This is a genomic window from Clostridium sp. HBUAS56010 (assembly GCF_007115105.1).
In the GTDB taxonomy this organism is placed as follows: Bacteria; Bacillota; Clostridia; order Lachnospirales; family Lachnospiraceae; genus Lacrimispora.
The window spans coordinates 1-57,671 of the sequence record NZ_SULJ01000013.1; the positions used below are offsets into that span (position 1 = coordinate 1).

Below are 57,671 nucleotides of genomic sequence, written 5' to 3' on the forward strand. Positions count from 1 at the left end.
TCATTTGTAGTACCTCCTTGAATTATGTCGGGGACTTCCCTGTCCCCCAGATTATATATTCCTAATCTGTCATTCGGGCCCTGAACAACAGACTGAAACCTTGCTTGATACCATGTCGTTCTAATTAAGTGTTCAAAACAGCTATGGAGAATGGACTATCCGGTATAGATCACCGACCAGCGGCTTTTCTTCAACCATATCACATGAAGTGCATTCCATTCTAATTGCTATATCGTCAGTTTTTTTATTTTCATAATACCAATTTACATTTTTAATTAAATTTTTTCGGCCTTTTTCATGCACAGCGAAAGGGCACTGCCTCATGACCTAAAAATGTTTGTCACAAAGCAATGCCCTTTTTTTCTGATCAATCTTCCTATCAGTCTGCTCTGGCCTCTGAATGGCCGTAAAAGGTAAGCAGATACAATCCGCAGATACCTACCAGGCCATACACGACTCTGGTAAGCCATGTCATGTTTCCGAAAATAAATGACACCAGGTCAAAATTGAAGAATCCAATGAGTCCCCAGTTTACTGCGCCGATAATGGCAATGGTAAGAGCTGTGTAATTCAATGCTTTATTTCCCATAGCACTACCTCCTTTTCTTTCTTATTATGGAGCTATACTTTGGTTTTTATACACTATTTTCCTAAACTATCAATACGATTTCTTAAATCATCTTCTCTTTCTTTAAATAAAAGAGTTTCATTATACTGATAATATCTCTCGCATTCATACTCTTCCAGAAACTTCACACTATAATACCCGGTGTTTAACTCTGTGACAAAAACAACCATTTCCTGCCCTGCCATAAATGCAGCTTCCATAAAATCAAAGGCATATTCCAGTGCTTTTCCGCCCTCTAAGAGAAGAGTCTCATAGCTTTTGCTTTCTTCAGAAAAAAGCTGACGGATTCGCTGCCAGGAAGTTTCCCCATCAGAATCACCTTCTTTTTTAAGAGTTTCCTCGTAAAAGGCTAAAAGGGTCTCTACATCCCGGCACAGATAATCCTCCCTGCGGTTCATCAATCCGGCTTTACGCTTTTTATCAGAGGATTCTTTCCATTCTTTTCTTAAATCGGAAAGAGCTTTGACCATGGATGATTCTTTCTGATTACCTGTTTCAGGATTCAACTGTTTCAATTGTTCCATCAGCATAGCTGTTTTATCTGCCTGATCTGCAACTCCCCTGAAATGCTGGGAAAGTCTGGATAAAAGAAGTCCGATTACATTTAATTTTTCATCAAATGGCGCACGTTTTAAACGGTTACACAGGCTTTCCCGAATGGTTCCAGCCAAAATTTCATCAATCTGGTAATCGTCCTGATATTTATAGTATAGTTCCAGATAATTTGCAAAATCCTTGGAAATCTTTGGAAATTGAATGTATTGTTGCACTACATCCCGGTCTATTTTCTTTTGAAGGCGTTCATAGATCTGGATAAAACGGGATAAATCTTCCCAGCCTCTTGGTGTGGCAAAAAATTTGCCGTCTACCGTAGATTCAATGCGGAAAAAGTTCTCCGGTCTGGTATTTAAATAAGATATAACCGCAGAGTGAAGGTTGTTGTCATACGCATAGGCTTTCCATACACCAAAATCCGCCTCCACATGAACCAGTTTCAGCCGGTCCAGGGTCACCACGTCAAAATCACGGACAGACTTGTTAAATTCAGGGGGATTTCCTGCAGTTACAATGACCCATCCCTCCGGAATCCTGTGGTTGCCAAAGGTCTTATATTGGAGGAACTGGAGCATGGTGGGTGCCAGTGTTTCAGACACACAGTTAATCTCGTCAATAAAAAGAATTCCTTCTTTTAATCCTGTCTTTTCCATCTTATCGTATACCGAAGCTACGATTTCACTCATGGTATATTCTGTTACCCGGTACTCTTCGTCTCCAAACTTTTTATCCGTAATAAAAGGCAGTCCCACCGCACTCTGCCTGGTATGATGGGTGATGGTGTAAGCCACCAATCCTACTTTGCACTCTCTTGCTACCTGTTCCATAATCTGGGTCTTTCCGACTCCTGGCGGTCCCATAAGAAAAATGGGTCTCTGCCTGAGAGACGGTATTTCATAAGAACCATGGGCATCTTTTAACAAATAAGCCTCAATGGTATTTTTAATCTCTTCTTTTGCTCGTTTTATATTCATGACAGCATCTCCTGTTATTGAACGTTTAAATCGTCTTCTGTCAGTATCACTTTCATTGCCCAGCCTGGAACTGATATGTCCTCATACTGGTCTTCCATAAACACAAAGGCAGTTTCATACGGTGGCATGGAAAGAGGATAGATTCCCTTTCCATCGGTAAAATACAATAACCCCCGCAGTTTTTTAAATACACCTTTGTTTAACATGCCATTCACATACTCAAAGGCAGGACGGAAATCCGTTCCTCCAAAACCGGACAAGGTGAAATGTTCCATATAGTCTTCCATCTCTTCTTTGCTGGTTATGGTCACATCAGAGCGAATCTCTTCATCACACTGAATGATGTGAATGTTTACTTTTCTAAAATAACTTTCTGATTCCCCTAAAACGCCGTAAGTCTCCTCCAGAAAAAGTTTAACCAGATCTCCGGATACAGACATAGAAGTGTCGATAACAATCACAAACTCTTCAATTTTAAATACTTCTCTTGTCTCCAACGGTTCAATCAATGGCATATTTTTATAAAGAGTCATTCCATAAGTATAAAAAACAGGATCAAAAGAATCCGGGTCCACTTCCACTTCTTCCCTCAGTACTGCGAATTTCCTTAAAAACCCCTTATAATCATATCGCTCCCGGTTCTCTGCTTTTACCTGTTCTAAAAGGCTTCTGCCTGACTGGGCATCGTCCTCTCCAAAGGATTCCATCTCGGTCTCCATCTTTTCCCGCATTTCCTGCCATTTATTCTGGCGCTGAGTCCGTATTCTGGGTTCTTCCTCTTCATCCCACAGCTCATGGCTGTCCACATAAAACTCTGATGCCATTCTTCCCAGTTCTTCGGTGGAAAGATTCATGCCCTTTAAATCTTTATAAATTCCCTCTGCAGTGAAGACATTCCGCCTTGCCTTAATTCTTCCGTAAATTTCCCTGCGGTATGCCGACTGATGGCGATAAACGGACTTGACATAAAAACTGTCAAGAATTGATTCAATGGCAATGTCGCATGACACATCCCAAATCTCTTTTTCCCGGTTTCCCATCTCGCTTAAATGGCAGAACAGACAATGAAACAGCATATGAAGAAATGCCCGGTTAATTAAAATCCGGCTGCTTCTATAAAGAGAAAACAACAGATCAGGCTGATAATAAATCACATAGCCGTCTGTGGAAAACCTGGCACCTGTCCGGTCCGCTTCAAAGACAAAACTGCTCAGTGCCACATCAAGATATCGAAAATTCAGATAAAGTTCATTGCGGGCATTCATAAGAATCCGGTGCCCGACCTCTACCTCTTCCAGTTCTTTTATCTGCCTTTCTTTTACCGGATCAATCATGAAATCACCTGCCTTTCCTGTTTCCCCTTACAGAGAAAACACCCTCTTCCTAGCCGGAAACCTCCGCCTCCTTAAATCCATCAAGCGCCCTGATAATTCCGGATTGTCCCTTTTTGCCGCCATGTCCACCATAGAGTCAAACACCTCCTGGTTCTCGCCGTATTCTCCGGCAAACCAGTAAAACATATCCAGATCCTCTTTTAACGCCTGTTTTGCAATACTTTCCATATGATCTTTTACATAAGCTTCGTAGATTTCTTTGTCATGCTCCAGCAGCTGCAGGGGAGTATAAAGCCGGTTTACCACAAGGGAGGCAATCACCCGCTCTGATTCCTGTATCTGGAGATGGGGAAACAAACCATCGTATTTATGAAACTGAAATTCCGCTAAATCAAAACAATAGCGGTACATATGTCCGCATCCGTGCATCTCCCGAATAATAATTCTTGCCGGTGTATGTTCCACAGATTCCTCAAACATCTCCGGAAATAAAAGTCTCGCTTTTCCATGGCCGGTATAATAGTTTACATAAAGTTCCTGTCTTAACTCCGATAAAATCACCTTTAAACAGGAACGGGGTCCATCAACCATATGAATATCCAAAGTACGGACGCCGGTACATCCTGTGAACAGTCCGGAACCAAGATCTTCAATGGAACTAAAACATTCTATGCGCAACAATTCATAGCAATTATAAAACGCATAATTCCCAATCTTTTTAATGGAAGAAGGAAGGTAAATCTCTTTAAGGGTTTCGCAGCTTACAACCGGAGGAAGTTCCTCCGGATCTGGCCATATGGGATTGCCCTCTTCATCGCAATAGCGCATCTCCTGTTCCATTGATTCCATTACCTGATCTCTTCCCCAGCCTCCGGAAAACGCATAGGCAGACAGCCCTGTTACTGGCATGTCCTGAATCTTCTGGGGAATAATTACAAAACCATTATATCCCCGGTATCCAAGAATTACTATCTCCTGGTTATTTATGACTTGATATAAAAACATCCTCAAATCCTTTCAACTAATCATTTAACCTATCATTATAGCAGATATGAAAGGTCACTGCAATGCCTTTATCATATTTAAAGACCAGCCAAAGCTTTCAAACCGCTTTGGCTGGTCTTATGTTTTAACCTTTATTTTGCCTCGTCCAGGGTGGCATTCATACTGCCCATCCGGTATCCGTCCAGATCCATGGTAACATAGGAAAATCCCAGTTCGTGAAAATACTCTGCAATTTCTTCCCTTTTTGCCAAAAGTTTCTCCAGTTGGGCAGGAATTACTTCGATCCTGGCGATGGTGCCATGAATCCGTACTCTTACCTGCCCAAATCCCAGATCAAGCAGCTGCTGTTCTGCCTTATCCACCATGGACAGCTTTTCCCGGGAAATGGTCTCTCCATAGACAAACCGGCTGGAAAGGCAGGCAAAGGATTGCTTATCCCAGGTTTTTAATCCAAGCTCCCTGGATAGCTGCCGAATGTCATCCTTTGTCAACTGCGCATGACGCAGGGGACTTTTTATATGAAGCTCTGCAACAGCAACAAGACCAGGACGGTAATCTCCGTTGTCATCTAAGTTCGAACCTTCAGCGATCTCCCTCATTCCCTGCTCTTTTGCAATGACTGCAATTTTTTCAAATAATTCGTGCTTGCATAAATAACATCTGTTTTTTGGATTCTTGTCAAATCCTTCGATATCCAGTTCTTCACTGTCCACAATAAAATGCCGAATGCCCTCTTCTTTACAGAAATCTTCTGCTTCCTTTAACTCCCGCTCAGGAAATGAGCAGGAGCGGGCTGTTACAGCAATCACCTGATCTCCAAGGACTTCGTGGGCTGTTTTTAAAAGAAAGGTGGAATCCACTCCCGATGAGAAGGCAACCGCAAGACTTCCCATCTCTTTTATATAAGACCGCAGTGCATCATTCTTTTCCTGTAATGTCATAATCGCTCCTTATCAGACAAACCAAACCTCTTTGTTATTGAAAATTATACCAGTGAAACCAGACCGGTGTCAATCGTCCTGCCTGACCATCCTTACTTTTCTTCTTCACCATAAGATTCTAAATTCTCACACATCCGAAGCAGGACTTTACAAAATATCTCCACCTCTTCTTCCGATATATCCTCACAGACAATCCGCTCGAACCGGTCAAATACCTTTCCGATCTCTCTGGCTTCTTCCACACCTTTTTCTGTCAGACAGATTAAAAAGGAACGTCTGCAGTCCGGGTTATGCTTTCGCGTCAGTACACCCATCCCTTCCAGTTTATCTAAGTTCCTTGACATGGTAGCTGCTTCAAAATGGCAGCTTTCTGCCAGTTCCTTCTGCGTTACATGATCTTTTTGGAGAAGGTAGTATAAAATTCTTGCCTGCCCCTGACCAGGTGTCAATCCAAACCCGGACAACAGAGGGGAAAATATCTGTTTTCTCGCTCTTTCTCCACGCACCATTAATTCTCTTATATTGTGCTTTTTCATCATTCCCTCTTTTCACAATCCTTCTTATTCCAGTTCAAACTGTCCCATATGAAGCTGATAATATTTTCCCTGCTGCTCCAGCAGTTCTTCATGATTTCCCCGCTCAATCACTTTTCCCTGCTCCAGAACCAGTATGGCATCGGAGTTGCGGACAGTGGAAAGTCTGTGGGCAATTACAAATACAGTCCGGTCTTTCATTAACGCATCCATACCCTTTTCAATCAGCTTCTCCGTTCTGGTATCAATGGAACTGGTTGCCTCATCCATAACAAGAACCGGGGGCTGGGAGATGGCAGCTCTGGCAATGGCGATCAACTGCCGCTGTCCCTGGGACAGGTTGCTTCCATCGCTTTCTAACCAGGTTTCATATCCATTTGGCAAACGCCGGATAAAGGAGTCTGCATTGGCAATCTTTGCTGCCTCAAACACATCTTCATCGGTGGCATTCAGCCTTCCGTAACGGATATTATCTGCAATGGTTCCTGTAAATAAATGAGTATCCTGTACAATCAGGGAAATAGACCGCCGAAGGTCATCCTTTTTAATGTTGCGGATATTAATTCCGTCATAGGTAATGGTTCCATCATTTAATTCATAAAACCGGTTGATTAAGTTAATAATTGTGGTTTTCCCGGCTCCCGTAGAGCCTACAAAAGCGATCTTCTGACCTGGCTTGGCATAAAGACTGATTCCATTTAATATATTTTTGTCTTTATTGTAGCCAAACACCACATTCTGGAACCGGACATCACCCTTTAATGGAATAAGACGGTGTCCCTGTTTTTCATCCGGCACCTTCCAGGCAAAAGAACCTGTATAAGAATCTGACTCAGTAAGGGTTCCGTCTTCTCCTGTTTCCACCCGGCTTAAAGTCACAATCCCCTGATCTTCCTCCGGTTCAACCTCCATCATTTGAAATATCTTCTCCGCACTGGCAAATGCTACCATAAGGAAATTAACCTGATTGGTAAACTGATTCATGGGCATGGCACTCTGTCTTACATAAACCAGATAAGATGCCAGAGTTCCCAGGTTAATCAGTCCGGAAAGTGCAAACAGACCGCCCACACAGGCTGAAATGGCATAGTTAATATACGAAAGGGAAACAACGGTTGGAACCGTAATACCTGTGTAAGTATTTGCCATGGTTGAAGAGATGCGGAGCTTCTCATTAAGCTCACAAAATTGTTTAAAATCCTGTGCTTCGTGGCGGAAAATCTTTTCTACCTTCTGACCTTCTACCATCTCTTCCACAAAACCGTTCATATTGCCCAGATTCTTCTGCTGCTGTACAAAATATTTTTTGCTAAGTCTTCCATTTCTCCGGATATAAATAATCATAACCAAAAGGAAGAATACAACAATCAAAGACAGTCTCACATCAAGAATCACCAGCATCACAACCGTTCCGACTGATGTGATAAAGCTTTGGATCAGCAAGGTAAAGCTGTTATTAAGCGCCTCGGAAATGGTATCTACATCATTGGTAAAATGACTCATTAATTCCCCATGGGTGTGGGTGTCAAAGAATTTCAAAGGCAGTTTCTGGGTGGAACGGAATAAATCCATCCGGATTTCTCCCACCACCTGCTGGGATATATGGACCATCATCCGGTTATAGAAAAGGCAGGAAATGGCTCCGGCAAGATACACCAGCCCCATCACGGTGATCATACGGACCAGCCCAGGAATGTCTCCGGGAATAATGTAGTTATTGATTGCCGGTCTCAAAAGATAAGTGCCTGCGATTCCAGATAGTGCACTGATGCACACAAAAACAGAGATACATAATACAGATATCTTATGTCGCCCCAGATATTTCAGAAGATGAATCAGGGTTTTTTTCGCATTTTGAGGCTTTGCACGTCCTGTGGTTCTCATAAGCCTTCCCGCCCTCCTTTCTGTTGGGACTCATAGATATCCCGGTAAATTTCATTGCTGTTTAATAGCTCCTCATGGATGCCAATGGCATTGACTTTGCCGTCATCAAGAATTATGATCTGATCTGCGTGCATGATGGAAGTAATCCTCTGACTGATAATAATCTTTGTGGTATCCGGAAGTGTTTTCGCCAGACCCTCCTGAATCTTTGCCTCAGTAGCCGTATCCAGAGCACTGGTGGAATCGTCAAGAATTAACACCTTCGGCGATTTTAATATGGCTCTGGCAATGCAAAGGCGCTGTTTCTGCCCACCGGACACATTGACACCGCCCTGCCCCAGTTCCGTATCATAACCGGCATCCAGGCGGTCAAGAAATTCATCCACACAGGCAATGCGGCAAGCCTGTTCCAGTTCTTCTTCTGTGGCATCTTCCTTTCCCCACAAAAGATTCTCCCTGACTGTGCCTGAGAATAAAATATTCTTTTGAAGCACCATGGCAATGGAATCCCTTAAATGATCCTGTGTATACTCATAAATAGGGTGACCATCTATATAAATGTTACCGGAAGTGGCTTCATAAAGCCTTGGAATCAGATGTACCAGGGTACTCTTTGCCGCACCGGTCTGCCCAATGATTCCTACGGTTTGTCCTGGTTTAATCTCAAAGGATATATCAGAAAGAACATACTCTCTGGCTGTCTCCTTATATTTAAAAAACACATGATCAAAACAGATTCCGCCTTTTTCTATGGTGAGATCTTTTGCACGGCTGTCATTGATTACAGGTTCCTCATCAATCACTTCTGAAATTCGTTTCCAGGAAGTGAGAGAACGGGTAAAGAGTAAAAACACATTGGAAAACATCATAAGGGAGTTGAGCACCTGAAGCACATAGCTTAAAAAGCTAGTCAGGGCTCCCACCTTCATGGAGCCTCCAATTACCATATTACCACCAAACCATAGAATCGAAAGGATGGTTCCATACATCACAAACTGCATGGCTGGCATATTCAGGGAAGCCAGGGAAAAGGACCGTTCGGAAGTATTCTGCAGATTGGAATTTACCTCATGAAACTTTTGAACCTCATGATCCCCGCGGACATACGCCTTTACAACCCGGATTGCCACAAGATTTTCCTGGATAATCCGGTTTACCAGATCTATGGCGCCCTGCATCCTGCTATAGAGAGGTCTGACATTCTTTATGATGAAGAATAAAATAATTGCAAGAATGGGGGCAGCCAGGTAAAACACCATGGCAAGCCTTGGATTCAGATAGAAGGACACTACCATAGCTGTTATCATCATTACCGGGGAGCGGAAGCCAGGACGCATCCCGTTTGTAATGGAGTTTTGGATTGTAGTAATATCACTGGTCAGCCTTGTTACAAGGGAAGGGGTACTGAACCGGTCTGTGTTTGCAAATGAGTAGGTCTGCATTTTCTGAAATTCAGCCTTCCTGATCTCTGCACCGATTCCATTGCCGCAAAGAGCCGTATACCTTGCACAGGCATGTCCAAGAACCAGGGATATGACGGCAAAAATTACCATCTGAATTCCCTTCATCAGGATGTACGGCTTGTCTCCGGTGGCGACTCCAACATCAATAATATCAGCCATAACCATTGGTATGAGCAATTCAAATATGGTCTCAGCCTCAATGCAGATCACCGCCAGAATAAATTCCTTTTTGTACTTTTTCGCATAAAGAAGCAGGTTTTTCATATTCCATTCTCCACATTCATTCTTTTTCTATGTTGCACATGCAACAATTGCATTCACAACTATTATATCTATGTTTTTAGAATTGTCAATGGAAATCAAAAAAAGAACTGCACCCCAAAGGGAATACAGTCCTCTTGTTATCTTTATAGTCCTCTGCTCTTTACAGGAATTCTCTTTTTTATCTGGGAAAGCCTGTTTAATGCTTCATAAAGAGTATCATCTTTCTTTGCAAAATGGAACCGGATCAGATTATTAACCGGCTCTTTAAAGAAGCTGGAACCTGGAACCGCACCTACACCCACTTCTCTTGCCAGAACTTCACAGAACTCCAGATCACTTTCATAGTGGAAGTCTGTAATATCCATCATTACATAATAAGCACCTTCCGGTACGGTATGGGATAATCCAATGTCATCAAGACCTTTTAGAAACAATTCCCGCTTCTTTGTATATTTTGAAAGCAGTCCTTCATAGTATTCCGGTCCAAACAAAAGACCGGGAATCACTGCTTCCTGAAGAGGGGCTGCTGCTCCTACAGTCAGAAAATCATGCACTTTTCTTGCTACTTGAATGATCTCAGGCGGAGCGATGATGTAGCCAAGACGCCAGCCGGTAATGGAGTAGGTCTTTGAAAGAGAACTGCAGGAGATTGTCCGTTCCCACATTCCTGGAAGTGAAGCAATATAGGTATGTTTATTCGGAGCATATACAATATGTTCATATACTTCATCTGCAATCACATAAGCGTCATATTTCTTTGCCAGATCCGCAATGAAGGTCAGCTCTTTCAGAGTAAATACTTTCCCGCAGGGGTTCGAAGGATTGCATAAGATCAGTGCTTTGGGGCGCTGGGCAAATGCCGCTTCCAGCTCTGCCGGGTCAAATTGAAACAGGGGCGGATGAAGAGGAACATAAATCGGCTCTGCTCCCGATAAAATGGTGTCAGCACCATAGTTTTCATAAAACGGAGAAAACACAATTACCTTATCACCAGGATTTGCTACTGTCATCATGGCAGCCATCATGGCTTCTGTGCTTCCGCAGGTTACTACGATCTCGCTGTTTGGATCAATTTCATGTCCCATTGGACCGGACTGTTTTGCGGACAGGGCTTCTCTGAAATTCTGTGCTCCCCAGGTAATGGAATACTGGTGAAAATCTTCATCTGCCACTTCTTTTAAACGGTCAAGAATTTCCTTTGGCGGGTCAAAGTCAGGGAATCCCTGGGATAGATTAACCGCGTTGTACTGGTTGGAGATTCTGGTCATGCGTCGGATTACGGAATCCGTAAATCCCGCAGTGCGGTCAGACAGTTTCTGCATGGTTGTTGCCTCCTGTAATGTATGATTTGCCACTATTTAAAATTCCAAGGGGATCGAGGGCATCTTTGATCCGGTTCATTACCATAAGATTCTCTTTTGGGGTTTCATGAAGGAAATAGGGACGTTTGCTGATTCCGATTCCATGTTCGCCAGAAGTAAGACCGCCAAGTTCATATGCCTTTTTATAGATCTTTCTCATGGTTTCCTTTAATTCTCTGTTCCAGGTTTCTTCATCCCGGTCTCCCCGGACTACACACAGATGCACATTTCCATCACCTGCATGGCCGAAGCTGACCATCTGCATTCTGGAGTCCAGTTCCAGTTGGTTGACATATTCAATAAAAGAAGCGCTCTGGTTGATGGGAACCACAATATCCACCGGTTCCTGCTCTGATACTGCCTCAACCGCTTTCACAAGAGCTCCTCTTACCTTCCATATGCCATCTGCCAGTTCTTTGTCATCAAGAAGAATATAGTCCATGGCCCCATGTTTCATTACCAGTTCCCGAACCTGCAATGCGGAGGCTTCTACCTCTTCTTTTCTCCCGTCAAAGGTGAGAAGAATATAGGAGCCTGCATCTGGTCTTGGATAGCGGATTCCCATGAATTCCTCTCCAAGGCTTACTACTTTTCTTTCTACAAATTCCACTGCTGTAGGATTTGCATTTGCCTGTAAGATGGTAAGTACATTGTTTATTCCTGTTCTCAGGTTTTTAAAAGGAACTAATACGCTTAACGAAGTCTCTGGCTTTGGAATGATTTTTAAGATACATCTGGTGATCACTGCCAGAGTTCCCTCTGAACCAATGACCAGGTTTTTAAGGGACAATCCGCTGGCATCCTTTACATTTTTGCTTCCCACCTGCAAAACCGTACCGTCTGCCAGAACGATCTCAAGCCCCCGCACATAATCTCTTGTGACGCCATATTTGACCGCTCTCATGCCTCCCGCATTGGTACTGATATTCCCGCCGAGAGTCGATTCTTTTTCTCCCGGGTCCGGAGGATAGAAAAAGCCTTCCGCTTCAACATAAGCCTGAAAATCCTTTAAAAGAACACCAGGCTCCACAGTGGCAGTAAAGGTATCCTGGTCCAGTTCCAGTATGCGGTTCATACGGGATAAGTCAAGAATGATTCCTCCCTGGACCGGAACCGTAGAACCAACCAGATTGCTTCCCGCTCCTCTTGGTGTTACGGGAATCTGGTTCTTGTGGGCAAATGCCAGAATCCCGCTCACTTCCTCCTGAGAGACTGGGAAGACCAGCGCATCCGCTCTTCCCTTTAAACGCCCCAGATTATCACTTAGAAACCGAGGTTCTATCTGTTCAAACCGGATACGGGATTCATCCCTGATGATCTCCTTCAAAGCTTCTTTGTGAAAATCCATCATCGTCTCACGACCCTTCTTTCTTATTTGTTTAATAAATCCTGATCCCAGCCGGCTTTGATGAAGTATCCGCCAAATGTATCGTTGAATACGCTTTCTGTGTTTTCAGACTGGAATGTCTTTACAATGGTTTCATATAATGCTTTTTTCTCTGGATCTGCAACATCTTCACTGCGTGCTGCAATTAAGTTCCAGTAATTCTCTTCTCCAAGGCTTGTATCCTTAAAGATGGCTTCTTCTGTCTTTAAACCAAAATCAAGGGCATAGTTTCCGTTGACAATTCCTGCTGTCACGTCAGCAAGTGTGGAAGGAATGGTATTGGCTGCCAGCTCTTCAATCTTAATTTTAACTTTATATTCCTCAATATCATCAAGGGTAGGGTTAAAATCTGCTGATTCTTTTATCTGAATCAGACCGGCTGATTCTAAAACTTTAAGGGCACGTCCCCCGTTTGTTACATCATTGGGAATGGCAACCGTATCTCCATCTTTAAGCTCAGAAATATCTTTTACTTTGGTGGAATAAACGTTTAAAGGTATGATAAAGGTATTTCCAATGTTTTCAATCTTATAATTGTAGCTTTCTACCTCATTCTTTAAATAAATGCGGTGCTGAAATGCGTTTAAATCAATTTCTCCGTTTGCAAGAGCATTGTTAGGAGTTACATAATCAGAGAACTGTACAATTTCAAGGTTAATGCCTTCGTCTTTTAAGGTTTCTTTGGTTGGCTCCCATATATCTTCGTAAATACTTCCCACTACCCCCAGTTTTACGGTAACCGGATCTTTCTTTTCTGCAGTGGAAGCGGCTTCTGTTGTCTGTCCCGCTTCTGTGGTCTGCTTATCTGTGGTCTCTCCGGATTTTCCACCGCAGGCTGTCAGTGCCAGGGAAAAAGCGGCTGCTGATAAGGTAAGGGTAATTAATTTTTTAATTTTCATGTTTGTTTCCTCCATTTGGTTGTTATATGATTAAAAAGTAAGTGCCAGATCAAAGTTTTCCTTCATTGTCTGACAAGACTTGTGAAACTCTTCAAATTCTTCTTCTGTCAACGCCAGTTCTACCACTTGGGCAACCCCATGACGATTTAACACACAGGGAACGCTTGCGTACACATCGGTTTCCCGGTACTGTCCGGTTAAAAGAGTAGATACCGGAAGAATTCTATTTTCATCGCCGAAGATGGCACGAACCACCTCTGCAATAGCGGCTCCGATTCCAAATTCTGTAGAACCTTTTCCAGCCAGTACATGCCAGCCGCCGGCCTTTCCTTCTGCTGCAATTGCTTTCAGATCAAGTACTCCGTAGACTTCCGGCTTCTCTTTTTGAAGCTGTGCAAGGGGCTTGCCTCCAATGGTCACCGCTGACCATGCCGCCATCTGGCTCTCCCCATGTTCTCCAAGGGCATACGCGGAAATAGACTTCTGGTCGATTCCAATCGCCTCTGAAATAGCTCTGCGAAGCCTTGCACTGTCTAAAGTCGTACTGGTTGATAAAATCTTCTCCGCCGGATAGTGAAGGGTATGTTGAATGTAATGGGTCACAACATCGGCAGGATTGGAGATATTCAGAATAATCCCCTCAAATCCAGACGTCCGGATATTCTCGGTTACTTCCTTAATAATAGCAATGGTCTCACTCAGAGTATCCATTCTGGTCTGACCCTTGTTCATATCCGGAAGGGGACCGGCTGCTACGACCATTAAATCAGCATCTTTTGCATCGGTATAATCACCGGCGCGCACGATACAGCGTTTTGGTAAATATACGGTGGCATCAAATAAATCCAAAGCCTGTGCTGCCGCTTTTTTTGTATCTGTGTCAATGTAAACAATCTCCTCACAAAGTCCCTGGGAGATCAGGGCATAACCGGCATGGGAACCAACATGACCGGCTCCTATGATAACAATCTTTCTCTTTTGAATTTCCATTTACATACCTCCATTTGAATAAAACCTGCTAATGAGTATTTTTCTTTACCACCTGATTACCGATAATCTGAACAATACTCACCATGATAACAAGAACTAAAATGGTCACATAAGTCACATCTGTCTGATTTCTGTCATGCCCGTAACGTATGGCATAATCACCCAGACCGCCGGCTCCTACGGCTCCTGCCATGGCTGTCAGTCCAAGTAGACTGATGGCAGTAATGGTAGTACTGCGGGCAATTCCTGCAATGCTCTCCCGCAGATAAACCCGGAAGATAATTTCCATCGGACTTTTTCCCATGGAAAGAGCTGCCTCAATGAGTCCCCGGTCGATTTCAGCAAGAGCACTTTCAATCTGACGGGCAAAAAATGGAACAGTTCCAAACACAAGGGGAACAATGGCACCTTCCACGCCGATTGCGGTTCCCATAATCAGTCTGGAAACAGGCATAACACCTGTCAGAAGAATAATAAATGGAATAGAACGGAAGAAGTTGATCACCTTGTCAAACACCTGATAAACCCCTTTATTCTCCAGAATTCCAGCCGGCCTGGTTACGGTAATAATCACTCCGCATATCATACCCAGAACAAAGGAAATAGAACCAGACCAGAACGCCATAACTAATGTATCCACAATTGCCTTATAAAAAGTAGGAAGTTTCCCCATAACATTGGGGATTAAACTATGAAGCAATTCCAGCATCTTTAATCACCTCCACTCCTACATTTTTTTCTGCCAGATAATTCATCGCCTGATCAATCTGCTCTCTTTTACCGCTCATAATTGCCACAGTGCCGCCGATGGGAGCATCCTGAATGATCTCTATATCAGAAAAAATAATGTTTAAATCAATATCAAACTTCCTCGAAACCATGGATATGAGTGGTTCTGAAACATTTTTCTCCACATAAGAAAGGCGGACAATCATCTCCCCTGGTTTTAATCTGGTTACCGGAGAATCCTCTTTTAAAAGACCACTGATCTTTTGCAGGTTGGAGGTAGTTTTTATGAAATCCCTGGTCACATCCTCTTTGGGATTGGCAAAGATGGAAAACACCTCTCCTTCCTCCACCAGTCTTCCTTTCTCCATAACAGCCACTCTGCTGCAGATCTCTTTGATTACAGCCATTTCATGAGTAATCATCACAACGGTGATCCCAAGCTGTTTGTTCAATTTCTTTAAAAGCTGGAGAATTGACTTGGTGGTCTGAGGGTCTAAAGCACTGGTTGCCTCATCACACAAAAGAACTTTAGGATCATTGGCAAGTGCTCTTGCAATGGCAACTCTCTGCTTCTGTCCACCGGAAAGCTGGTTTGGATAAGCATTTTCCTTATCTCCAATATCCACAAGCCGGAGAAGTTCCCGTACTTTTTCTTCTTTTTCCTGCTTGGATAAATTGCTTCCTTTTAATGGAAACGCTACATTTCCAAAAACAGTACGGGAGGGCATTAAATTAAAGTGCTGAAAAATCATTCCAATCCCTTTTCTGGCAGTTCTTAATTCCTTTGGAGACAACGTTGTAAGTTCTCTTCCATCTACCGTTACCCTTCCGCTTGTAGGCATCTCTAACAGGTTAATACAGCGGACCAGGGTGGATTTCCCAGCTCCGGAAAAACCAATAATTCCAAATATCTCCCCTTTGCCAATGGACAACGACACATCGTCAATGGCATGGACTTCTCTCCCTCCGGTTCCAAAAACCTTAGAGATCTTCTCAAGTTCAATCACTTTCATTCCTCCTTAAATAGAAAAAAACGGACTCCCGAAGGCTCCCGTTTCTGGTCTATGGTAAAACTGTGCCATAAGCACGCTATAATCTACCTGACTGGGAGCATGAAGAAAAAAGCACAAGCGCAACACATGAAAGACATCGCCATTGCCATGCCCATACAGGATTCTCTACTTGCTGCGTTTACAATTTTCTTCATTGGTAACTCCCATCAGTATACTCTTTTACATACTAGTTTTGTTGGTATGATAGCACCCTGCCTGTCCCTTGTCAACTCAAAATTTATAATTATTCATATCTTTTTATTGGAAATAATACTTTGTATTTCTCTTTTCATACATAAAAATGTGCAGAGCCCCTTATTTTCAGGGTCCTGCACGTTTTTCTAATCTCCTATTTTCCGGATCTCAAACATCTGCTCAAGAAGAAGCCAGTTCGCCCGGAAAAACTGCATGATCTGCCAATACCCTGCTCCCGTAAGCCCGAACTCCTTAATCAGATCAAATTTGGCCTTATAACTTCTCACATCTTCAAACCACACCTCATGCTCCACTCCATATTGCCAGTAACGGAAAAATGGAGTCATGGCAACTTCATCAAACTGAATCTCAGCACCATGATCAATGGCAATCTGAATCGCCTGCAGATTATTGATTGTGGTAGCACTGGTAACGCCCCTCTCAAAGGGGAGAGGCCAATCGTATCCATAATTTGGTATTCCCAGGCTGATCTTTTCCCTTGGAATCTCTGTAAGTGCATATTCTACTACACGCCTTACCATATTAATGGGGGCTACCGCCATGGGAGGGCCATATGTATATCCCCACTCATAAGTCATTAAAATAACCCGGTTTGCCGCTTCTCCCAAAAGCCCATAATTCACCCCTTCATACAAAAGCCCGGGCTGATCCGCAGACGTCTTTGGTGCCAGGGCTACGGACACCTGGTACCCAAACTGATTCATGATCTGGGTAGTTTTCCTTACAAATTCCGCAAAGCCCGCTCCATCCTCTGCCATAATATACTCAAAATCAATGTCCAGCCCCCCATATCCCTTCTCAAGCATTGTAAGTCCCAGGTTCCAGATAAGCCTTTGTTCTACCTGGGGATTATGGACTAAATTTGTAACCAGATTGTTGTTAAACCTGCCATCCTCTCCAAGAGGTGTCAGAGTAAGAATCGGACGCACCCCCGTGTTCCATGCCCGTTCAATCATCCAGTTATCACTGACCATAGGAGGAACCAGTTCCCCTGTCTCCGTAAACCCATAGGAAAAAATATAAAGGTCTGTAAGATACGGGAGAGTATTGTCTAATGTATCCGATTGAATAAATGGATACGCATACCCAAACACGTATAGGGGCGTTCTGTCCTCCGGAAGGCTGTCCCCGCCAATATACAGCGCCTGCCCCACTGCCAGACGGTATGGCGGACTGATCTGATTGTCATAAACCAGAGTTTCAACCGGGATGCCCTGGGACTGGGCAATGGAATCCACATTGTCGCCCGGTTTTACCACATATATTTTCATAGAAGTATCCTTTTACCAGAATTGGTAAAGTTTATGTGAAAAAGAGAAAAAACATGATAGTAAAGCCCCTAATTTCTGATATCTTTAGAAAAAAGTAAAGTGATTTTTCCTTGTCTTCGTTGTATAATGGATAAAAAGGAGGGTTTCTTATGCAGAATATTTTAGTATGTGATGACGATAAACAGATTGTAGAAGCCATTGATATATATTTAACAGGAGAAGGCTTTCACGTTATAAAAGCTTATGACGGATTTGAAGCTCTGGAAATGATGGAAGAAAATGATATTGACTTAATGATTCTTGATGTGATGATGCCAGGGCTGGATGGAATCCGCACCACATTAAAGATCCGGGAGACAAGCAGTATTCCCATTATTATTCTCTCGGCAAAGTCTGAAGATACCGATAAAATTCTGGGTCTGAACATCGGCGCAGACGATTATATTACAAAACCATTTAATCCTCTGGAACTGGTGGCAAGAGTGAAATCCCAGCTTCGCCGGTATACCCAGCTTGGCAACATGAACCAGCAGCCGGCAGGTGCCGTTTATAAATGCGGCGGACTCTCCATCAACGATGATAACAAGGAAGTTCTGGTTGATGACGAACTCATCAAGCTGACGCCCATTGAATACAACATCCTTCTGCTGCTGGTTAAAAATGCAGGAAAGGTATTTTCCATTGATGAAATTTACGAACAGATCTGGAATGAGGAAGCCATCGGAGCCGACAATACGGTTGCGGTGCACATCCGCCACATCCGGGAGAAGATCGAGATTAATCCCAGAGAGCCACGCTACTTAAAAGTGGTATGGGGCGTTGGATATAAAATCGAAAAGCAATAGGAGACAATATGAAGAAACGAAAAGAGCGAACCGTCCTTTTGCATATCATCTTCGCTTTTCTTGTGGTGGTGGGCGTTACCATCATTTATAATAACCTCCATTACGGGGAAGGCATTGACTGGATTAATCACGAGACCTACGAGGATACGCCAGAGTTTACCCGGCAGCTGCGATCAGACATTAATGATATCTTTAACTATGTAAAATATAAAGAAGTATTTGAAACTGATGGAAAAATTGACTATTCAAAACCCATTGTCCGGGTTACAGAAGGGCCGGGAATGACCAGGGAATATACGGTCGATGAGATGGTCCGCAGAGCCAAGTCCCAGGGGTATTATCTGAACGAACAGTTTAAAGTCAGTGGAGGACACCCGTCCTCCGCCAGCGCTGAAAACCCGGATATACAGGTACAATACAGGGCATATGAACCGGATTTCGAAGCTACGGAGCCAGGACAGTCTTTTCTCAACATGGACCAGCTCTCCTACGAAGTCCTTACCCACCTTGGCAATTACTACTCCTTTTACTACCGCTTTATGCAAAATCCCAGTAACCTGAAATTCGAGATACGCTATGAAAATACCAAAGAGGACTACAAGCTGTACCGGAATGCAACGGGGAAAAGTTTAAACGATTTCAAAGCAATGGGGAAATATCTATATGTGACTGGAGAATCCTTATATGTGGATTCAAATCTTACCACAATTCCTAAGAATGTTTCTTCCCAGCTTGAGAAGATGAATCCATATAATAATGGCAACTACCATATGACCATTGGTGTGGATACCTCATACCCCATTAACGACGCATATGCCCAGGCATCCGCCGCCTATAACCAGATGAGAATGTTATATATCTCAGGTATTGTAAGTCTTATGGTGGGGATTTCAGGAACAGGAGCCACACTTTATCTCCTTGTATCCTTAACCGGCTCTCCGGAAAACGGACCAAGCATGCCAAAGCCCCAACGCTTTGACCGGCTTCCTGCCGAAAGCTGTTTCCTGCTTTTCTCTGGGGGAGCCATCATCCTGCTTTTTCTGGCAGACAAGCTGTTTAACAAGATCATTCATTTATTTTTAGCCTATGAACAGTGGTTTTACGGGGAACTGGTTATACAGGTCTTAATCTACTATGGCGCAGGACTTTTATTTGTCCTCAGTCTTTTAAAACGCTATAAGGCAGGAACGCTCTGGACCGGAAGTTTATTGTACCGCTGGAGAGGGAACCTGATTCTCTATATCAAGGGACACCGTTTTACCACCAGAATCTTTCTTGCCTACCTGCTGTTTATTGTATTCAACATTGTTATGATCCTGGCGTTTTGCATTCTTCTTTTTACTTATCATGCTCTTGCCTCACGGCTTTTAATGGGTGCAATCGCCATAGTGCTTTTTGGTTTTAACTGCTGGGTATTCCATAAACTCTATTTGAATGCCTGGGAAACAGACCAGATCAATCAAGCGCTTATACACATTTCCGAAGGGAATACTTCCTATAAGATCAATACTGATGAATTCTATGGAAAAGAACGGGAACTGGCTGAGAATATCAATCATATCAGCACAGGCCTGGAAGCAGCCCTTCAGGAAAAGGTACGAAGCGAGCGGCTGAAAACGGACTTAATCACCAATGTGTCCCACGATATTAAGACACCACTCACTTCTATTATCAATTATGTAGACTTAATCAAGAGAGAGGGAATTAAAGATACCAAAATACAGGGATACTTAGAGGTTCTGGAACAAAAATCCCAGCGGTTGAAGACTCTGACAGAAGATCTGGTGGAAGCCTCCAAAGCAAGCTCTGGCAATCTGAAACTGGAGATCGCAAGCATTGACTTTGTTGAACTGATCCATCAGACAAATGGAGAATTTGAGGAAAAATTTTCACTTCGCAATCTGGAACTGGTCTCCAGCCTTCCTGATGATTCCTTTTTTATCGAAGCAGACGGACGGTATTTATGGCGGGTTCTGGAAAACCTCTATAATAACGCTTATAAATACGCCATGGAACACAGCCGGGTCTATGTGGATGTTTCCAGACAAGAACATGATGTGATCTTTACCATGAAAAATATATCTGAAACCCCTTTAAACATTAACCCTGACGAACTGACGGAACGATTTGTACGGGGAGATGTCGCAAGAACCACAGAAGGCAGCGGTCTCGGAATTTCCATTGCCAAAAGTCTGACCGAACTTCAAGGCGGACAGTTTATGCTGTTTATTGATGGGGATTTATTTAAAGCATGTCTCACCTTTCCCGTGAAACAGCAAACAGAGGGAGAAAAAGCCTGACCAACGGCTTTTCTCCCTCTGTTCTTTTATTCACACACAATTTTAATTAGCCAAATATTCTCCAGCCGCAGATAAAGTTCTTTTTCCACCAATTGCTTAAAGAACGTTCCACGACCTTTCCGTTACTGGAAGAAGCATCAATAACCCTTCCGCCTCCTGCAACAATTCCCACATGTCCTTTTACAACAATAATATCTCCAGCCTTTAAGCTTCCAAAATTACTGATTTTTGTATATTTCCCTACACTTCTCCAACCAGAAGACGTGATGTAACTCTGTCTTACTCCCGCCTGATTGAGACACCAGTAAATAAATCCAGAGCAGTCAAAAGAACCGGAGCCCTTGGCTCCCCATACATAAGGACGTCCAAGTTTTGACCTGGCAATGGACAAAAGACCATTCACACCAGAGCCGCCTTTTACAGTACCACCCTTGCCTCCGCTTCCCTTTCCGGAATCTTTTGATGCTGAAGAAGCACTCTTTATTCCGTTTCCTGACAGTTTTGCAAGAGTATTCTGCCCCACCGAACCATCTGGCGAAAGACCATTATTTCTCTGGAATGCCTTCACTGCATTCTCCGTCACTTCTCCATAGTAACCGGTCACATTGGAGGATGAGAGATATCCATACTTGTTCAGAAGCTGCTGGATTTTTGATACAGAATCTCCCTGCTCTCCCAGCCTCATTCCGTTAGGAGTTGCTTCTGAGCTGTTGAGTGCCACTCTGGTGGAAGGTCCCAGGTAACCGTCAACGACAAGGTCATTGCGTGCCTGGAACTGCTTCACTGCGGCTACAGTGTCATTTCCATATGCGCCGTCCGGAACAGAAATCAAATATCCCAGGTCTTTCAGACGCTGCTGGCTTGCCAGCACCACATCACTCTTTTCTCCATAAGAAAGCATATTGGGTCTGACTTCCTCGCTGTAAAGAAGGTTCATGGTCTGACGCCCTACTTTTCCATCAATGTTTAATCCATTGACTTCCTGCAGCTTCATTACCGCCGCCTCTGTCTCATCCCCAAAACTACCGGATACCTGTTCTGCAACTGCAAGGTATCCCAGCTCATATAGACGAGTCTGAATTCTTGTAATGTCATCGCCCGATACGCCCTTTGCTACTGCGTAATACTTGGCAGACGGGGACATAATGGCTTCCAGCGTGGCAGAGCCTGCAATTCCATCCTGAGCCAGTTCATTCTGCCGCTGAAAGATCTTAATTGCAGCTTCCGTTACATTTCCAAAATACTGGGTCGGTTCATCGTTATCCATGAATCCCAGGTCCATCAGACGTGCCTGGAGACTTGCCACTACCGGATGCTCCACACCGTTTCTCAGATATTCCGGAATGGGGTTTTCCTCCTGCTCCGGCACATCATCAAGCTTTGGAAGTAAATCGCCGCTCATAGAGAGCAGCGTTACAGAATGAAATTCTTTCTTTGCTTCGGAGACACTTGCCTCAGAAGCGGTTGCAGTATGGTTTTTCTCGTTGCCGCAGCCAGACAGGCAAACTGCGGTTACTGCTGCTATAAAAAAAGAGCGGACACAACGTCTTCTCCAACGTATTTTTATGTTCATCAACCAGATTCCTTTCGTATGTAAAATCAGGTCTATTTTAGCACATTTTTGTCAGAAAGGGAAAGGGAATTTATCTCATTGCACCAAAATCTCCCATATGATATATTTATATAAATGATAAATTATATTAAAAACAAATTATTTTATAGGAGGGTTTGTCTATGACACCTATTTTATGGGCCGCAGGCGGCACTGGTTTTACATTTTTAATGACTACATTAGGAGCTTCTGTGGTATTTTTCTTTCGGAAAGAAGTGAATCAGTCCGTTCAAAGAATATTTCTTGGATTTGCTGCTGGCGTTATGATTGCCGCTTCTGTCTGGTCCCTTTTAATACCAGCCATTGAAGAAGCGGAAGCAGCCGGTGGGATCGGCTGGATTCCGGCTGCAGGCGGTTTTGTGCTCGGAGTGGTCTTTTTAATCGTTTTAGACTCTCTGCTTCCTCACCTTCACCCGGATTTAAACAATCCAAAAGACAGCCAGACAGAAGGAATCTCCTCCACCTGGAAACGAACCACACTTCTTGTTATGGCAGTTACCCTTCACAACATTCCAGAAGGCATGGCTGTGGGGCTGGCATTCGCACTGGCAGCACAACACGGAGATAATCCGGCACTTTATACCTCTGCCATGGCTCTTGCCATTGGAATCGGCATACAGAACTTTCCTGAGGGTGCCGCCATCTCTCTTCCATTGAGACAGGAAGGGCTTTCCACAAGGAAGGCATTTTTCAAGGGCAGCATGTCGGGAATTGTAGAGCCTGTTTTTGGAATCCTGACAGTTCTGATTGCCGGAAGCATTACTCCCCTCATGCCCTGGCTTTTGTCCTTTGCGGCAGGTGCCATGATGTATGTGGTGGTAGAAGAACTGATCCCGGAAGCTCACCTTGGGGAACATTCCAACGCAGGCACACTTGGGGTTATGGGCGGCTTTCTGATTATGATGATCTTGGACGTTGCCTTAGGTTAAAAAAAAGATATCCTGACAGTTACCTCAGGATATCTTTTTTATTTATTTTCTTTCAGATCCCATCTTCTCTTTTGTACGCAGTCTGGCCAGTGATCTGGCTAAAGATGCCTCAAAATGAGAGTGTTCCTGAATGCTCTTGCTCTGCCTCAGTTGTTCCTCAGCTCTTTCCCTTGCTTCCTCCGCACGGCGTTCATCAATTTCTTCCGGACGCTCGGCTGTATCCACAAGGACAGTAACACGGTTGTTGATAATCTGGACAAATCCATTGCCAACTACACCACTGGTCCACTGGCCGTTCCCGTCAAGAATCCGCATCTCCCCGATGGAAACAGCGATTACCATGTTTTCATGACGGGGAAGAACTGCTTTTTCACCATCCATAAGCGGAATGACGAGTTCCTGGCAGGAACCTTTATAAAACACTTTATCGCTGGCAAGAACCTGAAGGAAAAATGTATTCGTACTCACAGGCAGCACCTCCAAGTTAAGCCTCTAATTTACCGGCCTTTTCAATGACCTCATCAATGGTTCCAACATTAAAGAACGCTGCTTCCGGATACTGATCCATTTCTCCGTTTACAATTGCCTTAAATCCACGGACAGTCTCCTTTAAAGGAACGTACTTTCCTGCTACACCGGTAAAGTTCTCTGCAACAGAGAAAGGCTGGGATAAGAACTTCTGGATCTTTCTTGCCCGGTATACAGTTGTCTTATCGTCATCAGCCAATTCTTCCATACCTAAGATTGCGATGATATCCTGAAGCTCTTTGTATTTCTGAAGAAGCTCCTGAACTTTACGGGCAACTTCATAATGCTCTTCTCCGACTACATCCGGTTCCAGGATACGGGAGTTGGATTCCAGCGGATCAACAGCCGGATAAATACCCTGCTCCACGATCTTTCTGGATAAAACAGTGGTCGCATCCAAATGAGCGAATGTGGTTGCCGGTGCCGGATCAGTTAAGTCATCGGCTGGCACATATACAGCCTGTACAGACGTAACGGAACCATTTCTTGTAGAAGTAATTCTCTCCTGAAGTTCACCCATCTCCGTAGCCAGGGTTGGCTGATAACCAACGGCTGACGGCATACGTCCAAGAAGTGCTGAAACCTCAGAACCTGCCTGAGTAAAACGGAAGATATTATCAATGAATAAAAGCACATCCTTATGCTCTTCATCACGGAAATACTCTGCCATGGTAAGTCCTGTTTCCGCAACACGCATACGTGCGCCCGGCGGCTCATTCATCTGACCAAATACCAGAGCGGTTTTATTAATAACACCGGATTCTCCCATTTCAGTCCAAAGGTCATTACCCTCACGGGAACGCTCTCCAACACCGGTAAAGATGGAATATCCGCCGTGCTCGGTTGCAATGTTATGAATCAGTTCCTGAATCAGAACCGTCTTACCAACACCAGCACCGCCAAACAGACCTACTTTTCCACCCTTTGCATAAGGAGCCAGAAGGTCAATAACTTTAATACCTGTCTCCAATACTTCCGCAACAGGACTTTGTTCTTCAAAAGCTGGCGGGTCTCTGTGAATGACCCATTCCTTGCCGCCTTCAAGAGACTCCCCATTATCAATGGTCTCACCAAGTACATTAAAGAGACGTCCAAGAGTCTGCTCTCCAACCGGAACCTTAATTCCATCACCGGTTGCTGTTACTTCCATGTCTCTGCACAGTCCTTCGCTGGATGCCAGCATGATACAACGAACTGTACTGTTACCCATATGCTGGGCAACTTCCATTACACAGCGTTTCCCATCATTATTCACCTCAAGGGCATCTTTAATTGCAGGAAGCTCACTGCCTTCTAAAAACTCAACATCTACTACAGGTCCAAGGACCTGAACGATCTTACCTTTATTCATATTCTGTTACTCACAGTCGTGAGGACTCCTCCTCTCTCAATTCGTTGAAAACACGATGAAGCTACGCTTTCTTCCTTTTTTTCTTCTGGGCTTTTGCCCCGCTGATTACCTCAGTAATTTCCTGAGTGATAGCTGCCTGACGTACACGGTTATAAGTAATTGCCAGTTCATCAAGCATATCCTGAGCACTGTTTGTGGCAGCCTGCATCGCCATCATACGGGAATTCTGCTCACTGGAATAAGACTCCACCAGACCTCCATAGACGAATCCTGCCACATAATTTGGTACAATGGCATCAATAACAGCCTGTGGAGAAGGGCTCATGGTGATCTCCTCCAAATGTACATTGACCGGCACATTCTTTGTGATCTGTTTTTTTGGAATCGGAAGAAGCTGCTGAACCTCTGCTTCCATCTTCATGGCATTTGCCATTCTGGTGTAAATCATATAAACCTCATCAAGCTTACCGGACAGGAAATAATCCACGATCTTTTCCTGAATGATTCTGGCACGGCTCATGTTGGGCTTCTGAACAGTATACCGGAAATCCTGCTCCACCGGTATTCCCTTTTTTGTGAAATACTGCTGACCCAGCTCACCAACCACAAATAACATGGGGTTGCCGCCTTTATCAATCTGTTCCTGAGCCAGTTTAAATACATTATGATTATACGCACCCGCAAGTCCTTTATCCGCTGTTACCACGATATAACCGATCTTACGGTCTTCCTTTTTGATCTCCGGTCTTGTATCCAGATAAGGATCATTAATATCGGGAGTATGTCTGATAATTCTGGCAATGGTACTTTGCAGTGCATAAAAATAAGGTTCTGTATCAGCCAGGGTTTTCCTTGCCCTTTTCAGCTTTGACGAGGAAATGGTATACATCGCATTCGTTATCTTCATGGTGCTTTTGATGCTGTTCATTCTGCTTTGTATTTCTCTCGCATTTGCCATATCCTACACCCGTTTCTGTTTAAATTCCACCACTGTATCAAGAATTTTCTGTTTCAGTTCATCAGACAGCGCTTTGGTTTCTTCGATTTCCGTTACGATCTCCGGATGGACGCTTTCAAAGAATTCAAGCATCTCCTTCTGAAATGCCTTAATCTTCGGAACCTCTACATCTAATAACAGACGGTTATTGGCAGCCACAAGACTGATGACCTGTGCATGAAGACTTAAAGGATTACATAATGGCTGCTTTAACAGCTCTGTAAGTCCTCTGCCGTACTGGATCTGTTCCTGAGTTGCAGCATCTAAGTCAGAACTGAACTGGGTAAATACTTCCATCTCACGGCACTGGGCAAGATCAATACGGATACTTCCTGCCGCTTTCTTCATTGCCTTGGTCTGAGCCGCACCACCAACTCGTGATACGGAAAGACCAACGTTAACAGCTGGTCTCATACCAGAGAAGAACAAGTCACTCTCTAAGAAGATCTGTCCGTCAGTGATGGAGATGACATTGGTAGGAATATAAGCAGATACGTCTCCTGCCTGAGTCTCAATGATTGGAAGAGCTGTAATAGAACCGCCTCCAAGTTCATCTTTTAAACGGCTGGAACGCTCAAGCAGTCTGGAATGAAGATAGAAAACATCTCCAGGATAAGCCTCACGTCCGGGAGAACGCTCTAAAAGCAGAGACAGGGAACGATAAGCCACTGCATGCTTGGATAAATCATCATATACAATCAGTACATCTTTTCCTTTGTGCATAAAATACTCTGCAAGAGCAGTTCCTGAATAAGGAGCAATGTACTGAAGCGGTGCAGGTTCACTTGCTGAAGAAGTCACAACAATGGTGTATTCCATTGCGCCGTAATGAGTCAGTGTGTTCACCAGTTTTGCAACGGTAGATGCTTTCTGTCCGATTGCAACATAAACGCAGATCACACCTTTGCCTTTCTGGTTCAGAATTGCATCAATGGCAATGGAAGTCTTACCAGTCTGACGGTCACCGATAATCAGCTCTCTCTGTCCACGTCCGATTGGGAACATGGAGTCAATGGCAAGAATACCGGTCTCCATAGGAACGGATACGCTCTTACGGTCTACAATTCCAGGAGCCTCATTCTCAATGGGGCGGTAATCATCAGAAACAATATCACCTTTTCCGTCAATTGGTGCACCAAGAGAATCTACAACTCTTCCTACGAATCCTTCCCCTACGGGAATCCCTGCACGTTTCTTAGTTCTTGTTACTTTGGAACCTTCTTTTATCTCACGGTCAGAACCAAACAGAATGCAGCCGATATCACCTCTTCTGATATCCTGTACCATTCCCTTGATTCCACTATCAAAAATAACGATCTCGCCGTACATTGCATGATCAATGCCATATACCGTTGCAATGCCGTCGCCTACGCTGATGACAGTTCCCACTTCCTGGTCCCTGGCATGAGCATCATAATCTTCAATTTCACTTCTCAATATAGAAATAATTTCATCTGAATTGATGGAAGCCACGTTTTTCACCTCCGCATTATATTTTGTTCTAATTGTCTCAGACGTCCCTTTAAGCTCCAGTCAGTCTCCACATCTCCTACACGGATGATGAATCCACCGATTAAACCCGGGTCTTCGATCAAACGGAGTTCTACAGTCTTTTTGTCGTACTTTCTGCAAAGCATTGCCTTGATTTCCTTAAGCTGTTCTTCCTCAGGCTTCGTTACATAATACAGAGAAGCCTGTAAAACACCTTCCTGTTCGGCTGTAAAACCACGCCATGCTTCAAAAATATCACCAACAATATCCATATCCCGGCGGTCTGCCACAACCTTTAAAAAGGTTCTCATTTCCTTAGGAAATACCCGCTCGATCACACGATACTTGCTGCTCTTTGCAATAACCGGGCTGCTTAAAGCACGATTAAGCTCCGGTACTGTATCAAGCACCAGAGCTGTTTCCTCTATGGCCGTTTTGGAGATTGAAAGTTCATAAAGTACCCGTCCGTAATTAATTGCTGCCTGCATCATGGGAATCACCTGCTTCTGCTAAAAATGAATCGTAAAGTGCCTGGTCTGACAGGGCACTCGCTTCCTGATTAACTACCTTTGCTGCTGCCGCAATAACTAAGCCTGCAATCTGTGCTTTCGCCTCACGCAAAGCCTTTTCCTGGTCTGCTTCTGCCTTTTTATGTGCATCTTCCACCACACGTCCGGCATCTTCATCTGCACTTTTCAAAATGCGTTCGTACTGAGCCTTTGCCTGTGCTTTCGCTTCTTCAACAATCTTTGATCCTTCTTCTGCAGATGCAGCCAGCTTTTCTTCGTACTGCTTTTTAATTACTGCTGCCTGCTCTTCGCTGGTTCTGGCATTGGAAATGCTGTTCTCAATCATTGCCTGCCGCTTATTCATAATACCCATAACCGGCTGAATCAGAAAATGCTTAAGCAGAAGGTACAGGACAATCAGATTCACGATATTCCACACAAGGTTCATATCTAGTCTAAGCATCTCTACTGCCTGCCTTTCTTCACTTTATTTTCCGTACAAATCCTGTAGTCAGGCATTATTTAAGGAATAAGATGATAAGAAGGGCAATAACGAAACCGTAGATAGCAGTTGCCTCTGCAAGAGCACAACCTAATAAGAGTGCTTTGCTGATCTTGCCTTCTGCTTCTGGCTGTCTTGCAATAGCGTCTACGGATTTAGAAGTTGCTACACCGATACCAATACCTGCTCCAATACCTGTAAAAACTGCGATTCCTGCTCCAATTGCTGTTAACATAATAATCTCTCCTTTTAATTAAAAATTAAACTGTTTTTTACTCCACTGACTCTTTAATAAACAGTGCAGTCAGAAATACAAATACATACGCCTGAATCAATCCATCAAAAATATCAAAATACATAGAAAATGGAATGGGTACAATTGGCGCTGCAACCAGCTTGATCAGCTCCATAACTACGAACGCACCTAAAACGTTACCAAACAACCGCATACAAAGGGATAATGGTTTGATAAACAGTTCCAGGATATTAATCGGCGCAATGATGGGCACCGGCTCCGCAAAGCTCTTGATAAAGCCTTTCAGACCTTTCTTGTGAAAGCTTGCATATTCAATCAGCAGAATGCTCATAATAGCAAGCGCTGCGGTGGCATTTAAATCTTTGGTAGGTGGTTTTACTCCCAGCAAACCGATTAAATTGGCCACACCGACGTAAATTGCTACAGAAACCAGGTAGGGGATATAACGTCTTCCTTCTTCACCGATTAAATCGTCAAAGAAGCCGTAAAGTCCACCAATCGCCAGTTCCAGTACCTGCTGCTTCCTCCCAGGGTTCTCAACCTTTAAATTCCTTACCAGGCAAATGGAAAGCAGCGTTAAGGCCGCCATAATAAACCACGTTATCACGACAGATTCCGAAATAGGAATTCCTCCAAATACCGGAATGGTAAATACCGTTTCGCAGTTCAGTTCTTCCATTAACTTCTCTGCTAAATCCTCCGTAATGCTCACTTCCTTTCTTAGAGACAGTCTTTCTCTTTCATTTACTACCGGCAGAAATTGTACTTTTTGATGTACAATGTTCCGTGAGGTATATGGTGTATCATACTTTCATCCGCGAAAATTGTCAACTTTTTGGGTATTTCATAACATTTTATTAATGTCTACAATTGTTTGAACATTTGGAACAACTTTTTCACTATAATTCTTAATTTTCTATCCATTTTTTAACGTAAAAAGTAATGAAAATGTAAAGTTTTTTCTTCTTAGCAGATTTTTCTAGGATTTAATGGGGATTTTATGCTTATAATTTGTGAAACTTAACTACGTTTTTACTCTTTTTTTTAATTTCACCGTCATTACTTACTAATATACCTGTGTTTTAAAAGGAATACATGAAAGAATATACATAACCACCAATATCTCCCACGGGTTCGTGAGAAAACTGGCTTGATGCTCCCAGCCTGATAGTACACATTTAGAACGACTTTCTTCCTATTAAATGGAAATGTATCTGCAAGTTTATTGTGAATTACTATTAAGATTGATTTCGCTTTGGGAGCACAAAACCTTTTTTTATTAACAAAAGAGCTTCCGGGAGCATCCTTATTGAGGATCTGTCTTAACGCTTGTTAAGGAAAATCCCTGGAAATTCATATCATGTTCCATGACTGTTATTCTACATCCTTCTTATAGTTTCTGACCGGCTCATAATTGCACTGAATCATTCTGCTTACTTGTGAATCCTGATTATGAAACAGGGAAACTTATGATTGCCTTCCGGGTTATGATTGCGTACGGTCACATTCATGCCCGTTGACTGATAGATACGCTGGCTTATTATTATAGAAGAAACAGGTGCAGAGGAAACATAATTCTGCACAAAAAAAGAAAGCCATCACCTGCATGGCTTTCACTTTTTTCTTTTTTCGGACAAAGGAAAAGCACCGTCCCCAACGCTCTCCGTCGTCAAAAACAGTACTTTTTTAGTGCGCCTTCGGGGGCTCGAACCCCGGACAAATAGATTAAGAGTCTACTGCTCTACCAACTGAGCTAAAGGCGCCTGTCTTTTGTTTTTTGCTGTGCGCTTGTCTCAAGCACGAGTGTAATTATATAACTGGCTTCAACAAAAGTCAACACCTTTTTTACAAATTATTTACTATTTTTTATTATTTATTTATTTTTCTTATTTTTCTCTATTTTTCCTCCTAATGTTTTGTTCACTTCTACAAATGATTTGTTCAGAGTAAGCATCTTCTTATTGAGTTCTGTTTTATCACTGGTTGCCTGTAAAAGCTTATTTGTAACCTTATCTTTCATTCCCATAACACTGCACCTGGATCTGCTTTTGTATTATTATATGCAAATCCGGTGCTCTGGTTATAAAAAACCATGCACCGGCACCATCTTCCCTATCTTCTGCCTGCAATCAGTTTGTAAATAGGATTTCCTTTTGAAGAAAACTTTTCCTCATATTCCGTCATGACATTCCCTTTTCCCATCTCACTGTGATGGAGATCCCTGGTAAATTCTCTGATTTGCCATATATCGCTTGGAATCGCCTCAAGAGAATAATCAAACAGTCCCTTATTGTCGGTTTTAAATTCCACCACACCGTCCGGCTTTAAGATCTTATCATACACTTCCATAAATTCCTCTGATGTAAGTCTTCGCTTTGCATGGCGATCCTTGGGCCAGGGATCAGAAAAATTTAAATAGACCTTCTGCACTTCACCTGGTTCAAAAATCTCAGACAGATCCTTGGCATCCACACACATAAAGTATATATTGTCAAGTTCCATTCCTGCTCTTTTTTGAAGCCCCCGCAGCAATACGCTGGGATATCTTTCAATTCCAACATAATTAATATCCGGGTGAAGGGATGCCAGTTCCATAATAAAACGCCCCTTTCCCATGCCTACCTCTATCTCAATGGGATTATCATTGCAAAAAACTTCCCGCCAGTTTCCCTTTTTTTCTTCCGGATTCTGGACCACATAAGGACTTTTGGCGATCTCCTCTTCCGAACCTGGTATGTGACGTAACCTCATATTCTATTCCTCCAGCCAGTATCATCTTTCTTTTATCATAACTCTTTTTCTTTCCTGCAGAGTGATTGTATCATATCCTCCCCAAGAGGCGCAAGTAGGCACCAAAATTCGGCAAATAAGCCAATTAGAGAAAAATAACAGGTGCGCAATCACAGAGAATCGGGTATAATATCTTTATATTCGAATATAACCGTTTTTGCAAAGGAGGAAATATATGGGAACGACAGATAACACATTCTGGATCAGAATTCAACAGGGTCTTCGGGAATCTGAGATGCTTCTTAATCAAAAGCAATATAATATGTCCATGATTAAGGCCCGCCAGACCCTGGAATACATGGTGAACTATTTGGGAGAGAAAGCCCTGATTGTAGAAGGCGATTTAGCTGACAGCATTGACCAGTTATTTGAAGGACGTCTGATCTCCCAGGCCACCAAAGACCACTATCACAGAATTCGTATGATTGGCAACAAGGCAGTCCACGAAGGCAATGACAGTCCCTATGATGCAGGCGAATCACTAAAGCTTCTTTCACAGGAAATAAACGCCTTTGCAAATACATTCAATAAAGGGGGCGCAAAGGAAACTCCCCGTAATCCTTCTGTAAAAAGCGCACCGTCTAAAAGACAGCCCCAAAGGAGTCCTGTTCCCGGAACAGCTCCAAGAAAACAAACAGGTGAACGATCTCCCCGTCCGCAGCAGAGGAACGCTTCCAGAGGCCGGAGCAGACGTCGGTCTCCAAACAGCAGCCAGGATGTCAGCGGTCTTTTAAAACCTGCACTGATTTTTTTAGCCGTTTTAATTCTTGTGCTGATTTTTATTAAACTGGTACCTGGAAAAGGAGACGGAAAAAAGGCTTTCCAGCCGGAGACAACCGCACAGATTTCTACAGAAGCAGTTACAACAGAAGACGATACACCGGAGACTTCTGAACAGGAGACTGAATCGAAAAAAATTTATACAACCAAAAGTAAGCTTAACGTCCGTTCCACTCCTTCTACAGAAGGAACAAGACTTGGAAGCCTTGCAGCCGGAACTGTAATTGATTTTGTGAAAAAATATGATGAGAAATGGACCGTCATCAAGTTTGAAGAGAAAGAAGCTTATGTTGCAACAGAATTCCTGACCGTGTCCGAAGAAAGTTCTGAAACATCAACAAAAGCAAGTGAATAATTACCTTAAAACGAAAAACAGAGTGGAAATATCTCTGTTTTTCGTTTTTTATTATTCATTCATATTCGATAATTCTATAGCATAATTTATAGGTAGGGTTAATTTCTTGTAAATTTAGTAAATTTTACCGATTTACACTGGTATTTTTTTTTAAATATAGTATGATTATATAATAAGTTATTCAACAAACTTATTGATAAGGAGGCTACGATATGGATAAAGTAATTGAAAAGATTTCTGATATCGAATCGGCAGCAACTTCCATTATGGATAACGCCAACGAACGCAAAAAAGCTTTTGCGAAAGAAATGGAAAAGAGAACCGCTGCGTTTGATAACGATTTAGAGGCTCAGACCAATGCTAAGATTGACAAGCTTCGTGCAGACTTGGAGACTGAGATGAACAACCAGTTAAAAGCCCAGAGAAACGAATCCTTAAAAATTCTGACTGCACTGGAAACCCACTACAAGGAACACCATGAACAGTACGTTGAAGATCTTTTTCAAACCATGATAAAGGAGTGATTCTATGGGAGATTTGCTATCCTACAGCGGCATTACAACCAAAATAAGGGCAATGCAGAGCCATATGATCACGGAAAATCAATTTCGGGAGATGGCTGGCCTGTTGACGGTTTCTGACGCAGTAGAATATTTAAGCCGCTTAAAACCCTATCAGGGTCTTTTTTCCGATCTGGAGGGCGAAGGTCTTCACAGAGGAGCGATTGAACAGCGGCTGATCCTTTCCCTTTACCAGGATTTTGCCAAGCTCTACCGCTTTTCCAATGTGAATCAGCGTAAGTTTTTAGACCTGTATTTTATGCACTTTGAAATCGATATCCTGAAAAAATGTTTCCGAAATGCCATGGGAAACAATCAGCCGGATATCGATCTTTCTGTTTTTGAGGAATTTTTTCAAAACCATTCCAAACTGGATTTGGGAAAGCTTTCCGCTTCCGCCAATCTGGGGGATTTTCTTGCAGCTTTAGAAGGCTCGGTTTATCACGGTCTACTGTCTGGTCTGGCAGACACAGAGGAACCTACTCTGTTTGATTACGAGGTTCATCTGGATCTTTTGTATTTTAAAACCATATGGAAGGTCATGGGCAAACATTTAAAAAAGGAAGAAAGAGAAGTTCTCAGTCAATGCTTTGGGAGCAAGCTGGACCTGCTTAATGTCCAGTGGATCTACCGTTCTAAAAAGTATTACCGGCTACAGCCGGCGCAGATCTATTCCCTTCTCATTCCTACCAATTACCGTTTGAAAAAGGAACAGATTACCAAAATGACAGAGGCCGGAACCATAGAGGAGTTTTACGGAGTACTAAAGACCACCTTTTATGGACAGAAAGCTAATATAGAAACATTTGAAGCGCCGAATCTGGAACGGCTGACCATGGAGGTCCTTGATAAGATTCATCATTCCTCCAGTCAGCAAAATCCCTATTCCATTGCTACTCTGAATTCCTATCTCTATTTTAAAGAGGAGGAGATTCAAAAGGTTGTCACCCTCATAGAGAGCATCCGGTACCGTGTGAACCCGGATGAAATTATCTCCTATGTGGTAAAACAGTAAAGGGGGTTGTTTTTTTGTGATAGAAAAGATGAAATTCTTAAGTATCACCGGACCTAAGGAGGATATTGACCGGGTCATTGACACCTATTTATCCCGATATGAGATTCATTTGGAGAATGCACTGTCTGAATTAAAGACGGTGAAAGATTTAAGACCTTATGTGGAAACCAATCCTTATAAGGATATCCACCAGCGTGCTCTGGATCTCTGCCAGTTACTGCCGCCTGATGCCATTGCCTCGGGACCCGGCAAAGTTACTGTTACACAAGCCGTGAAGATTGTTGAGGAGATTGGAAAACAAACAGCGGAACTTAAATCAAAGGAAGAAGAGTTAGTAGCAAAACGGGATTCCTTAAAAGATTCCGTGGAGAAAATTCTTCCATTTACCGGACTGAACTATGATTTAAGTTCCATCCTTAAATTCCGCTATATCAAGTTCCGCTTCGGCCGCATTACCCATGAGTATTACAATAAGTTTGAGAACTATGTATACGATACCATTGATACGGTACTTTACAAATGTAAGGAAGATGAGGAATACGTGTGGCTGGTTTATTTTGTACCGGAGACTATCTCCGACCGAATTGATGCCATCTATGCTTCCATGCACTTTGAGCGGATCATCGTTCCGGATGAATATACGGGTACGCCCTATGAAGCGACCCAGTCCATTGAAGACCGCATGAAAAAGATACAGTTGGAGATTAAAGATGTCCGAAGACAGATTGCCTCTTTCTTGGAGTCCAGACAGGATGATCTGCTGGCTGCCAGGGAACGGCTTGACACCTTTTCCACCAATTTTAATGTAAGAAAACTGGCTGCCTGCACCAAACAGAAAAAAAATACATTTTATATTCTCTGCGGCTGGATGAGCCATCGGGATGCGGATGCATTCCAGAAAAATATTGCGGACGATGAAAAGACCTTTTGCATTGTGGAAGATGATCAGGAGAACATCATGAGCAACCCTCCCACCAAACTTTTGAATCCACGTCTGTTCAAACCCTTTGAAATGTTTATCCATATGTACGGACTTCCTGCTTACAACGAGATTGACCCTACCGTATTGATTGGTATTGTCTACTCTTTCCTGTTTGGCTTTATGTTCGGAGATGTTGGACAGGGACTCTGCCTGTTGCTTGGAGGATTGATTTTATACCGGATTAAGAAGATTGACCTGGCTGCCATCATCTCCTGCTGTGGCTTTTTCTCCACTATATTCGGATTCCTCTTTGGAAGTATCTTTGGTTTTGAAGATATTATTCATGCGTTCTGGCTAAGACCTATGGAACATATGACAGAGCTTCCATTTATTGGACGTCTGAATACCGTATTTATCGTAGCTGTATCCCTGGGAATGGGAATTATTCTCCTTTCCATGATTCTTAATATGGTAAACAGTTACCGTTTTAAAGATCCGGAAAAAACATTTTTTGATACCAACGGTCTGGCTGGCTTTGTCTTTTATGCGGCTCTTGTCCTCACCATTGTCCTTTATATGACCGGAAATGCTGTTCCGGCGGCGGCCGTTTTAATCCTTATGTTTGGTCTTCCGCTGCTTGTTATATTCTTTAAAGAACCGCTTACCAACCTGGTAGAACAAAAGGCAAGAATTATGCCAAAGGAAAAAGGGATGTTTGTGGTTCAGGGATTTTTCGAACTGTTTGAAGTTCTTTTAAGTTATTTTTCCAATACCCTCTCCTTTGTCCGTGTAGGCGCCTTTGCAGTGAGCCATGCGGCAATGATGGAAGTGGTACTGATGCTGTCCGGCCACGAAGCCGGCCATGTAAACTGGCTGATCGTTGTGTTGGGAAACCTGTTTGTATGCGGCATGGAAGGTCTGATTGTAGGAATCCAGGTACTTCGTCTGGAATACTATGAACTGTTCAGCCGATTTTACCGCGGCACCGGCCGTGCCTTTAAACCATACGGAAAGAAAATATAAAACATCTTAGGAGGTATACCTTATGTCCATGTTAGTAAAAATCACCTTAGCAACCGCTTTAATTTTAAGTATTGTCCTTCCCCTCTTCGTATTTGCCATGGGAGAAAAAACAAAGGGCCGTTATAAAACTGCTCTTTCCATTAATGTATTGCTGTTTTTTGGAACCTTAATCTTCTCCAGTGTTTTAATGTTCCAGGGCCAGTCCTATGCAGCAGAAGCTGCAGGTGCTTCCAGCAGTGTTGCAGGAATGGGCTATCTGGCTGCTGCCTTATCCACCGGACTGGCATGTATCGGCGGCGGTATAGCCGTATCCGCAGCTGCAAGTGCTGCTCTTGGTGCCATTAGTGAAGACGGATCTATTTTAGGTAAATCACTCATCTTCGTAGGGCTTGCCGAAGGTGTTTGTCTTTATGGTCTGATCATCTCCTTCATGATCCTTGGTAAGCTTTAATCATGAAAATGTATTTAATCAGCGACAACCTGGATACCTGGGCCGGCATGAGGCTGGCTGGGGTGGAGGGTGCCGTTGTTCATGAAAAGGCTGAATTAAAACGTGAACTGGATAAAGTCCTGGCCGACAAAGAGATCGGGATCATCCTTCTGACAGAAAAATTCGGAAGATCATTTCCGGATATGATTGATGATGTGAGGTTAAACCGTAAGCTTCCACTCATCATAGAAATTCCTGACCGCCACGGTACCGGCCGCAAGCAAAACTTTATCACAGATTATGTAAACCAAGCTATCGGATTAAAACTATAAGAAAGAGGTGGTCATCTTGACAACTGAGGAAAAATTACAGCATTTCCTGGAGTTTTGTATGGAAGATGCCAGATCCCGCAGTGCGAAGATGCTTGACGAATATACTACCGCTCTGGAACAGACCTTTGCGGAGCATCAGGCCAGCGCAAACCGGAGAGCCGGACAGCAGGTGGCATTGGAAAAGAAACAAATCGAACGGGAATTCAACAAAAAGCTGTCTCTGGAACAGATAAATATTAAACGGGAATTCGGGAAAAAACAGGATGAATTGAAAGATCAACTGTTTCTGGAACTTACAGACCGGCTTACCAGATACATGAAAACACCGGAATACACCACGCTTTTAAATTCTCAGATTAAGAAAGCATTAGAACTTGCAAATAAGGAATTTATCACAATCTATATTGATCCGGCAGATGAAGAGAAAGTTATGGATTTAACCCTTCCCCAGAGTGCGGATATCCGTGTCAGTGAATACGCCTTCATGGGAGGGATCAGAGCCGTTATTCCCTCAAGACATATTTTGATTGATAACTCGTTCCAGACGAAACTTTCCGAAGCGAAACGTGATTTCCGCTTTCATGTTAAGGATATAATGGGAGGTACCGCCAATGGCTAACACAGGTAAAATCTCCGGCATCAACGGTCCTGTTATTTATTTAAAGGGCGATTCCGGATTTAAAATGAATGAAATGGTCTACGTCGGACGGGACCACCTGGTGGGAGAAATCATTGGTCTGACAGACCGAAGAACCACGGTTCAGGTCTATGAGGAAACCAGTGGATTAAAACCTGGTGAAACCGTAACTTCCACTGGCTATCCCGTATCCGTTACCCTGGCACCAGGAATCTTAAACAACATCTTTGACGGTATTGAACGTCCGCTATCAGAGATTGCAAAAACCGGAGGGCACTACATTGACCGGGGAATCCAGGTAGCATCCCTTGACGAAGAAAAGCTTTGGGAGACTCATATCACTGTGAAAAAGGGAGATCACCTTTTCCCAGGCTCGATTATTGCTGAGGTTCCTGAGACCCCTGCGATTGTCCATAAGGTTATGATTCCTCCAGATGTGGAAGGCACCGTTCTTGATGTCGTTGCCGATGGCTCTTATACAATCAACCAGCCACTTCTCACCCTGGAACTTCGGGACGGAACAAAAAAAGAGATCACCATGACACAAAAGTGGCCCATTCGTGTGCCCAGGCCCACATTAAAACGGTACCCGGCTACCAGACCTTTAATTACGGGACAGCGAATTATTGATACGCTCTTTCCCCTTGCCAAAGGAGGCACTGCCTGTATTCCCGGCGGATTTGGTACTGGAAAGACCATGACCCAGCATCAGATTGCCAAATGGTCTGATGCGGATATCATCATCTACATCGGCTGCGGAGAGCGTGGTAATGAGATGACCCAGGTTCTGGAAGAATTTACAGAACTGATTGATCCCCGTTCCGGCAATCCTTTAATGGACCGGACCACTCTGATTGCCAACACTTCCAACATGCCTGTAGCCGCCAGAGAAGCCAGTCTGTACTCCGGACTCACCCTGGCAGAGTACTATCGGGACATGGGGTATCATGTGGCAATTATGGCAGATTCCACTTCCCGGTGGGCAGAAGCGTTAAGAGAACTGTCAGGCCGTCTTGAGGAGATGCCGGCAGAGGAAGGCTTCCCTGCATACCTGGCATCCCGGTTATCCGCATTTTATGAGAGAGCCGGAATGATGCAGAACCAGAACGGAACCGAAGGATCGGTAACCATCATCGGTGCCGTATCTCCCCAGGGAGGTGACTTCTCCGAGCCGGTAACCCAGAACACCAAACGTTTTGTCCGCTGTTTCTGGGGACTGGACAGAAACCTTGCCAATGAACGGCATTTCCCGGCAATCCACTGGCTGAGCAGCTATTCTGAATATCTCACTGACCTGGCTCCCTGGTATGTGGATTATGTCGATAAGAAATTCGTGGATTACCGGAACCGTATGGTATTTTTACTGACCCAGGAAAGCAGTCTGATGGAGATTGTAAAACTGATCGGAGGAGATATGCTTCCCGACGATCAGAAACTGATTCTTGAGATCTCAAAAGTAATCCGGATCGGATTCTTACAGCAGAATGCGTTCCACAAAGAAGATACCTGTGTACCAATGGAAAAACAGTTTTTAATGATGGACCTGATCCTGTATTTATACAAAAAAGCCCGTTCCCTGATTTCTATGGGAATGCCCATGTCTGTATTAAAAGAGGATCCTATCTTTGATAAGATCATTTCCTTAAAATACGACATTCCCAATGACCGGCTGGATCTTTTCGATGATTATAAAAAGCAGATTGATGCTTTCTATGATTCCGTCATTGAAAGAAACGCCTAGAAAGGAGGCAGAACATGGCAATTGAATATTTAGGCTTAAGTGCAATCAACGGCCCCCTGGTCGTATTAGAAGGCGTCCAGAATGCTGCTTTCGATGAAATCGTGGAAATGACGGTAGAGGGCAAAACAAAAAAACTGGGAAGAATTATTGAAGTTTATGAAGACAAGGCCATTATCCAGGTCTTTGAGGGAACTGACGGACTGGCACTGCGCAATGTGCATACCCGGCTTACGGGTCACCCTATGGAACTGTCTGTTTCTGAGGACATGTTAGGACGTACCTTTAACGGAATCGGAGAACCCATTGACGGGCTTGGAGATATTGGTTCTGATATCCGCCTGGACATCAATGGAAAACCGCTTAATCCGGTAACCCGTGAATACCCCAGAGATTATATCCGTACCGGAATCTCAGCCATTGACGGACTATTAACCTTAATCCGTGGGCAGAAGCTTCCCATCTTCTCCGGTAATGGTCTTCCCCACGATGAACTGGCTGCCCAGATCGTTCAGCAGGCATCACTTGGGGATGATGCAGAATCCAGCGAGAAGTTTGCCGTAGTATTTGCGGCAATGGGTGTTAAATATGATGTGGCAGATTTCTTCCGCAGAACCTTTGAGGAAAGCGGTGTTTCCGATCACGTTGCCATGTTTATCAATCTGGCAAATGATCCTGTAGTGGAACGGCTTATTACACCAAAAGTAGCCCTGACTCTGGCAGAATATCTTGCCTTTGAAAAGGGAATGCACATTCTGGTTATTTTAACGGATATGACTGCTTATGCGGAGGCGCTCCGTGAGGTTTCCTCCTCGAAAGGAGAGATTCCATCCAGAAAAGGGTATCCCGGATATCTGTACAGTGAACTGGCATCTATTTACGAGCGTGCAGGAATTGTAAAAGACAGACACGGATCTGTGACCCAGATTCCCATTCTGACCATGCCAAATGATGACATTACCCACCCGATTCCTGACCTTACAGGGTATATTACAGAAGGACAGATCGTTCTGGACCGGAATTTACACGGACAGTCCATCTATCCGCCCATCAATGTACTGCCCTCCCTCAGCCGTCTTATGAAGGATGGCATCGGAGAAGGATTTACAAGAGCGGACCATCAGGGCGTGGCAAACCAGCTTTTCTCCTGTTATGCAAAAGTTGGTGATGCAAGAGCGCTGGCATCGGTTATCGGTGAAGATGAGCTTTCTCCCATTGATAAGAAATATCTGGTTTTTGGTAAAGAATTTGAAAGTCGGTTTGTGGGCCAGGGAAACCATGCCAACCGAAATATTTTGGAAACGCTTACCATTGGCTGGGAACTGTTAGGACTTCTCCCAAGAGGAGAATTAGACCGTATTGATACCAAGGTTTTAGACCGGTACTACAAGGAAACCGCCCCTGACGCTTCGGAAGAATAGGAGGGAAGCTTATGAATCCCAATACATTTCCCACAAAGGGAAATTTAATTCTTGCTAAGAACTCTCTCGCTCTTGCCAGACAGGGTTATGAGTTAATGGATAAAAAGCGGAATATCCTGATCAAAGAGCTGATGGAATTAATCGACGAAGCAAAGGGCATTCAGTCTGAGATTGATGAAACCTTTACCTCTGCCTATAAGGCTCTTCAAAAGGCCAACATTGAGCTGGGCATTGATTATGTAAAGGACATTGCCATGGCAGTTCCGGTAGATGAATCCATCCGAATCAAGACCAGGAGCATTATGGGAACAGAGATCCCTTTGGTGGAACATGAGGAACGGCCTTTGAACCTGACTTATGCGTATTACAGCACAAAGGAATCTCTTGATGAAGCCCGGTACAAATTCGAGCGTGTAAAAGAATTGACTTTAAAACTCTCCATGGTTGAAAATTCTGCTTACCGTCTGGCAAACAGCATCAAACGAACCCAGAAACGTGCCAATGCCCTTAAAAACATTACCATTCCCCGTTATGAAACGCTTACAAAAGGGATTACCAATGCCCTGGAGGAAAAAGACAGGGAGGAATTTACAAGGCTTAAGGTGATTAAAAGAAACAAAAAAAGCAGTAATTAATATTGGAATGAAAAAGGCAGCAGGAAACCCACAGATCTGGTTTGCCTGCTGTTTCTTTTCTCTGCCGTCTGAACTGCCTGAATCTCATTTCTAATATCCAAATTCTCCGTTAACAAAAATAACTTTTATCCTCTCTTCATCAAACTGTCCTGTAATCAACACAAAATCATTGCAGATCCTTTCCCTGTGACCGCAGTCAATGCAACGGTTTAAAACCGTGCAGGGCGTTGATTTTCCAAGACGTCTGGCATCCAGGGGAGCTGCCACCTGTCTGGTTCTTTTCACCGCTTCTTCTGTATCCTTGACAATCTTATTGGTTCCAACTACAACAATCACCTGATCCGGTCCGTAGATCATTGGCGCAACCCTGCTTCCGTTGCCATCTATATTAAATAACATCCCAGCCTTGGTCACAGCATTGGTTCCTGTAATAAATGTATCCGCCATGAAATTCTTCCGGTATATTTCTTTTTTCTCTTTTTTTGTAAGAGATGGTTCAAACTTATCCAGAAACCGGATCTCCCTTTTTCTTAAATATTCAAACACACCAAGTTCCTCTAACGTAACAGAATCCCCACAGCCTACGGTGGTTTTATCTGGGATAAATTCACAGAGCTGTGTGAAAAGTTCTTCTTTTCCATTTACAAAATAGCCTGACATATGCTTTCTTTTAAGCGCCTTTATTGTCTCATTAATCTCTGCTGTCTGTTTTGAAAAATCATTCTCCATACCAGCCTCCTGTTCCCGGAAATGTTTTGTCTGTTTTATAATCTATCATAGAACTGTTAAAATGAAAAGGACAAGTAATCCAATGATAGTTGACAAAAATTATTCATTTGTGTTATGATACTAAAACACTTGAGGGAGTAGTTTGCGCAGAATATTCTGCGTGTCAAGTCAACACACTGACCTTAACGGTCTGGCTTGCCTTAATAAACGAGACTCATGTATAGCAATCGCTGTACATGGGCTTTTTTTGACTCATACATCGCTTTGCTATGTATGAGTTTTTGTTATTATAAACAATTTAAGGAGAACATTGCATTGAAGGAGTTTCAGGAAAACACACAAGATTTACTGGACCGGCTGAATACACACGAGTCAGCAGGACTAAAAAACAAACAGGTTGATGAACAGCGGGAAACATACGGCGCCAACACCCTGACAAAAGAAAAGCCCGAATCCATGATAAAGCGTATTGCGGATGCTGCCAGGGAACCCATGATTCTTATGCTGATTATGGCTGGGGTGATCGCTCTTCTCGTCAACATGATCCGTGCCACCACAGGGTCTGAGGCAGACTTTTTAGAATGTCTGGGGATCTTTGCCGCAATCTTTCTATCGGTGCTCATTACCGTCATTATGGAAGGAAAAAGCGCAAAAGCTTTTGAAGCCTTATCCCGCATCAGTGACGATGCCATGATTAAAGTCATCCGGGATGGCACCACTCATCTGGTGAGCCAGAGAGAGATTGTTGTTGGAGATATTGTTCTTCTTTCTACCGGAGATAAAATTCCGGCAGATGGCCGTCTTTTGCAAAGTTCCGAACTTGCCGCTGACGAATCTGCCCTGACGGGAGAAAGTGTTCCTGCAAAAAAAGATGCAGATATGCTTATCATTGATGAAAAGACGCCTCTTGCCGAGCGTGCCAATATGGTGTATTCCGGCAATTACATCACAAGTGGTTACGGAAAGATGGTAGTAACTGCCGTTGGCGACAGCACAGAATTTGGACATATTGCAAGAGAACTGACCAATACAGAGCGTTCCTCCACTCCTTTACAGGAAAAGCTTGCAAGACTGGGGAAGACAATTACCATTCTGGGAATTATTGCTGCTGTTATTGTCTTTGTTTCAGAACTGATCTCCTTCTCTCTCGAAGGCGGACTGACACTGGAGACCGTTCTTGATGCGTTTGTTACCAGCATTGTGTTGATTGTTGCTGCAGTACCGGAAGGACTTCCTACGATTGTAGCAGTGTCCTTATCCATTAATATTATCAAGCTCTCCAAACAGAATGCTCTGGTTAAAAAGATGATTGCCTCTGAAACCGTAGGCTGTATTAATGTAATCTGCTCTGACAAAACAGGAACACTTACGGAAAACAAAATGACTGTTTCCGCCTTCTATGATGACTCCTGGAAAGAAAAAACCAGTGATCTTAATTCCGACTGGCTGGTTCATAACATCTGTTTAAATACTACGGCAGATATTGCTTCGGATGGTTCCTTTATTGGAAATCCTACAGAATGTGCCATGTTAAACTTTTATCAGAAATCGGACGCCTTTAAAAGAAGCGGAAAAACTTATAAGGATGAAAGGTCAGACCACGATGTACTCCATGCCTTTCCATTTTCTTCTGAACTAAAACATATGACCACAATCAGCAAGGTTGACGGTAAAATTATTTCTTATGTCAAAGGCAGTCCGGAATGCGTATTTGCCATGTGCGCCCTCTCACAGGAAAAGCGGACAACCATTGAAGCCTTTATTGTAAAGGCGCAGAAAAAAGCCATGCGGGTTATCGCCTTTGCCCATAAAGAGCTTTTAGAGATGCGTAACTATGAAGAGGAAGCTCATCATAATGCAATGGAAAAGGACATGATTTTTGATGGTTTTATCGCCATCTCCGATCCTCTCCGCTCTGATGTTTATGAAGCTGTAAAAAATTGCCGTATGGCTGGTGTGGATCTAAAGATTCTTACAGGAGATAATATTATTACAGCAAAAGCCATTGCTGATGAACTTCATATTCTGGAAGATGGAAGAATCGCTGTGGAAGCAAATGATATTGCCGATTTAAGCGACCGTAAGCTCCTTGAGATGCTTCCTAAGATCAGTGTAATCGCCCGAAGCACTCCCGCTACTAAAATGCGGGTGGTAAAGCTGTTAAAATCCCAAAACAACGTGGTTGCAGTAACCGGAGACGGAATCAACGATGCTCCTGCTTTAAAGAATGCAGATGTGGGCATTGCCATGGGAATCTCTGGCACAGAAGTCTCAAAGGAAGCAAGCGACATTGTTCTTCTTGACGATTCCTTCTCCACCATTGTAAAAGCCATTGCATGGGGACGGGGCATTTATGAAAACTTCAAACGCTTTATCCAGTTCCAGCTTACTGTTAATGTATCTTCCGTAATCGTTGTCTTCACCTCCATTCTTCTGGGCTTAAAAGCGCCGTTTACAGCTCTGCAGCTCTTATGGATTAATATTATTATGGACGGCCCTCCTGCCCTGACTCTGGGTCTGGAACCGATTTACGACGATCTGATGAACCGTCCTCCTACAGGAAGAGGCGATAACATTATCTCAAAAACCATGTTTTTAAGAATCGGTCTTACTGGACTTTATATCTCGGTCATCTTCCTGTGTCAGTATGTATTTAACTTCTTAGGTGCTGCCCATGGGGAAATGAATACGGTGCTGTTTACTCTGTTTGCTTTATTTCAGCTTTTTAACGCATTTAATTGCCGGGAACTTCATGCCACAAGTATTTTCAGACATTTATTAAAAAACAGGATTATGCTTTTGGTCATATCCATTACGTTCTTTCTGCAGATTTTAATTATTCAGTTTGCCGGGGCATTCTTTGGAACCGTCCCCCTCAGTTTTGCCATGTGGGTGAAAATATTTGGTCTTACGTTCAGTGTCATCCTCATCTCAGAGCTGGTGAAACTTTTCTTACGCCGTAAGTAATCGAAAAAGCCAGCAGGAGTTTTCATGATTTTATGGAGACACCTGGCTGGCTTTTTACTTTTTATGGTTTGGTTTTGATTTGAATGGTATAATAAGATTAAATGATATGAATGAGGAGTGTTATGAAGATTGCAATATGCGATGATAATCGTTTGTTTCAAGAAGAGATGAAGCATCTTTTATATGAATACTTTGATAAGCTTTCTATAGAAATCAGGCTTTTTTCCAGCGGAAGTCAGTTTCTTCTTGCTGCCCAATCCCAGCCCACCCCCTTTGACCTTGTTTTTATGGACATTGAAATGCCTGGACTCGACGGACTGGAGACTTCCAGAATCCTTAGAAAAGAAAATCATGATCTGTTTTTAATCTTCTTATCAAGCCATACAGAACTTGCCTTTGAGGGCTATGAAGTCAATGCCTTCCGCTTTCTCACCAAGCCGGTGAATCAGGAAAAGTTGTGGAAAGCATTAAAAGACTGGGAGAACTTACGGCTTTCCAATGAGAGAATCTGTCTGAATCTGGGCGAACACAGCCAGTTGTTAAGCTGGAGCGATATTTATTATATTCAAAGCGAAAATGTCTATGTAAATGTGATTACAGCAAAGCAGCGAATCCTTGTACGCATAAAAATAAAGGACTTAGAAAAAAAGATGCCCAAATCCATGTTTTTTAAACCTCACCGCAGTTTTCTGGTGAATCTGCAGCATATCCATACTTTTGATTCAAAAAAACTCCGCATGGTTAACGGTGTAGAAATCCCTCTTAGCCGTACCAACGCAGAGAATTTCCGGAACTGCATGATGAATTTTCTGAATCGTTAAGCCTTAACCGAACATAAAAAACGAAAGGAACACACTTATGGCTAACTTGTATCTTTGGCTGGGAGGGCTTGAAGTTCTTATGGTGATGACCGCCATTGCCCAATCTGTTTTTCTGATTAAAGCTCCCAAAACACGAGAGAGACAGGTACTTTTCTGGGGGAGTTTTCTCCTCTTTCAAACACTGGGCACAATTTCTCCCTATCAGGAGACAGCAAATGCTTTGCTTCCATTTTTGTTTTTAATCATATTTCTACGCCGCAGAATAATCTTTTTCTTTCCCATTACAGGAATCGTCCTTTCACTCCTGTTTATTCCCTTTCTGATCGTATACATGTTTAACGGCTCTATGGATCAGGTACTGGAGATTGACAACACCTTCTGGATTCTCATGGATCTTTTGTTTTGGATTTTGTGGATTCTTTTTATCATAAAAAAGAGACAGTGGAACCGTCTGTATCCGGATTTCTCAGGACCGCAAAAACGCAGTTTCTGGGAAAATACCTTATTATGGGGAACCGGCACCGTATTACTGGTTCTGTTCTTTCTGCTCAGTGCTATTGATGATTTCCATTTCTTCCCTTCTTTAGCCAAAGGGTTTATTCTATGCGGCACTGCGATCTTAGGAATTATGCTGTATGCCATTTTGGCAGTCACGATTCAGGGAAACTTAAAGGCTCACTTTGAACGGGAAGCAGCTCTTAATGAATACTACTTAAATGCTCAGCTAAAACACTTTAAGTCTTTTGAAAAGACGCAAAAGGAAACCAGAAGAATCCGGCACGACATAAAAAACCATACTGGGGTTCTTTATACACTTTTAGAAAAAGAACAGTTTGAAGAAGCCAGACAATATATCAAAGAATTCAATGATGTGGTCAATCACCCTGGAGAACGGTTTCACTTGGGAGATCCTATTATTGATGCCATTATAAACGAAAAAGACTCCTATGCTTCCACACAGGGAATCCGGCTGACGGCAGAGGGAATTCCAGGCTTTCATCACATGGACCCGCTGGATGTCTGCACCATCTTTGCCAATGCCCTTGACAACGCCATTGAAGCTCAAAAAGAGTTAAGGGGACAGGACAAATGGATTCATGTATCCTTTGTGAATCAAAACGCCATGCAGTACATCCGCATAGAAAATCCTGCGAAAGAAGTCCACAAAAACGGCTCTTTCTTTGTTACTACTAAGGATCCCGGGAAGCACGGAATCGGACTGGGCAATATAAAACGGGCAGTTGAGAAATATTATGGACAGATGAATGTGTCTTATCATAATGGTATCTTTACGCTTGAATTGCTTTTCACAACAAAATAGCCACCATTCACAACAAAAAATACCGTTCATACTGTTCTGATGTTATATTGAATCTATTAAAACCGCAGGGAAGCGGTAGAATGGTGGTTCCTATGAATGAAAAAATAAAAATCAAAAAACATACCAATGGTGTTGCAAAAGGAATTTTGATCTATCAATTGATTATGATGGCAGTCAGTATCCTTGTTCCTCTCATAAAAGTCATACAGGTTGCACTTCATTACGCCAAAGATGCGGAACTGGATCAGAAGGTCAATGCCGTACTGGAACAATCTATGAACAGTGGTATGGGTATGATAATCTCTCTTGCACTCGGTCTTCTTCTCTTATTTTTTTACTTTCGGAAACAGGAGTTTTCCAAGAAATTATTCAATAAAAATAAGTCCATGAAGATTTCCTCATTTTGTTTTAACTTTGTCTTATTTATGTCCGCACAAGCGATCTTTATGGTAATCAGTGCAGGAAGCGAATCGATTCTCAACTTGTTTGGATACAGTATTATGGCTGAAATCGAATCGGCAACCGGACAAAGTACAATGCTCTCCATGTTTTTGTATGTCTCCTTTCTTGGCCCTATTGCAGAAGAAGTGATATTCCGCGGTTTTGTCATGAGAGCCTTTGAAGGATTTGGAAAAACTACGGCAATTGTATGTTCCGCTATTTTATTTGGTGCCTTTCACGGAAACCTGATTCAGGGAATATTTGCGGCAGCCGTAGGGTTGGTACTGGGATATGTGGCAATGGAGTATTCCATCTACTGGTCTATTATCGTGCATATTATCAATAATTTCGTCTTTGGTGATCTGTGGTCCTATGCGGTCGGCAGACTGAATGAAACGCTGCAGCAGATTCTCTTTGGTGTTTTTCACGGTTCTTTCTTTCTTGGTGCAGTCATTCTCATTTTTCTGAAACGGAAAGAAATTAAGAATTACTGGGAACAGAACAGAGGGGAAAAGGGTATTTATAAAATAATATTTACTTCTTTCTGGCTTCTTCTCTTTATGACGCTTCAGCTTGGAATCGGGCTAATGGGAATTCATAAAATTTAGGGGGATTGACAAACCCGCCTCCAACTCTTATACTTTGTTTAATTTATAAAAAGGGAATAATCCGGAGGTTATCCATGAAAGCTGAACTTTCCCTGTTTTTTTTCATTGAAGTCATCGGCACCATTGCTTTTGCTTCTTCCGGAGCAATGATTGCCATTAAGAAACAACTGGATTTACTGGGTGTGATTGTCCTGGGGGTCACAACAGCAGTAGGAGGCGGAATGATTCGGGATCTGATCATCGGCAACGTACCTCCTGCGCTGTTTCAGAATCCCATTTATGTATTACTTGCCTTTTTTACGGTTATGATTTTATTTGTAATCGTCCGGCTGAACCAGCAGATCATTGCCAGCCGTTCCATGGCAACCTATGAAAAGGTCATGAACATCTTTGATGCCATAGGACTTGGTGCTTTTACCGTGGTTGGCATTGATACTGCCATCTTTTCCGGATATGGGCAGTACCACTTTCTCACGATATTCCTGGGTGTCATTACGGGAGTGGGAGGTGGAATTTTAAGAGACATTATGGCAGGTCAGACTCCTTATGTTCTCCGTAAGCATATTTACGCTTCTGCTTCTATCACAGGCGCCATTCTCTATGCCGTCCTGTTAGAACACATTAATGGCAATGCCGCCATGCTGGCTGGTGCCTGTTCCGTAGTTTTGATTCGCCTTCTGGCAACTCATTACCGCTGGAATCTGCCCACTGCAACGAAAAACAAATCATGAAAGGGGAATAATCATGAACCGGCTGCTGCAATACACCATCGGAATTGTTTTTTCAATCTGTTTTATGATTGTTCTATTATTTACCTCTGTAGAAGCTGCTGTTTACTGGGTTCCAGGATATTTTGAAGCGGAATACAGCAAATACCAGGTTACCGATGCAGTCTCCATGACCATGGACGATCTGCTTGAGGTCACAGATGAAATGATGTTATATTTAAAAGGAAAAAGAGCGGATCTCCATGTCACCACCACCATGGGCGGCTTGGAACGGGAGTTTTTTAATGCAAGGGAAATTGCTCACATGGAAGATGTGAGAGGGCTGTTTTTAGGAGGTATTGCCATGAGAAAAGGCTGCCTTTTAATAATGGCTTTTTGTGTTATTCTGCTCTATTTATTAAAAACCAGTTTTAAGAAAACCTTTCCACGTGCAGTATGCGCCGGAAGCGGACTCTTCTTTCTCCTTACAGCTATTGTTTCATTTATTATCTCAACTGATTTTAACAGATATTTTATTCTTTTCCATGAAATGTTCTTTAAAAATGATTTATGGATGCTGGATCCCTCTACCGATATGCTCATTAACATTGTCCCGGAAGGATTCTTTTCCGACACAGTCTTCCTAATTGCGTCTTTTTTCTTCCTTTCTGTCCTGATTCTCATCTCTATCTGCCTGTTTGTGACACATAAATACGGGAAAAATGCCGATTAATCTTTACTTGTTACCCTAAATACCCTATACTGTAGACTGGAGAATTGTTTGAAACTGAATTTGAACTTATGGAGAGATTATCCAATATGACTCAATTTACAAAAAGGTTATCTACGTTTTCCCTATGTATGCTTCTATTTCTATCCTCCTTTGCAGGGACAGCCCAGGCGGCGGCACAATGGCCTTCTGATCTGTCTGTGAATGCACAGGGGGCTATTGTTATGGATGCAGACACAGGAACCGTTCTTTGGGGACAGAACATTCACAGCCAGTATTTCCCTGCCAGTATTACAAAGGTTATGACAGCCCTTGTGGTAATTGAAAACTGCAAACTGGACGAGACCGTAACATTTTCCCGCAATGCAGTGTTTAATGTGGAATCCGGAAGCAGCAATGCCGGAATCAACGAAGGGGACAAACTGTCTGTAAAAGACTGTCTCTACGCTTTGCTTTTAAAATCTGCCAATGAATCTGCCAATGCACTTGCCGAACATGTTGCCGGCAGTACAGAAGCATTTGCGGATATGATGAATGCAAAAGCAAAGGAACTGGGGTGCACCAACACACATTTTGCCAATCCAAGCGGTCTGAATAATCCGGATCATTATACGTCTCCTTATGATATGGCATTAATTACAAAAGCGGCGTTTGACAATCCGGTTTTTGAAGAGATTGACTCCACCACTTATTATAAGCTCCCCCCTAATTCCATCAACAAAGAGGGACTCGCTATCTCTCCGGGACACCGGATGATGAGAAAATCAAGCCCCTATTACTACCCCGGTATTGTGGGCGGTAAGACAGGCTATACCACACTGGCAGGCAACACATTAGTTACATGTGCAGAAAAAAACGGAATGAAACTGATTACCGTAATTTTAAAAGGGTCTACCCCTCTTTACTGGTCAGATACCAAACGCCTTTTGGACTTTGGTTTTGATCATTTTGTCTCTTTAAAAGCTGCAGATTATGAAAATACTTATAGTTCCATTACCAGCGACTTAAGTTTCAGCGGACTTGCAATTAAAAGGCCGGAAGCACTGGTGCTTGATCCCAACAGCCGCATTATCCTTCCAAAAACCGCAGATTTTTCTGATGCAAAGGCGGAGTTAAGCTATGACATTTCTCCTGGTGACCCGGAGGGTGCGATTGCCAAAATAAACTACCGCTACAATGACCGGGTGGTTGGAAGCACATTTCTGGAGATTAATAAAGACTTGTTAAAGGTCCCGGAGAAGAAAGAACTTCCTGCAGAAGACGCAGAAAAAACATTACCCAAATCCAGGCAGGCTGCTGCCAGTGTTTCTGAAGAATACCGCCAGAAAGCCCTAAGGCCGTTTCAGATTCCCCTTGCAGCATGGCTGGTCCTTGGAGGAGTCGGAATATTGGTCCTGACTGGTGCAATTGTGTCTTTTTTTCTATACAAAAGACGCAAAGACAGGGAAGATTCCATAATTCGAAGAGAACAACGTATGAAACGACTTAAGGATTCCGGGGTTTCAGTCGATGAATTCAACAGTATCTTAGAACAAAGACGCAGTTCGTTTACGTCAAAACGGAAAGGCCGGCGGGGTGGCTGGCTAAAATTCCGTTAAATCTATCAGGGGGAGGACATGAAGAATTTTAAGTTACCGACGAAAAAAGAACTGGCATGTAATATGATAACGACATTTGTCTTTCTGATGTCAGCTACCATTATCTCTTACATGATTGTGCTGTTCGGCGGTTTTACCAATAACGTGGGAATGGTTTATATCATGGCAGTGGTTTTAATCTCCCGCTTTTCCAATGGCTATATTCCGGGGTTAGTTGCATCATTTATCAGTATTATCTGTGTCAACTATATCTTTACTTACCCCTACATGGAATTTAAGCTTACCGGAATCGGGTATTCCATTACCTTTATTACACTGCTTGTTATTTCAACCATTACAAGTGCTACCACCACTCATTTAAAACAGCAGAACCGTATTTTAAGCGAACGGGAAAAGCTTCTCATGGAAGCAGAGAAAGAAACCATGAGAGCCAACCTTTTAAGGGCTATTTCCCATGACCTTAGAACCCCTCTTACGGGAATTATCGGTGCCAGCAGTGCTTATCTTGATAATGAAACCAGCATGTCGGAAGATGAAAAAACCAGTCTGGTATCCAACATCAAAGAGGATGCCAACTGGCTGCTGAACATGGTGGAGAATCTCCTTAGTGTTACAAGAATACGGGATACAGGTGCACATGTAACAAAGCAGATGGAGCCGCTTGAGGAAGTGGTCAGCGAAGCTCTCCAGCGCTTTAAGAAGAGACTTCCCAATGCCACAGTCCATGTAAAGGTTCCTGACGAGATGATTATGGTTCCCATGGATGCTACCTTAATCGAGCAGGTGATTATCAACCTTCTTGAAAATGCAGTGTATCACTCCAATTCCACAGAGCCAATCTGTCTGTCCATCTCTGTTCATGATGGATATGCCTGGTTTGATGTGAGTGATCAGGGAATCGGGCTTCCATCGGAGAGACTATCCACTTTATTTGACGGTTATACTTCATTGCCTAACAACAGCTATGATTCCCATAAGGGGATGGGAATTGGCCTTTCAATCTGTAAGACCATCATCGCTGCTCATAACGGAAGAATTACCGCTTCCAACAAAGAGCATGGAGCTGTTTTTACGTTTACATTACCATTAGGGGAGGATATTTATGAGTAAGTTTACAATCGTGATGATTGAGGATGAAAAGAATATTTGTAATTTCATAGAAAGCGCATTGGAGAGGCAGGATTATAAAGTCAACACCGCCTGCAACGGCAGAGACGGTCTTGCACTGATTAACACCCTGTGCCCGGATGTGATCCTACTGGATTTGGGGCTGCCAGACCTTGATGGAATTGATATCATAAAGAGTGTCAGAAGCTGGACAACGATTCCCATTATCGTCATATCAGCAAGAACCCAGGAGCAGGAAAAGGTGGCTGCCCTGGACTATGGTGCAGATGATTATATTACCAAGCCATTTGGCACCAGTGAGCTTTTAGCCAGAATCCGTACTGCACTGCGCCATGGTAAGCCTACGGTAAAAGCGGTTGATGGATACGTGATACAGACTCCCTACCGCAGTGAAGGGCTGGTTATTGACTTTGCCAGACGTCTTGTAACTCTTCACGACCATAAGATTCACCTGACTCAGATTGAATATAAGCTGGTATCTCTTTTAGCCGAAAACTCCGGAAAGGTTCTGACTTACGACTACATCATCAGCCATATATGGGGACCGTATGCGGACAATAACAACCAGATCCTCCGGGTTAATATGGCACATATCCGCCGTAAGATTGAAGTCAATCCGGCAGAGCCCAGATACATATTCACCGAGATCGGTGTGGGATACCGTATGAAGGAAAGTGAAATTTAAGAAAGGGGCTGTGCCCCCTTCTTCTTATTCTGTTTTCGGACTTTCGTTTTTTCTACACGCTTTTTTCTTGATTCTTCTTTCTTCTCATATATTTCATCAATCTCATCTTCACCAATCAGTTTCATGGTCTTCACCACATAAACCTGGCCATCATCATTACGCCGCATCCGAATCTTGCCTTTTACGTTTCCATGTACCGGACAGCAGCCAAGGGCCGTGTAAAACTTCTGGTTCACAGAAAACCACCGGATCTTTTTCCGCAGCATACGGTGGCATTTGCAGCAGATTAAATCCGTTACCACTTTATCTGCAATCGCATCCTGTTTGGTCTCAAATGGTTTTGATATATATTTGGCATATTCCGGAAACACCAGATATACCTCTTCTTCCCGATTCTGAGGCAGTCTGTAATAATCCGTGGACCAATACTCCCTCACCTTTTCAAACTCCATTCTGCTCATGATCCGCCCGGTATAATGAGCATCATCAAGAGCACGGTGAAACGGACGCTCCTCCATAATTCCCATATCTAAGACAGCAATGTCAAGGGACACCCGGTCTTTCCCGTTCCCATAAAGCAGGCTGAATAATTTTTGTATGTCATAATAAAGAAGAGGTTTTGAAAATGGATTCTCAATTCCATAGTAAGAGACATTCCGCTGCAGCTCTGTAAGATCCATGGACCCCCAGGTACAGTAACAGGCGTCTTGTCCGCACCATTCCATAAATTCCTGAAACGCACGTTTAAAATCCATTCCTTCTTTCATAAGAATCTTTTGATCCATATGGGTCACTTCCAGAATCTTCTCATGAAGTTCTTTATAAACTTCCGGTTTGATCAGCCGCCTGAACTCTGATACTTCTGAAAACGTTTCATCAAGCTTTACCGCACCTATCTCTATAATCTCAAAGGGAAAATGCTCAATGGTATCTTCTTTTCCTCCTGCACTCTGGTTCCATTCCAGGTCCAGTACAATATAATTCTTCATCAATTAAACCCTTTATTCTATCAGTCTTCTTAGCTTCGCGGCCATGGCCTCTTGGCGTTCCCTGGTTCCATCTGCATCAATGCTCCAGCCATTGTCCTTCCGGAGAATCAAATCCCCTTCCCTGGCGTCTTTTGGAAGCTCTGCAGCACTTATCTTTACGCTGTCTCCGTTCTCGTCCTCACAGACAGCGATTCCTCCGCTTATCCGGTCTATGGTATATCTCATAACGTCTCCTTCCATGCCTTTGTCTTATGGCTTACAGATTTTACAGGCATCATACCCATCTTCAACCAGTTTCTCCCTGCTGCCGTTAAATGTACTGCGGTTCTCTGCCTTTATGGAGCTCACAGAACTGCATGAGGGACGATGGAACTTGTGGGTCTTTGTATTAATCACATACTCCTGTTCCTGAGTAACACGCTCTCCCTCTTTCCCTTCACTGCCAGTCTCAGGTACCGTCTCAGATGGTACTTCTTCTGAGGATTCTGCTCCGCCCTTTATTCCTGGAAATGTAATCTCTGTTCCATCACTAACTGCCACAATGGTTCCAAGCTGATCGGTTCGAAAGACCTGTATGTTCTTTTCTTTCATCAATTCCAGAACTTCCTTATGGGGATGTCCGTAATCGTTATTCTTCCCGGAGGAAACAATGGCATACTTCGGGTTAACCCGTTGGATAAACTCTCTGGAGGAGGAAGTGCTGCTTCCATGATGGGATAGCTTCAGCACATCAGCCTTTAGAGAAAGCCCATTGGCTAACATGTCGCTTTCAGCCTTCTTCTCCGCATCTCCGCACAGGACAAAGCTGTTTTTTCCGTAATCAAGACGAATTCCTACAGACCAGTTATTCAGTTCATTGCCGTATTTCCCGTTCGGTGCTATGATCTGAAAGGCTGCCTCTCCCAACTCATAGCTGGTTCCTGGCTCTGGAAGGGTAATCTTAAGCCCCTTCTCTTCAATGGCATCCAAAAGACGTTCATACTGCTTCGTGGTATGGGCTTTCTCCGGCATGATAACTTTTTTTACGTCAAATGCCTTTATAACCGTTTCAAGCCCTCCAATGTGATCGGAGTGGGGATGGGTTCCAATGACATAATCAAGCTTCCCTACCCCCTGTTTTTTCAAGTAAGACACAACTCCCTGTCCCTGATCCCGTTCCCCGGCATCAATCAGCATAAAATGTCCGTCCTTCTCAATCAGGGTACTGTCTCCCTGCCCTACATCAATGAAGTGTACCTTTAAATCTGAACCGACTGCTGCCTTAGAATGCTCCACTGAGCCTGGTCCCGTTGCTGATGGTAATCCTGCGCATCCAGTCAAAACCAGAGCCATAATCAAAACCATGGTCAAAGCCATGCGTTTGTAAAATCTTACTGCCATCGTTTCTCTCATTCCGATTTGCTCCTTCGTGCTATTATATGATAGAATCTCTCATCCTACAAGTATTTTTCTGGTGAACACCAGTTCTTCCATTCTTAAAAATACAGGCTGCAAACAGATGCAGCCCCATTTTATCCGTCAATTGCTTATGAAATCTTTGCACCATCGCTGCCAACCACAGACCCGTTTGGTGCAGTCGTACCTGCCAGCATATGTCCGTCCTCCGGATCACAGTAATACTGTTTTCCGTTCCAGTCTACCCAGCCGGTCGCCATATAACCACTTTCTTCAAAAAAGTACCATTTCTCACCGATGCTTTCCCACCGGTTTGCGGCATAACCTCCGTTCCGGTACGCATACCACCAGCCAGTCTCATTTTTCATCCAGACGCCTGGTGCTTCTTTTCCGGTAGACGTCTGAGCGGACGCCCCTGACTCACCTAACTTGGGAAACTCAACCGTTACGGTCAAAGTCCTGCTTAAATCTGCCCTTCTCTGCTTTATGTAAGTGGCGCCTTTCACCAGAATGCCACTTTCATTGGTTGCGAAATAATATCCATCTTCTGCATAAAGCTTCACTTCCAGTCTGGGAACATCTCCCTCACTCCACTGAAACCCGTCATTTATAAACACACAGTCTCCCAGATAAACCCTGCTGTTGTCCACCGTAACTTCTGCCTGTTGTCCTGCAATGGATTCTCCGGGATTAATCTGGGCTGTGACATTCATCTTCACTTCCATGATCTTTTTCCTGGAAGCTGCCATTGCCGGAGCAGAAAACAGACCCGCCGCCAACATTCCGGCAAGAACTGCTGCAACTACCTTTTTACCAGTCATATAACCTATCCGCCTTTCCTTTATAACTCAATTACCAGCCAATTCCAACTGTATTTTTCTATTATAACTCATTTCATGGTATTTGAACATGGATATTCCGCCATTCCTCCATAAGAAACAAAATCTCCTGATTGTTTTATTTTTCACTAGGAATCCAATCTTTAATATGCTATCATAAATTCAGGGTGTACCTATTTGGAATAAATGTGCACTCACACAAACAGAAGATAAATTTTACAATGCTTTGAATGTTGTAAGACAAGGAGGAATCACACCTGATGGCCGCGAAGATGATTTTCTATCATGGTTCTGCTGGTTCCAAACCGGATTTTGCTGAAGACCAGAAAAAGTTTGAGCACTTTATCTGCCGTATACCGGATCAGGACACGGAATCCGTTTTTATACTCCCCGAGAACAAGGCTCTCTCAAAACCTTATTACTGGACCGGCATGGCACAGATCAGTAAGCTGGAATCCATTGGTGCCGTGGGACTTCAGACTGATCTCAGTGTTTCCATTGGAAAAGGACTAAAGCTCTTTGATATGGAAGGCGGGCAAAAGGAGAAACTTCGGCTTTGTGCCATTTTTCAACCGGAACATCTCACTTTAAGTAAATTTTTAAGTCAGTGCCAGAAACTAATAAAGGAAAATATCTCTTTCTCTGTATGTGTCTACGGACTGCCTGAGAATCTGAATCTTATAAAGGAACTCCGCACCTGCCTTCCCGCTGATATCTATCTATGGATTGCCCCTGCAGACCGTGGTCTGCCTTACGCTCCAGATGATCAGGCTGAATTTGAAACCATTGACCCTTTCTTCTTGAAAGAAGCTGATGAATATTTTGGACGTTTTCCTTTATTCCGTATCCCATGGAAACCCAAAGCGTTCTTTTTTTATGGAGACAATGTTCCTTACAAAGAACTTAAGGGGGAGACTTCTGTTCTTTTATCTGCCTTAAAAAGGAACAGGGAGACTGCCCCTCTTTTTATCATAACCTCCCTTTCGCACCAGGAAGCCAGCAGGCATTTTCACAACATACTTCCATTGTGCACAGGAGGGATTTTTTCCGGCGGTGCACATATTTTTCTCAACAGAAGAAGAAGACAGCCGTTTAAAGAAGAATATCGTTTTACGGATTCTTCCCTGACTCCTGTTCTGGAACATATGGAGGCAAAATACGGATGCCGTCTAAGAATTTCTGAAGAAAAAGCTATGGTTTATAAATTCACTTTGGAAAAGCCCTCCAGCCGGTTGTGGAGAGAAGAAGAACTGAATGAGTTAAAGAGAC

54 protein-coding genes and 1 tRNA gene (1 of these 55 running past the window's edge) are annotated in these 57,671 nt (G+C 43.3%); 23 read left to right on the forward strand and 32 right to left on the reverse strand.

Annotation, left to right across the window (positions count from 1 at the left end; all coding sequences use genetic code 11):
- Positions 1-379 precede the first annotated feature (379 nt).
- The 15 genes from FAY33_RS16440 to FAY33_RS16510 all read right to left on the reverse strand — a co-directional run bounded on the left by FAY33_RS16440 (position 380) and on the right by FAY33_RS16510 (position 17,486).
- Positions 380-589, reverse strand: a complete 210-nt coding sequence (locus FAY33_RS16440; RefSeq protein WP_143322323.1) for a DUF378 domain-containing protein — start codon at positions 587-589, stop codon at positions 380-382.
- Between the two features lie 53 nt (positions 590-642).
- Positions 643-2,157, reverse strand: a complete 1,515-nt coding sequence (locus FAY33_RS16445) for an AAA family ATPase (protein ID WP_143322324.1) — start codon at positions 2,155-2,157, stop codon at positions 643-645.
- 14 nt (positions 2,158-2,171) lie between these two features.
- The gene (locus FAY33_RS16450) at positions 2,172-3,491 is read right to left on the reverse strand and encodes a VWA-like domain-containing protein (RefSeq protein WP_143322325.1); all 1,320 of its coding nucleotides are present in this window, start codon (positions 3,489-3,491) and stop codon (positions 2,172-2,174) included.
- Positions 3,492-3,518: 27 nt separating this feature from the next.
- On the reverse strand, positions 3,519-4,496 hold the full coding sequence (locus FAY33_RS16455) for a leucine-rich repeat protein (RefSeq protein ID WP_143322326.1): 978 nt from the start codon (positions 4,494-4,496) through the stop codon (positions 3,519-3,521).
- Positions 4,497-4,627: 131 nt separating this feature from the next.
- Positions 4,628-5,437 (reverse strand): ATP-dependent sacrificial sulfur transferase LarE, encoded by an 810-nt coding sequence (larE, locus tag FAY33_RS16460; RefSeq protein WP_185967667.1) that lies wholly within the window; start codon positions 5,435-5,437, stop codon positions 4,628-4,630.
- A 92-nt stretch (positions 5,438-5,529) separates the two neighbouring features.
- Entirely contained in the window at positions 5,530-5,973 is a 444-nt protein-coding gene (locus FAY33_RS16465; RefSeq protein ID WP_243126808.1) for a MarR family transcriptional regulator, read from the reverse strand.
- A gap of 24 nt (positions 5,974-5,997) precedes the next feature.
- Positions 5,998-7,854 (reverse strand): ABC transporter ATP-binding protein, encoded by a 1,857-nt coding sequence (locus FAY33_RS16470; protein ID WP_143322329.1) that lies wholly within the window; start codon positions 7,852-7,854, stop codon positions 5,998-6,000.
- Positions 7,851-9,581 carry an ABC transporter ATP-binding protein gene (locus FAY33_RS16475; RefSeq protein ID WP_143322330.1) on the reverse strand — a complete coding sequence of 577 codons (1,731 nt, stop codon included), beginning with the start codon at positions 9,579-9,581 and terminating at the stop codon, positions 7,851-7,853. Before FAY33_RS16475 ends, FAY33_RS16470 begins: the two co-directional genes overlap by 4 nt.
- Positions 9,582-9,724: 143 nt before the next feature.
- Positions 9,725-10,903: a pyridoxal phosphate-dependent aminotransferase gene (locus tag FAY33_RS16480; protein ID WP_143322331.1), complete on the reverse strand. Its 1,179-nt coding sequence runs from the start codon at positions 10,901-10,903 to the stop codon at positions 9,725-9,727.
- Positions 10,887-12,293 carry an FAD-binding oxidoreductase gene (locus FAY33_RS16485; RefSeq protein WP_143322332.1) on the reverse strand — a complete coding sequence of 469 codons (1,407 nt, stop codon included), beginning with the start codon at positions 12,291-12,293 and terminating at the stop codon, positions 10,887-10,889. Before FAY33_RS16485 ends, FAY33_RS16480 begins: the two co-directional genes overlap by 17 nt.
- A 20-nt stretch (positions 12,294-12,313) precedes the next feature.
- On the reverse strand, positions 12,314-13,228 hold the full coding sequence (locus FAY33_RS16490; protein WP_143322333.1) for a MetQ/NlpA family ABC transporter substrate-binding protein: 915 nt from the start codon (positions 13,226-13,228) through the stop codon (positions 12,314-12,316).
- Positions 13,229-13,258: 30 nt separating this feature from the next.
- The gene (locus tag FAY33_RS16495; RefSeq protein ID WP_143322334.1) at positions 13,259-14,218 is read right to left on the reverse strand and encodes an L-lactate dehydrogenase; all 960 of its coding nucleotides are present in this window, start codon (positions 14,216-14,218) and stop codon (positions 13,259-13,261) included.
- Between the two features lie 28 nt (positions 14,219-14,246).
- The gene (locus FAY33_RS16500; RefSeq protein ID WP_143322335.1) at positions 14,247-14,927 is read right to left on the reverse strand and encodes a methionine ABC transporter permease; all 681 of its coding nucleotides are present in this window, start codon (positions 14,925-14,927) and stop codon (positions 14,247-14,249) included.
- Positions 14,908-15,954, reverse strand: coding sequence for a methionine ABC transporter ATP-binding protein (locus FAY33_RS16505; RefSeq protein WP_143322410.1), 1,047 nt, complete (start codon positions 15,952-15,954; stop codon positions 14,908-14,910). The genes FAY33_RS16500 and FAY33_RS16505 overlap by 20 nt, the downstream gene beginning before the upstream one ends.
- 386 nt (positions 15,955-16,340) lie before the next feature.
- Positions 16,341-17,486, reverse strand: a complete 1,146-nt coding sequence (locus FAY33_RS16510; RefSeq protein ID WP_143322336.1) for a glycosyl hydrolase family 18 protein — start codon at positions 17,484-17,486, stop codon at positions 16,341-16,343.
- 149 nt (positions 17,487-17,635) lie between these two features.
- Here FAY33_RS16510 and FAY33_RS16515 point away from each other — a divergent pair, with 149 nt between their 5' ends.
- Complete coding sequence (locus FAY33_RS16515; protein ID WP_143322337.1) at positions 17,636-18,331, forward strand: response regulator transcription factor; 696 nt, start codon at positions 17,636-17,638, stop codon at positions 18,329-18,331.
- A gap of 8 nt (positions 18,332-18,339) precedes the next feature.
- Positions 18,340-20,631 (forward strand): HAMP domain-containing sensor histidine kinase, encoded by a 2,292-nt coding sequence (locus tag FAY33_RS16520; RefSeq protein WP_143322338.1) that lies wholly within the window; start codon positions 18,340-18,342, stop codon positions 20,629-20,631.
- Between the two features lie 46 nt (positions 20,632-20,677).
- Here the strand turns inward: FAY33_RS16520 and FAY33_RS16525 are convergent, their stop codons facing one another.
- The gene (locus FAY33_RS16525; protein WP_143322339.1) at positions 20,678-22,204 is read right to left on the reverse strand and encodes a peptidoglycan-binding protein; all 1,527 of its coding nucleotides are present in this window, start codon (positions 22,202-22,204) and stop codon (positions 20,678-20,680) included.
- A gap of 161 nt (positions 22,205-22,365) precedes the next feature.
- On the opposite strand from FAY33_RS16525, the gene FAY33_RS16530 reads away from it, so the two are divergent.
- A complete protein-coding gene (locus FAY33_RS16530; protein ID WP_143322340.1) occupies positions 22,366-23,172 on the forward strand; it encodes a ZIP family metal transporter in 807 nt (268 codons plus the stop codon).
- Positions 23,173-23,214: 42 nt separating this feature from the next.
- On the opposite strand, the gene atpC is transcribed toward FAY33_RS16530, so the two are convergent.
- The 11 genes from atpC to trmB form a co-directional block, all read right to left on the reverse strand.
- Complete coding sequence (gene atpC, locus FAY33_RS16535; RefSeq protein ID WP_143322341.1) at positions 23,215-23,640, reverse strand: ATP synthase F1 subunit epsilon; 426 nt, start codon at positions 23,638-23,640, stop codon at positions 23,215-23,217.
- Between the two features lie 16 nt (positions 23,641-23,656).
- Positions 23,657-25,051 (reverse strand): F0F1 ATP synthase subunit beta, encoded by a 1,395-nt coding sequence (atpD, locus tag FAY33_RS16540; protein WP_143322342.1) that lies wholly within the window; start codon positions 25,049-25,051, stop codon positions 23,657-23,659.
- A 61-nt stretch (positions 25,052-25,112) separates the two neighbouring features.
- A complete protein-coding gene (atpG, locus tag FAY33_RS16545) occupies positions 25,113-26,009 on the reverse strand; it encodes an ATP synthase F1 subunit gamma (protein ID WP_143322343.1) in 897 nt (298 codons plus the stop codon).
- A 3-nt stretch (positions 26,010-26,012) separates the two neighbouring features.
- On the reverse strand, positions 26,013-27,530 hold the full coding sequence (gene atpA, locus FAY33_RS16550) for a F0F1 ATP synthase subunit alpha (protein WP_143322344.1): 1,518 nt from the start codon (positions 27,528-27,530) through the stop codon (positions 26,013-26,015).
- Positions 27,527-28,030 (reverse strand): ATP synthase F1 subunit delta, encoded by a 504-nt coding sequence (gene atpH, locus FAY33_RS16555; protein ID WP_143322345.1) that lies wholly within the window; start codon positions 28,028-28,030, stop codon positions 27,527-27,529. The genes atpA and atpH overlap by 4 nt, the downstream gene beginning before the upstream one ends.
- On the reverse strand, positions 28,011-28,511 hold the full coding sequence (atpF, locus tag FAY33_RS16560; protein WP_143322346.1) for a F0F1 ATP synthase subunit B: 501 nt from the start codon (positions 28,509-28,511) through the stop codon (positions 28,011-28,013). The genes atpH and atpF overlap by 20 nt, the downstream gene beginning before the upstream one ends.
- Positions 28,512-28,566: 55 nt before the next feature.
- Positions 28,567-28,791: an ATP synthase F0 subunit C gene (atpE, locus tag FAY33_RS16565; RefSeq protein WP_185967672.1), complete on the reverse strand. Its 225-nt coding sequence runs from the start codon at positions 28,789-28,791 to the stop codon at positions 28,567-28,569.
- Positions 28,792-28,822: 31 nt separating this feature from the next.
- Positions 28,823-29,485: a F0F1 ATP synthase subunit A gene (locus tag FAY33_RS16570; protein WP_143322411.1), complete on the reverse strand. Its 663-nt coding sequence runs from the start codon at positions 29,483-29,485 to the stop codon at positions 28,823-28,825.
- A 1,011-nt stretch (positions 29,486-30,496) separates the two neighbouring features.
- Positions 30,497-30,569 (reverse strand) — tRNA-Lys (locus tag FAY33_RS16575).
- A gap of 110 nt (positions 30,570-30,679) precedes the next feature.
- Positions 30,680-30,832, reverse strand: coding sequence for a hypothetical protein (locus FAY33_RS19580; protein ID WP_185967668.1), 153 nt, complete (start codon positions 30,830-30,832; stop codon positions 30,680-30,682).
- Positions 30,833-30,918: 86 nt separating this feature from the next.
- Positions 30,919-31,557, reverse strand: a complete 639-nt coding sequence (gene trmB / locus FAY33_RS16580; RefSeq protein ID WP_143322348.1) for a tRNA (guanosine(46)-N7)-methyltransferase TrmB — start codon at positions 31,555-31,557, stop codon at positions 30,919-30,921.
- A gap of 214 nt (positions 31,558-31,771) precedes the next feature.
- Between trmB and FAY33_RS16585 the strand changes: the two genes are divergently transcribed.
- From FAY33_RS16585 to FAY33_RS16630, 10 genes are all read left to right on the forward strand, one after another.
- Positions 31,772-32,731 (forward strand): SH3 domain-containing protein, encoded by a 960-nt coding sequence (locus FAY33_RS16585; protein ID WP_143322349.1) that lies wholly within the window; start codon positions 31,772-31,774, stop codon positions 32,729-32,731.
- Positions 32,732-32,943: 212 nt separating this feature from the next.
- A complete protein-coding gene (locus tag FAY33_RS16590) occupies positions 32,944-33,255 on the forward strand; it encodes an ATPase (protein ID WP_143322350.1) in 312 nt (103 codons plus the stop codon).
- A 4-nt stretch (positions 33,256-33,259) separates the two neighbouring features.
- Positions 33,260-34,306, forward strand: a complete 1,047-nt coding sequence (locus tag FAY33_RS16595) for a V-type ATPase subunit (protein WP_143322351.1) — start codon at positions 33,260-33,262, stop codon at positions 34,304-34,306.
- Between the two features lie 16 nt (positions 34,307-34,322).
- Positions 34,323-36,251, forward strand: coding sequence for a V-type ATPase 116kDa subunit family protein (locus FAY33_RS16600; protein ID WP_143322352.1), 1,929 nt, complete (start codon positions 34,323-34,325; stop codon positions 36,249-36,251).
- A gap of 22 nt (positions 36,252-36,273) precedes the next feature.
- Positions 36,274-36,702, forward strand: coding sequence for an ATP synthase subunit C (locus FAY33_RS16605; RefSeq protein ID WP_143322353.1), 429 nt, complete (start codon positions 36,274-36,276; stop codon positions 36,700-36,702).
- Positions 36,703-36,704: 2 nt separating this feature from the next.
- The gene (locus FAY33_RS16610; protein ID WP_143322354.1) at positions 36,705-37,013 is read left to right on the forward strand and encodes a V-type ATP synthase subunit F; all 309 of its coding nucleotides are present in this window, start codon (positions 36,705-36,707) and stop codon (positions 37,011-37,013) included.
- Positions 37,014-37,029: 16 nt separating this feature from the next.
- On the forward strand, positions 37,030-37,632 hold the full coding sequence (locus tag FAY33_RS16615) for a V-type ATP synthase subunit E (protein WP_143322355.1): 603 nt from the start codon (positions 37,030-37,032) through the stop codon (positions 37,630-37,632).
- Entirely contained in the window at positions 37,625-39,391 is a 1,767-nt protein-coding gene (locus FAY33_RS16620; RefSeq protein ID WP_143322356.1) for a V-type ATP synthase subunit A, read from the forward strand. The genes FAY33_RS16615 and FAY33_RS16620 overlap by 8 nt, the downstream gene beginning before the upstream one ends.
- A 14-nt stretch (positions 39,392-39,405) precedes the next feature.
- Positions 39,406-40,809 (forward strand): V-type ATP synthase subunit B, encoded by a 1,404-nt coding sequence (locus tag FAY33_RS16625; RefSeq protein WP_143322357.1) that lies wholly within the window; start codon positions 39,406-39,408, stop codon positions 40,807-40,809.
- Positions 40,810-40,820: 11 nt separating this feature from the next.
- Positions 40,821-41,444 (forward strand): V-type ATP synthase subunit D, encoded by a 624-nt coding sequence (locus FAY33_RS16630; RefSeq protein ID WP_143322358.1) that lies wholly within the window; start codon positions 40,821-40,823, stop codon positions 41,442-41,444.
- Between the two features lie 90 nt (positions 41,445-41,534).
- On the opposite strand, the gene FAY33_RS16635 is transcribed toward FAY33_RS16630, so the two are convergent.
- Positions 41,535-42,173, reverse strand: coding sequence for a lactate utilization protein (locus FAY33_RS16635; RefSeq protein WP_143322359.1), 639 nt, complete (start codon positions 42,171-42,173; stop codon positions 41,535-41,537).
- A gap of 273 nt (positions 42,174-42,446) precedes the next feature.
- On the opposite strand from FAY33_RS16635, the gene FAY33_RS16640 reads away from it, so the two are divergent.
- The 9 genes from FAY33_RS16640 (at position 42,447) to FAY33_RS16680 (ending at position 53,179) form a co-directional block, all read left to right on the forward strand.
- Positions 42,447-45,140, forward strand: coding sequence for a calcium-translocating P-type ATPase, PMCA-type (locus FAY33_RS16640; RefSeq protein ID WP_143322412.1), 2,694 nt, complete (start codon positions 42,447-42,449; stop codon positions 45,138-45,140).
- A gap of 122 nt (positions 45,141-45,262) precedes the next feature.
- Positions 45,263-45,961, forward strand: coding sequence for a LytTR family DNA-binding domain-containing protein (locus FAY33_RS16645; RefSeq protein ID WP_185967669.1), 699 nt, complete (start codon positions 45,263-45,265; stop codon positions 45,959-45,961).
- A gap of 37 nt (positions 45,962-45,998) precedes the next feature.
- On the forward strand, positions 45,999-47,282 hold the full coding sequence (locus FAY33_RS16650; protein ID WP_143322361.1) for a sensor histidine kinase: 1,284 nt from the start codon (positions 45,999-46,001) through the stop codon (positions 47,280-47,282).
- Positions 47,283-47,374: 92 nt separating this feature from the next.
- A complete protein-coding gene (locus FAY33_RS16655; RefSeq protein WP_185967670.1) occupies positions 47,375-48,331 on the forward strand; it encodes a type II CAAX endopeptidase family protein in 957 nt (318 codons plus the stop codon).
- 74 nt (positions 48,332-48,405) lie between these two features.
- Positions 48,406-49,062, forward strand: a complete 657-nt coding sequence (locus FAY33_RS16660; RefSeq protein ID WP_143322363.1) for a trimeric intracellular cation channel family protein — start codon at positions 48,406-48,408, stop codon at positions 49,060-49,062.
- A 13-nt stretch (positions 49,063-49,075) separates the two neighbouring features.
- Positions 49,076-49,771 carry a TIGR01906 family membrane protein gene (locus tag FAY33_RS16665; RefSeq protein ID WP_143322364.1) on the forward strand — a complete coding sequence of 232 codons (696 nt, stop codon included), beginning with the start codon at positions 49,076-49,078 and terminating at the stop codon, positions 49,769-49,771.
- 86 nt (positions 49,772-49,857) lie between these two features.
- On the forward strand, positions 49,858-51,366 hold the full coding sequence (locus tag FAY33_RS16670; protein WP_143322365.1) for a D-alanyl-D-alanine carboxypeptidase family protein: 1,509 nt from the start codon (positions 49,858-49,860) through the stop codon (positions 51,364-51,366).
- A gap of 18 nt (positions 51,367-51,384) precedes the next feature.
- Positions 51,385-52,476 carry an ATP-binding protein gene (locus tag FAY33_RS16675; RefSeq protein WP_143322366.1) on the forward strand — a complete coding sequence of 364 codons (1,092 nt, stop codon included), beginning with the start codon at positions 51,385-51,387 and terminating at the stop codon, positions 52,474-52,476.
- Positions 52,469-53,179: a response regulator gene (locus tag FAY33_RS16680; protein WP_143322367.1), complete on the forward strand. Its 711-nt coding sequence runs from the start codon at positions 52,469-52,471 to the stop codon at positions 53,177-53,179. Before FAY33_RS16675 ends, FAY33_RS16680 begins: the two co-directional genes overlap by 8 nt.
- Here the strand turns inward: FAY33_RS16680 and FAY33_RS16685 are convergent.
- The 4 genes from FAY33_RS16685 to FAY33_RS16700 form a co-directional block, all read right to left on the reverse strand.
- Positions 53,176-54,168, reverse strand: a complete 993-nt coding sequence (locus tag FAY33_RS16685; protein ID WP_143322368.1) for a 3'-5' exonuclease — start codon at positions 54,166-54,168, stop codon at positions 53,176-53,178. The two genes, FAY33_RS16680 and FAY33_RS16685, sit on opposite strands and share 4 nt — an antisense overlap.
- A 12-nt stretch (positions 54,169-54,180) precedes the next feature.
- The gene (locus tag FAY33_RS16690; RefSeq protein WP_185967671.1) at positions 54,181-54,393 is read right to left on the reverse strand and encodes a DUF3006 domain-containing protein; all 213 of its coding nucleotides are present in this window, start codon (positions 54,391-54,393) and stop codon (positions 54,181-54,183) included.
- 24 nt (positions 54,394-54,417) lie between these two features.
- Complete coding sequence (locus tag FAY33_RS16695; RefSeq protein WP_243126812.1) at positions 54,418-55,560, reverse strand: DNA internalization-related competence protein ComEC/Rec2; 1,143 nt, start codon at positions 55,558-55,560, stop codon at positions 54,418-54,420.
- 134 nt (positions 55,561-55,694) lie between these two features.
- Entirely contained in the window at positions 55,695-56,384 is a 690-nt protein-coding gene (locus tag FAY33_RS16700; RefSeq protein WP_143322370.1) for a hypothetical protein, read from the reverse strand.
- Between the two features lie 278 nt (positions 56,385-56,662).
- On the opposite strand from FAY33_RS16700, the gene FAY33_RS16705 reads away from it, so the two are divergent.
- Positions 56,663-57,671 carry the 5' portion of a hypothetical protein gene (locus tag FAY33_RS16705; RefSeq protein WP_143322371.1) on the forward strand. It continues 155 nt past the right edge of the window, so the window shows 1,009 of its 1,164 coding nt (coding positions 1-1,009); its start codon is at positions 56,663-56,665; its stop codon lies beyond the right edge, outside the window.

Coding starts and splice junctions, on each gene's coding strand:
- FAY33_RS16440 (WP_143322323.1), bottom strand. CDS start 589: ATGGGAAATAAAGCATTGAATTACACAGCTCTTACCATTGCCATTATC.
- FAY33_RS16445 (WP_143322324.1), bottom strand. CDS start 2,157: ATGAATATAAAACGAGCAAAAGAAGAGATTAAAAATACCATTGAGGCT.
- FAY33_RS16450 (WP_143322325.1), bottom strand. CDS start 3,491: ATGATTGATCCGGTAAAAGAAAGGCAGATAAAAGAACTGGAAGAGGTA.
- FAY33_RS16455 (WP_143322326.1), bottom strand. CDS start 4,496: ATGTTTTTATATCAAGTCATAAATAACCAGGAGATAGTAATTCTTGGA.
- larE (WP_185967667.1), bottom strand. CDS start 5,437: ATGACATTACAGGAAAAGAATGATGCACTGCGGTCTTATATAAAAGAG.
- FAY33_RS16465 (WP_243126808.1), bottom strand. CDS start 5,973: ATGAAAAAGCACAATATAAGAGAATTAATGGTGCGTGGAGAAAGAGCG.
- FAY33_RS16470 (WP_143322329.1), bottom strand. CDS start 7,854: ATGAGAACCACAGGACGTGCAAAGCCTCAAAATGCGAAAAAAACCCTG.
- FAY33_RS16475 (WP_143322330.1), bottom strand. CDS start 9,581: ATGAAAAACCTGCTTCTTTATGCGAAAAAGTACAAAAAGGAATTTATT.
- FAY33_RS16480 (WP_143322331.1), bottom strand. CDS start 10,903: ATGCAGAAACTGTCTGACCGCACTGCGGGATTTACGGATTCCGTAATC.
- FAY33_RS16485 (WP_143322332.1), bottom strand. CDS start 12,293: ATGATGGATTTTCACAAAGAAGCTTTGAAGGAGATCATCAGGGATGAA.
- FAY33_RS16490 (WP_143322333.1), bottom strand. CDS start 13,228: ATGAAAATTAAAAAATTAATTACCCTTACCTTATCAGCAGCCGCTTTT.
- FAY33_RS16495 (WP_143322334.1), bottom strand. CDS start 14,218: ATGGAAATTCAAAAGAGAAAGATTGTTATCATAGGAGCCGGTCATGTT.
- FAY33_RS16500 (WP_143322335.1), bottom strand. CDS start 14,927: ATGCTGGAATTGCTTCATAGTTTAATCCCCAATGTTATGGGGAAACTT.
- FAY33_RS16510 (WP_143322336.1), bottom strand. CDS start 17,486: ATGAAAATATATGTGGTAAAACCGGGCGACAATGTGGATTCCATTGCC.
- FAY33_RS16515 (WP_143322337.1), top strand. CDS start 17,636: ATGCAGAATATTTTAGTATGTGATGACGATAAACAGATTGTAGAAGCC.
- FAY33_RS16520 (WP_143322338.1), top strand. CDS start 18,340: ATGAAGAAACGAAAAGAGCGAACCGTCCTTTTGCATATCATCTTCGCT.
- FAY33_RS16525 (WP_143322339.1), bottom strand. CDS start 22,204: ATGAACATAAAAATACGTTGGAGAAGACGTTGTGTCCGCTCTTTTTTT.
- FAY33_RS16530 (WP_143322340.1), top strand. CDS start 22,366: ATGACACCTATTTTATGGGCCGCAGGCGGCACTGGTTTTACATTTTTA.
- atpD (WP_143322342.1), bottom strand. CDS start 25,051: ATGAATAAAGGTAAGATCGTTCAGGTCCTTGGACCTGTAGTAGATGTT.
- atpG (WP_143322343.1), bottom strand. CDS start 26,009: ATGGCAAATGCGAGAGAAATACAAAGCAGAATGAACAGCATCAAAAGC.
- atpH (WP_143322345.1), bottom strand. CDS start 28,030: ATGATGCAGGCAGCAATTAATTACGGACGGGTACTTTATGAACTTTCA.
- atpF (WP_143322346.1), bottom strand. CDS start 28,511: ATGCTTAGACTAGATATGAACCTTGTGTGGAATATCGTGAATCTGATT.
- FAY33_RS16570 (WP_143322411.1), bottom strand. CDS start 29,485: ATGGAAGAACTGAACTGCGAAACGGTATTTACCATTCCGGTATTTGGA.
- FAY33_RS19580 (WP_185967668.1), bottom strand. CDS start 30,832: ATGGGAATGAAAGATAAGGTTACAAATAAGCTTTTACAGGCAACCAGT.
- trmB (WP_143322348.1), bottom strand. CDS start 31,557: ATGAGGTTACGTCACATACCAGGTTCGGAAGAGGAGATCGCCAAAAGT.
- FAY33_RS16585 (WP_143322349.1), top strand. CDS start 31,772: ATGGGAACGACAGATAACACATTCTGGATCAGAATTCAACAGGGTCTT.
- FAY33_RS16590 (WP_143322350.1), top strand. CDS start 32,944: ATGGATAAAGTAATTGAAAAGATTTCTGATATCGAATCGGCAGCAACT.
- FAY33_RS16595 (WP_143322351.1), top strand. CDS start 33,260: ATGGGAGATTTGCTATCCTACAGCGGCATTACAACCAAAATAAGGGCA.
- FAY33_RS16605 (WP_143322353.1), top strand. CDS start 36,274: ATGTCCATGTTAGTAAAAATCACCTTAGCAACCGCTTTAATTTTAAGT.
- FAY33_RS16610 (WP_143322354.1), top strand. CDS start 36,705: ATGAAAATGTATTTAATCAGCGACAACCTGGATACCTGGGCCGGCATG.
- FAY33_RS16620 (WP_143322356.1), top strand. CDS start 37,625: ATGGCTAACACAGGTAAAATCTCCGGCATCAACGGTCCTGTTATTTAT.
- FAY33_RS16625 (WP_143322357.1), top strand. CDS start 39,406: ATGGCAATTGAATATTTAGGCTTAAGTGCAATCAACGGCCCCCTGGTC.
- FAY33_RS16630 (WP_143322358.1), top strand. CDS start 40,821: ATGAATCCCAATACATTTCCCACAAAGGGAAATTTAATTCTTGCTAAG.
- FAY33_RS16635 (WP_143322359.1), bottom strand. CDS start 42,173: ATGGAGAATGATTTTTCAAAACAGACAGCAGAGATTAATGAGACAATA.
- FAY33_RS16640 (WP_143322412.1), top strand. CDS start 42,447: ATGAGTTTTTGTTATTATAAACAATTTAAGGAGAACATTGCATTGAAG.
- FAY33_RS16645 (WP_185967669.1), top strand. CDS start 45,263: ATGAAGATTGCAATATGCGATGATAATCGTTTGTTTCAAGAAGAGATG.
- FAY33_RS16650 (WP_143322361.1), top strand. CDS start 45,999: ATGGCTAACTTGTATCTTTGGCTGGGAGGGCTTGAAGTTCTTATGGTG.
- FAY33_RS16655 (WP_185967670.1), top strand. CDS start 47,375: ATGAATGAAAAAATAAAAATCAAAAAACATACCAATGGTGTTGCAAAA.
- FAY33_RS16660 (WP_143322363.1), top strand. CDS start 48,406: ATGAAAGCTGAACTTTCCCTGTTTTTTTTCATTGAAGTCATCGGCACC.
- FAY33_RS16665 (WP_143322364.1), top strand. CDS start 49,076: ATGAACCGGCTGCTGCAATACACCATCGGAATTGTTTTTTCAATCTGT.
- FAY33_RS16670 (WP_143322365.1), top strand. CDS start 49,858: ATGACTCAATTTACAAAAAGGTTATCTACGTTTTCCCTATGTATGCTT.
- FAY33_RS16675 (WP_143322366.1), top strand. CDS start 51,385: ATGAAGAATTTTAAGTTACCGACGAAAAAAGAACTGGCATGTAATATG.
- FAY33_RS16680 (WP_143322367.1), top strand. CDS start 52,469: ATGAGTAAGTTTACAATCGTGATGATTGAGGATGAAAAGAATATTTGT.
- FAY33_RS16685 (WP_143322368.1), bottom strand. CDS start 54,168: ATGAAGAATTATATTGTACTGGACCTGGAATGGAACCAGAGTGCAGGA.
- FAY33_RS16690 (WP_185967671.1), bottom strand. CDS start 54,393: ATGAGATATACCATAGACCGGATAAGCGGAGGAATCGCTGTCTGTGAG.
- FAY33_RS16695 (WP_243126812.1), bottom strand. CDS start 55,560: ATGAGAGAAACGATGGCAGTAAGATTTTACAAACGCATGGCTTTGACC.
- FAY33_RS16700 (WP_143322370.1), bottom strand. CDS start 56,384: ATGACTGGTAAAAAGGTAGTTGCAGCAGTTCTTGCCGGAATGTTGGCG.